The organism is Agrococcus baldri (assembly GCA_900114805.1).
Lineage (GTDB): Bacteria > Actinomycetota > Actinomycetes > Actinomycetales > Microbacteriaceae > Agrococcus > Agrococcus baldri.
Genome location: FOZN01000002.1, coordinates 611,992 through 666,045, shown reverse-complemented (window position 1 = coordinate 666,045; position 54,054 = coordinate 611,992). Strand labels below are relative to the sequence as shown.

58 protein-coding genes (2 of these 58 cut by a window edge) are annotated in these 54,054 nt (G+C 73.0%); 21 read left to right on the top strand and 37 right to left on the bottom strand.

Going from position 1 to position 54,054, the window contains the following annotated elements; translation table 11 throughout:
- Nucleotides 1-738 carry the 5' portion of a circularly permuted type 2 ATP-grasp protein gene (locus tag BM288_RS07465; protein WP_092917378.1) on the bottom strand. The gene continues 945 nt to the left of window position 1, outside the view, so 738 of the gene's 1,683 nt are visible here — the first part of the coding sequence; its start codon is at nt 736-738; its stop codon lies off the left edge, out of view.
- Nucleotides 739-947: 209 nt separating this feature from the next.
- Between BM288_RS07465 and BM288_RS07460 the strand changes: the two genes are divergently transcribed.
- Entirely contained in the window at nt 948-1,490 is a 543-nt protein-coding gene (locus tag BM288_RS07460; protein ID WP_092917376.1) for an adenine phosphoribosyltransferase, read from the top strand.
- Between the two features lie 92 nt (nt 1,491-1,582).
- Here BM288_RS07460 and BM288_RS07455 read toward each other — a convergent pair whose 3' ends face one another.
- Nucleotides 1,583-2,071, bottom strand: coding sequence for a helix-turn-helix domain-containing protein (locus tag BM288_RS07455; RefSeq protein WP_092917374.1), 489 nt, complete (start codon nt 2,069-2,071; stop codon nt 1,583-1,585).
- 82 nt (nt 2,072-2,153) lie between these two features.
- On the opposite strand from BM288_RS07455, the gene BM288_RS07450 reads away from it, so the two are divergent.
- The 3 genes from BM288_RS07450 to BM288_RS07440 all read left to right on the top strand — a co-directional run bounded on the left by BM288_RS07450 (nt 2,154) and on the right by BM288_RS07440 (nt 5,066).
- Nucleotides 2,154-3,119 (top strand): NAD(P)/FAD-dependent oxidoreductase, encoded by a 966-nt coding sequence (locus BM288_RS07450; protein WP_092917372.1) that lies wholly within the window; start codon nt 2,154-2,156, stop codon nt 3,117-3,119.
- Nucleotides 3,120-3,238: 119 nt separating this feature from the next.
- A complete protein-coding gene (locus BM288_RS07445) occupies nt 3,239-3,994 on the top strand; it encodes an SDR family NAD(P)-dependent oxidoreductase (protein WP_092917370.1) in 756 nt (251 codons plus the stop codon).
- 136 nt (nt 3,995-4,130) lie between these two features.
- On the top strand, nt 4,131-5,066 hold the full coding sequence (locus tag BM288_RS07440; RefSeq protein WP_092917368.1) for a ribokinase: 936 nt from the start codon (nt 4,131-4,133) through the stop codon (nt 5,064-5,066).
- Here the strand turns inward: BM288_RS07440 and BM288_RS07435 are convergent.
- Nucleotides 5,063-6,604 (bottom strand): stealth family protein, encoded by a 1,542-nt coding sequence (locus tag BM288_RS07435; RefSeq protein ID WP_318255430.1) that lies wholly within the window; start codon nt 6,602-6,604, stop codon nt 5,063-5,065. The two genes, BM288_RS07440 and BM288_RS07435, sit on opposite strands and share 4 nt — an antisense overlap.
- Nucleotides 6,605-6,939: 335 nt before the next feature.
- Between BM288_RS07435 and BM288_RS07430 the strand changes: the two genes are divergently transcribed.
- Complete coding sequence (locus BM288_RS07430) at nt 6,940-7,845, top strand: phosphodiesterase (protein WP_092917364.1); 906 nt, start codon at nt 6,940-6,942, stop codon at nt 7,843-7,845.
- 68 nt (nt 7,846-7,913) lie between these two features.
- Here BM288_RS07430 and BM288_RS07425 read toward each other — a convergent pair whose 3' ends face one another.
- Together BM288_RS07425 and BM288_RS07420 are read right to left on the bottom strand one after the other, a co-directional pair.
- Nucleotides 7,914-8,753, bottom strand: coding sequence for a hypothetical protein (locus BM288_RS07425; RefSeq protein ID WP_092917362.1), 840 nt, complete (start codon nt 8,751-8,753; stop codon nt 7,914-7,916).
- An 89-nt stretch (nt 8,754-8,842) separates the two neighbouring features.
- Nucleotides 8,843-9,289: an SRPBCC family protein gene (locus BM288_RS07420; RefSeq protein ID WP_092917360.1), complete on the bottom strand. Its 447-nt coding sequence runs from the start codon at nt 9,287-9,289 to the stop codon at nt 8,843-8,845.
- Nucleotides 9,290-9,371: 82 nt separating this feature from the next.
- Here BM288_RS07420 and BM288_RS07415 point away from each other — a divergent pair, with 82 nt between their 5' ends.
- The gene (locus tag BM288_RS07415; RefSeq protein WP_092917358.1) at nt 9,372-9,827 is read left to right on the top strand and encodes a VOC family protein; all 456 of its coding nucleotides are present in this window, start codon (nt 9,372-9,374) and stop codon (nt 9,825-9,827) included.
- A gap of 56 nt (nt 9,828-9,883) precedes the next feature.
- On the opposite strand, the gene BM288_RS07410 is transcribed toward BM288_RS07415, so the two are convergent.
- From BM288_RS07410 to BM288_RS07395, 4 genes are all read right to left on the bottom strand, one after another.
- Entirely contained in the window at nt 9,884-11,005 is a 1,122-nt protein-coding gene (locus BM288_RS07410) for a hypothetical protein (RefSeq protein ID WP_092917356.1), read from the bottom strand.
- Nucleotides 11,006-11,081: 76 nt separating this feature from the next.
- Complete coding sequence (locus BM288_RS07405; RefSeq protein ID WP_092917354.1) at nt 11,082-11,789, bottom strand: response regulator transcription factor; 708 nt, start codon at nt 11,787-11,789, stop codon at nt 11,082-11,084.
- Nucleotides 11,789-13,024: a sensor histidine kinase gene (locus BM288_RS07400; RefSeq protein ID WP_177220293.1), complete on the bottom strand. Its 1,236-nt coding sequence runs from the start codon at nt 13,022-13,024 to the stop codon at nt 11,789-11,791. The genes BM288_RS07405 and BM288_RS07400 overlap by 1 nt, the downstream gene beginning before the upstream one ends.
- 71 nt (nt 13,025-13,095) lie before the next feature.
- Complete coding sequence (locus BM288_RS07395) at nt 13,096-13,716, bottom strand: hypothetical protein (protein ID WP_092917350.1); 621 nt, start codon at nt 13,714-13,716, stop codon at nt 13,096-13,098.
- Nucleotides 13,717-13,760: 44 nt separating this feature from the next.
- On the opposite strand from BM288_RS07395, the gene BM288_RS07390 reads away from it, so the two are divergent.
- The gene (locus BM288_RS07390) at nt 13,761-14,429 is read left to right on the top strand and encodes a hypothetical protein (protein ID WP_092917348.1); all 669 of its coding nucleotides are present in this window, start codon (nt 13,761-13,763) and stop codon (nt 14,427-14,429) included.
- Nucleotides 14,387-14,722, top strand: coding sequence for a transcriptional regulator (locus BM288_RS07385; RefSeq protein ID WP_318255399.1), 336 nt, complete (start codon nt 14,387-14,389; stop codon nt 14,720-14,722). The genes BM288_RS07390 and BM288_RS07385 overlap by 43 nt, the downstream gene beginning before the upstream one ends.
- A gap of 9 nt (nt 14,723-14,731) precedes the next feature.
- Here the strand turns inward: BM288_RS07385 and rocD are convergent, their stop codons facing one another.
- Both rocD and ddaH read right to left on the bottom strand, forming a co-directional pair.
- Nucleotides 14,732-15,949, bottom strand: coding sequence for an ornithine--oxo-acid transaminase (gene rocD / locus BM288_RS07380; RefSeq protein ID WP_092917346.1), 1,218 nt, complete (start codon nt 15,947-15,949; stop codon nt 14,732-14,734).
- A complete protein-coding gene (gene ddaH, locus BM288_RS07375) occupies nt 15,946-16,845 on the bottom strand; it encodes a dimethylargininase (RefSeq protein WP_404799687.1) in 900 nt (299 codons plus the stop codon). Before ddaH ends, rocD begins: the two co-directional genes overlap by 4 nt.
- A gap of 90 nt (nt 16,846-16,935) precedes the next feature.
- Here ddaH and BM288_RS07370 point away from each other — a divergent pair, with 90 nt between their 5' ends.
- Nucleotides 16,936-17,373, top strand: a complete 438-nt coding sequence (locus tag BM288_RS07370) for an Lrp/AsnC family transcriptional regulator (RefSeq protein ID WP_092917344.1) — start codon at nt 16,936-16,938, stop codon at nt 17,371-17,373.
- A 9-nt stretch (nt 17,374-17,382) separates the two neighbouring features.
- Here BM288_RS07370 and BM288_RS07365 read toward each other — a convergent pair whose 3' ends face one another.
- The gene (locus tag BM288_RS07365; protein ID WP_092917342.1) at nt 17,383-17,868 is read right to left on the bottom strand and encodes a DUF4442 domain-containing protein; all 486 of its coding nucleotides are present in this window, start codon (nt 17,866-17,868) and stop codon (nt 17,383-17,385) included.
- 138 nt (nt 17,869-18,006) lie between these two features.
- Here BM288_RS07365 and BM288_RS07360 point away from each other — a divergent pair, with 138 nt between their 5' ends.
- Nucleotides 18,007-18,417, top strand: a complete 411-nt coding sequence (locus tag BM288_RS07360; protein WP_092917834.1) for an NUDIX hydrolase — start codon at nt 18,007-18,009, stop codon at nt 18,415-18,417.
- Nucleotides 18,418-18,705: 288 nt separating this feature from the next.
- Here BM288_RS07360 and BM288_RS07355 read toward each other — a convergent pair whose 3' ends face one another.
- Both BM288_RS07355 and BM288_RS07350 read right to left on the bottom strand, forming a co-directional pair.
- A complete protein-coding gene (locus BM288_RS07355) occupies nt 18,706-20,025 on the bottom strand; it encodes an FAD-dependent monooxygenase (RefSeq protein ID WP_092917340.1) in 1,320 nt (439 codons plus the stop codon).
- Nucleotides 20,026-20,124: 99 nt separating this feature from the next.
- Complete coding sequence (locus BM288_RS07350) at nt 20,125-20,475, bottom strand: nucleoside triphosphate pyrophosphohydrolase family protein (protein ID WP_092917338.1); 351 nt, start codon at nt 20,473-20,475, stop codon at nt 20,125-20,127.
- Nucleotides 20,476-20,511: 36 nt separating this feature from the next.
- On the opposite strand from BM288_RS07350, the gene BM288_RS07345 reads away from it, so the two are divergent.
- Both BM288_RS07345 and BM288_RS07340 read left to right on the top strand, forming a co-directional pair.
- Nucleotides 20,512-21,009 carry a beta-class carbonic anhydrase gene (locus BM288_RS07345; protein WP_092917336.1) on the top strand — a complete coding sequence of 166 codons (498 nt, stop codon included), beginning with the start codon at nt 20,512-20,514 and terminating at the stop codon, nt 21,007-21,009.
- Between the two features lie 169 nt (nt 21,010-21,178).
- Nucleotides 21,179-22,348, top strand: coding sequence for a MalY/PatB family protein (locus BM288_RS07340; RefSeq protein ID WP_092917334.1), 1,170 nt, complete (start codon nt 21,179-21,181; stop codon nt 22,346-22,348).
- Here the strand turns inward: BM288_RS07340 and BM288_RS07335 are convergent.
- Entirely contained in the window at nt 22,345-23,307 is a 963-nt protein-coding gene (locus BM288_RS07335; protein ID WP_318255397.1) for a nucleoside hydrolase, read from the bottom strand. The genes BM288_RS07340 and BM288_RS07335 overlap by 4 nt on opposite strands.
- A 62-nt stretch (nt 23,308-23,369) precedes the next feature.
- On the opposite strand from BM288_RS07335, the gene BM288_RS07330 reads away from it, so the two are divergent.
- Complete coding sequence (locus BM288_RS07330; protein WP_092917332.1) at nt 23,370-24,065, top strand: GNAT family N-acetyltransferase; 696 nt, start codon at nt 23,370-23,372, stop codon at nt 24,063-24,065.
- 56 nt (nt 24,066-24,121) lie between these two features.
- Here the strand turns inward: BM288_RS07330 and BM288_RS07325 are convergent, their stop codons facing one another.
- From BM288_RS07325 to BM288_RS07315, 3 genes are all read right to left on the bottom strand, one after another.
- Complete coding sequence (locus BM288_RS07325; protein WP_092917330.1) at nt 24,122-24,490, bottom strand: VOC family protein; 369 nt, start codon at nt 24,488-24,490, stop codon at nt 24,122-24,124.
- Nucleotides 24,491-24,543: 53 nt separating this feature from the next.
- Complete coding sequence (locus BM288_RS07320; RefSeq protein ID WP_092917328.1) at nt 24,544-24,915, bottom strand: VOC family protein; 372 nt, start codon at nt 24,913-24,915, stop codon at nt 24,544-24,546.
- Between the two features lie 135 nt (nt 24,916-25,050).
- On the bottom strand, nt 25,051-25,884 hold the full coding sequence (locus BM288_RS07315; protein WP_092917326.1) for a CPBP family glutamic-type intramembrane protease: 834 nt from the start codon (nt 25,882-25,884) through the stop codon (nt 25,051-25,053).
- 146 nt (nt 25,885-26,030) lie between these two features.
- Here BM288_RS07315 and BM288_RS07310 point away from each other — a divergent pair, with 146 nt between their 5' ends.
- Both BM288_RS07310 and BM288_RS07305 read left to right on the top strand, forming a co-directional pair.
- On the top strand, nt 26,031-27,077 hold the full coding sequence (locus tag BM288_RS07310) for an ABC transporter ATP-binding protein (RefSeq protein WP_092917324.1): 1,047 nt from the start codon (nt 26,031-26,033) through the stop codon (nt 27,075-27,077).
- Nucleotides 27,074-28,381 carry an FtsX-like permease family protein gene (locus BM288_RS07305; protein WP_092917322.1) on the top strand — a complete coding sequence of 436 codons (1,308 nt, stop codon included), beginning with the start codon at nt 27,074-27,076 and terminating at the stop codon, nt 28,379-28,381. Before BM288_RS07310 ends, BM288_RS07305 begins: the two co-directional genes overlap by 4 nt.
- A gap of 100 nt (nt 28,382-28,481) precedes the next feature.
- On the opposite strand, the gene fgd is transcribed toward BM288_RS07305, so the two are convergent.
- Complete coding sequence (gene fgd / locus BM288_RS07300; RefSeq protein WP_177220292.1) at nt 28,482-29,474, bottom strand: glucose-6-phosphate dehydrogenase (coenzyme-F420); 993 nt, start codon at nt 29,472-29,474, stop codon at nt 28,482-28,484.
- Between the two features lie 38 nt (nt 29,475-29,512).
- Nucleotides 29,513-34,426 carry a proline dehydrogenase family protein gene (locus tag BM288_RS07295; protein WP_318255396.1) on the bottom strand — a complete coding sequence of 1,638 codons (4,914 nt, stop codon included), beginning with the start codon at nt 34,424-34,426 and terminating at the stop codon, nt 29,513-29,515.
- A gap of 85 nt (nt 34,427-34,511) precedes the next feature.
- On the opposite strand from BM288_RS07295, the gene BM288_RS07290 reads away from it, so the two are divergent.
- A complete protein-coding gene (locus BM288_RS07290) occupies nt 34,512-36,188 on the top strand; it encodes a phytoene desaturase family protein (RefSeq protein WP_092917318.1) in 1,677 nt (558 codons plus the stop codon).
- A 91-nt stretch (nt 36,189-36,279) separates the two neighbouring features.
- Here the strand turns inward: BM288_RS07290 and BM288_RS07285 are convergent, their stop codons facing one another.
- A complete protein-coding gene (locus BM288_RS07285; RefSeq protein WP_318255429.1) occupies nt 36,280-36,849 on the bottom strand; it encodes an acyl-CoA thioesterase in 570 nt (189 codons plus the stop codon).
- A gap of 64 nt (nt 36,850-36,913) precedes the next feature.
- Here BM288_RS07285 and trhO point away from each other — a divergent pair, with 64 nt between their 5' ends.
- Nucleotides 36,914-37,777, top strand: coding sequence for an oxygen-dependent tRNA uridine(34) hydroxylase TrhO (gene trhO, locus BM288_RS07280; RefSeq protein WP_092917314.1), 864 nt, complete (start codon nt 36,914-36,916; stop codon nt 37,775-37,777).
- A 42-nt stretch (nt 37,778-37,819) separates the two neighbouring features.
- On the top strand, nt 37,820-38,305 hold the full coding sequence (locus BM288_RS07275; RefSeq protein ID WP_092917312.1) for a GNAT family N-acetyltransferase: 486 nt from the start codon (nt 37,820-37,822) through the stop codon (nt 38,303-38,305).
- A 3-nt stretch (nt 38,306-38,308) separates the two neighbouring features.
- On the opposite strand, the gene BM288_RS07270 is transcribed toward BM288_RS07275, so the two are convergent.
- The 6 genes from BM288_RS07270 to yczE form a co-directional block, all read right to left on the bottom strand.
- The gene (locus tag BM288_RS07270) at nt 38,309-38,722 is read right to left on the bottom strand and encodes a PPOX class F420-dependent oxidoreductase (RefSeq protein ID WP_092917310.1); all 414 of its coding nucleotides are present in this window, start codon (nt 38,720-38,722) and stop codon (nt 38,309-38,311) included.
- 43 nt (nt 38,723-38,765) lie between these two features.
- Nucleotides 38,766-39,551: a histidine phosphatase family protein gene (locus BM288_RS07265; protein WP_092917308.1), complete on the bottom strand. Its 786-nt coding sequence runs from the start codon at nt 39,549-39,551 to the stop codon at nt 38,766-38,768.
- Nucleotides 39,548-41,590: a bifunctional copper resistance protein CopD/cytochrome c oxidase assembly protein gene (locus tag BM288_RS07260; RefSeq protein ID WP_318255394.1), complete on the bottom strand. Its 2,043-nt coding sequence runs from the start codon at nt 41,588-41,590 to the stop codon at nt 39,548-39,550. Before BM288_RS07260 ends, BM288_RS07265 begins: the two co-directional genes overlap by 4 nt.
- Nucleotides 41,591-41,640: 50 nt before the next feature.
- Nucleotides 41,641-42,384: an ion transporter gene (locus tag BM288_RS07255; protein ID WP_318255393.1), complete on the bottom strand. Its 744-nt coding sequence runs from the start codon at nt 42,382-42,384 to the stop codon at nt 41,641-41,643.
- A gap of 122 nt (nt 42,385-42,506) precedes the next feature.
- Complete coding sequence (locus BM288_RS07250) at nt 42,507-42,791, bottom strand: HU family DNA-binding protein (RefSeq protein ID WP_092917306.1); 285 nt, start codon at nt 42,789-42,791, stop codon at nt 42,507-42,509.
- A gap of 183 nt (nt 42,792-42,974) precedes the next feature.
- Nucleotides 42,975-43,667, bottom strand: coding sequence for a membrane protein YczE (gene yczE, locus BM288_RS07245; protein WP_318255392.1), 693 nt, complete (start codon nt 43,665-43,667; stop codon nt 42,975-42,977).
- 94 nt (nt 43,668-43,761) lie between these two features.
- Here yczE and yczR point away from each other — a divergent pair, with 94 nt between their 5' ends.
- From yczR to BM288_RS07230, 3 genes are read left to right on the top strand one after another with little or no spacing between them, the layout of a single operon-like run.
- Entirely contained in the window at nt 43,762-45,228 is a 1,467-nt protein-coding gene (gene yczR, locus BM288_RS07240) for a MocR-like transcription factor YczR (protein WP_092917304.1), read from the top strand.
- Nucleotides 45,229-45,275: 47 nt separating this feature from the next.
- Nucleotides 45,276-46,235: a TIGR03885 family FMN-dependent LLM class oxidoreductase gene (locus BM288_RS07235; protein WP_092917302.1), complete on the top strand. Its 960-nt coding sequence runs from the start codon at nt 45,276-45,278 to the stop codon at nt 46,233-46,235.
- Nucleotides 46,232-47,914, top strand: a complete 1,683-nt coding sequence (locus BM288_RS07230) for an alpha-amylase family glycosyl hydrolase (protein WP_092917300.1) — start codon at nt 46,232-46,234, stop codon at nt 47,912-47,914. The genes BM288_RS07235 and BM288_RS07230 overlap by 4 nt, the downstream gene beginning before the upstream one ends.
- Nucleotides 47,915-47,953: 39 nt before the next feature.
- Here the strand turns inward: BM288_RS07230 and BM288_RS07225 are convergent, their stop codons facing one another.
- The 10 genes from BM288_RS07225 to BM288_RS07180 all read right to left on the bottom strand — a co-directional run.
- Nucleotides 47,954-48,148, bottom strand: a complete 195-nt coding sequence (locus tag BM288_RS07225; RefSeq protein ID WP_092917298.1) for a hypothetical protein — start codon at nt 48,146-48,148, stop codon at nt 47,954-47,956.
- A 133-nt stretch (nt 48,149-48,281) separates the two neighbouring features.
- The gene (rpsN, locus tag BM288_RS07220; protein ID WP_092917296.1) at nt 48,282-48,587 is read right to left on the bottom strand and encodes a 30S ribosomal protein S14; all 306 of its coding nucleotides are present in this window, start codon (nt 48,585-48,587) and stop codon (nt 48,282-48,284) included.
- Nucleotides 48,587-48,757, bottom strand: coding sequence for a 50S ribosomal protein L33 (rpmG, locus tag BM288_RS07215; protein ID WP_072314797.1), 171 nt, complete (start codon nt 48,755-48,757; stop codon nt 48,587-48,589). The genes rpsN and rpmG overlap by 1 nt, the downstream gene beginning before the upstream one ends.
- Nucleotides 48,757-48,993, bottom strand: a complete 237-nt coding sequence (rpmB, locus tag BM288_RS07210; protein ID WP_092917294.1) for a 50S ribosomal protein L28 — start codon at nt 48,991-48,993, stop codon at nt 48,757-48,759. Before rpmB ends, rpmG begins: the two co-directional genes overlap by 1 nt.
- Before the next feature lie 213 nt (nt 48,994-49,206).
- Nucleotides 49,207-50,217: a hypothetical protein gene (locus BM288_RS07205; protein ID WP_092917292.1), complete on the bottom strand. Its 1,011-nt coding sequence runs from the start codon at nt 50,215-50,217 to the stop codon at nt 49,207-49,209.
- An 82-nt stretch (nt 50,218-50,299) separates the two neighbouring features.
- Nucleotides 50,300-50,704 carry a Fur family transcriptional regulator gene (locus BM288_RS07200; protein ID WP_092917290.1) on the bottom strand — a complete coding sequence of 135 codons (405 nt, stop codon included), beginning with the start codon at nt 50,702-50,704 and terminating at the stop codon, nt 50,300-50,302.
- Nucleotides 50,701-51,585 carry a metal ABC transporter permease gene (locus tag BM288_RS07195; protein ID WP_092917288.1) on the bottom strand — a complete coding sequence of 295 codons (885 nt, stop codon included), beginning with the start codon at nt 51,583-51,585 and terminating at the stop codon, nt 50,701-50,703. Before BM288_RS07195 ends, BM288_RS07200 begins: the two co-directional genes overlap by 4 nt.
- On the bottom strand, nt 51,585-52,514 hold the full coding sequence (locus tag BM288_RS07190) for a metal ABC transporter permease (RefSeq protein WP_092917286.1): 930 nt from the start codon (nt 52,512-52,514) through the stop codon (nt 51,585-51,587). The genes BM288_RS07195 and BM288_RS07190 overlap by 1 nt, the downstream gene beginning before the upstream one ends.
- Entirely contained in the window at nt 52,511-53,341 is an 831-nt protein-coding gene (locus BM288_RS07185) for a metal ABC transporter ATP-binding protein (protein WP_092917284.1), read from the bottom strand. The genes BM288_RS07190 and BM288_RS07185 overlap by 4 nt, the downstream gene beginning before the upstream one ends.
- Nucleotides 53,338-54,054: the 3' portion of a metal ABC transporter substrate-binding protein gene (locus tag BM288_RS07180; protein WP_177220291.1), read on the bottom strand. It continues 399 nt past the right edge of the window; 717 of the gene's 1,116 nt are visible here — the last part of the coding sequence; its start codon lies beyond the right edge, outside the window; its stop codon occupies nt 53,338-53,340. Before BM288_RS07180 ends, BM288_RS07185 begins: the two co-directional genes overlap by 4 nt.

The following is a 54,054-nucleotide window of genomic DNA, read 5'->3' as shown; positions in this document are numbered from 1 at the left end:
CGTGTGCTCGAAGTAGGCCGAGTTGTAGACACCGGGGGTGAGCACCACCACGCGCGGGTCATCGACACCGGCGGGCGCCGCAGCGCGCAGCGCCTGCAGCAGCTTGTCGCAGTAGTCGCCCACCGGGCGCACCCGCATCGACGAGAACATCTCGGGCAGCGTCTGCGCGATCACGCGCCGGTTCGACATCACGTACGAGACGCCGGAGGGCACCCGCACGTTGTCCTCCAGCACGCGCCACTCGCCATCCTGGTCGCGGATCAGGTCGATGCCCGAGACGTGGATGCGCACGCCGTTCGCACCCACCACGCCGGCGGCCTGGCGGTGGAAGTGGATCGAGGTGCTGATCAGCTTGGCGGGGATGATGCCGTCCTCGACCGCGCGCTGCGGCCCGTACATGTCGGCCAGGAAGGCCTCGAGCGCGCGCACCCGCTGCTGCACACCGGCCTCGACGTGCTTCCAGTCGGCCGCGGTGATGATGCGCGGAATCGCGTCGAGCGGGAACGGCCGCTCCTCCCCCGCGAAGTCGAAGGTGACGCCCTGCGCCAGGTACGAGGAGGCGAGCGCATCGGCGCGCTCCCGCAGCTCGTCCTTCGTCAGCTCGGAGAGCGCGGAGTGCAGCGGCGTGTACGAGCTGCGCGGCTCGCCCGAGTCCTCGAACATCTCATCCCACGCCTTGCCCTCGCGCTTCCGAGGATTCGCGAAGGGCTTGTCGTAGTCGTCGAACAGATCGCCCATGGGGGCGAGCCTAGTGTCACGCGCCTGGTGCCCCGTCGAGCGGACGACGACTCAGGCAGCGGATGCGCCACCCATGCGGGTGCGCGCCGTCCGGTTGCGCGCGGTGACCGGAATCACGCCGAGCGCCTTCGCGACCTTCGGCCACGACCCGGCCTGACGCATCCGTCGCCGGGCGCCGCGTCAGCGCTGTCGACGGCTAGCGTTGGCGCATGCCGACGCCCAGCCCAGCGCCGTTCACCGACTCAGCGCGGCTCGCGCGCGCCGAGTCGCTCATCGCCCTGACTCCCGACTTCCCGCAACCCGGCATCCTCTTTCGCGACATCGGGCCGATGCTGACCGACGCGGATGCGCTGGCGGCCGTCACGCAGGCGCTGGCCGCGCCGTTCGAGGGCGGCTTCGACCTCGTCGCGGGCGTCGAGGCGCGCGGGTTCCTGCTCGCCGGCACGGTGGCTGCGACGACGCGGACCGGACTGCTGCCCATCCGCAAGGCCGGCAAGACGCCGCGGCCCTCCGCATCCGTCGACTACGCCCTCGAGTACGGCATCGCGACGATCGAGGCGGCGGGCGACCTGACCGGCAGGCGCGTGCTGCTCGTCGACGACGTGCTCGCCACCGGCGGCACGCTGCGCGCGGCCGTCTCGCTCGTCGAGCAGCTCGGCGGCACGGTCGCGGGCGTCGCCGTGGTGCTCGAGCTCACCGAGCTCGGCGGCCGCGCGGCGGTGCCGTCGACGCACGCGGTGTTCGCGACGTAGCTGCCGCCGCGCCCACAGCGCACCATGCGGCTGCTCGGCGTCGCCTCGCTCGAGGAACTGGCCCGCACCGCGTCACGCAGCTCGACCGGCTCTCACCCCGCCGGCAGCGCGTGCCCGACGGGGTGCTGACCGGGCGGATGCGCGTCCGCCTGCTGCGGGAAGCCGCGGCGCTCGCCCGCGACGATGTCGGCGACGTGGCTGCGGAAGCCCGGGCAGGTGGCGATGTCGTGCGCCCGGCACTCGAGCGCGTGCAGCGCCATCGCCCGCGAGCGCTCGAGCGCCGCGATGCGCTCGTCGATGTCGGCCAGGTGCGCGTCGAGGATGCGATGGCGGTCGGCATTCTCACCGCCGAGCATCGCGCCGATCTGGTCGAGCCGCATGCCCGCCGCCTTGCTCGCGATGATCGTCGCCACCCGGTAGGCGTCCGGCTCGCGGTAGCGGCGCCGCCCGCCCGCGTCCCGCTCCGGCGCGAGCAGCCCCTCCGACTCCCAGTGCCGCAGCACATGCGTCTCCAGCCCGAAGCGCTCGGCCAGCTCGCCGATGGTCCAGACGACATCCTTCGCCGCAGCGCTTGACTTCATGTTGACATGAAGTCACACCATGGGCACATCACGCAAGCCCTAGCCCGGCCGGAAGACCGGAGCAGCACCACCAGGAGGACTCATGGACACCCAGGACGTCATCGTCATCGGCGGCGGCCCCGCAGGCCTGCAGGCCGCGCTCACCCTCGGCCGCATGCGCCGCCGCGTGACGCTCATCGACGGCGGCAGCTACCGCAACGACCCCGCCCACGCGATGCAGAACCTCATCGGCCACGACGGGCAGCCGCCCGCGCAGCTGCGCGAAGCCGCGCGCGCCGAGCTCGCCCACTACGCCACCGTGACGGTGCTCGACCGGGCCGTCGCGCACGTGGCGGCGACCGGCAGCACCGGTGACCGGGCGGATGCGTTCAGCGTCGCGCTCGAGGACGGCGGCGGGTCCGGGGGCGGCCAGACGCTCACCGCCCGCCGGATCCTGCTCGCCACCGGCGCCGCCGACACGCTCCCCGCGATCCCGGGCTTGGCCGAGCGCTTCGGCGACCGCGTCGCGCACTGCCCCTACTGCCACGGCTTCGAGCTCGCCGACGGCCCGATCGCCATCCTGGGCTCGGGCGCGCACGCGACGATGATGGCCGCGCTCATCGGCCGGCTCGCAACCCGCGTGGTCGTGCTGCTCGACGGCGCCGAGCCTGACCGCGCCACGCTCGAGCACCTGACGCGCATGGGCGCCGACGTCGTGCCGCAGCGCGTGCTGGCGGTGCGCGACGACGCGGCGGGCATCGCCGTCGAGCTCGAGGGGGCGGATGCGGTGCCGCTGTCGGGCATGTTCGTCGCCCCCGCGTGGTCTCCGGCCTCGCCGCTGGCAGAGCAGCTCGGCCTCGACCGCTCCGAGGCAGGCGCGATCCTCGTCGACGGCTTCGGCCGCACGAGCCTCGCCGGCGTCTCAGCGGCCGGCGACATCGCGCAGGCACCGGGCATGCCGGGCCCGCTCTCCGCAGTGGCGGCGGCGATCGCGTCCGGGCAGCTGGCCGCCGCCACCCTCGACCGCGAGCTCGCGATGAGCGACGCTGGCCTGCCGATGCCGATGTGACCGCAGCGCGACCTCTGCAGGATGGTGTTGAGGCGGATGCCGGCGCCCGGCGGGAATGCCGGCACGCCCGACGGGTTGCATCAAGGACACATCTCTTCAAATCTAAAGGAGTGAGAACGATGGCACGGTTCGAGGGCAAGGTTGCACTGGTCACGGGCGGCGGCTCGGGCATCGGCGAGGCGATCGCGAAGCGCCTGGCATCCGAGGGCGCGAAGGTCGTCATCACCGACATCAAGCTCGACGCCGCGCAGCGCGTGGTCGACGAGATCGGCGCTGCAGGCGGCACGGCCTCCTCGATCGAGGCGGACTCGTCCAAGCCCGCAGACGCCAAGAAGGTCGTCGACTTCGCCAAGGAGACCTACGGTGCCCTGCACTACGCGGTGAACAACGCCGGCATGGGCGGCGCCCCGCACCGCACGGCCGACGTCCCCGTGGAGGAGTGGGACGCGGTCGTCGCGCTCAACCTCAACGGCGTCATGTACGGCATGCGCGAGCAGATCACCGCCATGCTCGACGCCCCCAAGGAGTCGGCGATCGTCAACATCGCGTCGATCCACGGCATGGTCGCGGCGCCGAACAACAGCGCCTACACCGCCACCAAGCACGGCGTGGTGGGCCTGACGAAGAACGCCGCGGTCGAGTACGGCCCCGAGGGCCTGCGCATCAACGCGCTCGGCCCGGGCTACATCCTCACGCCGCTGCTCGAGGCGAACCTCGACCAGGAGGCCCGCGACGCCATGGCCGCCAAGCAGGCGCTGGGCCGCCTGGGCGAGCCCGACGAGGTCGCTGCGGTCGTCGCGTTCCTGCTCTCGGACGACGCCTCGTTCGTCACCGGCAGCTACCTGATCGCCGACGGCGGCTACACGGCCGTCTGACGCACCCGCTCCCGGGCCCGTCGCGCATCGCCGCGGCGGGCCCGCTGCGTGCCGCGAGACGCTGCTTCTGCGACCGCGATGCATGCCATCTGCGACCGCGATCGGCGCCGGGCGCGGGCCGCGTTAGCCTCGAGCCATGCCTGAACCCCGCCGCGACGGCGTGCTGATCGTCGGATCGATCAACGCCGACGTCACCGCCTACTCCAGCCGACTGCCGCAGCCCGGCGAGACCTTCACGGGCGACGCCTTCGCGCTCGGCCTCGGCGGCAAGGGCGCGAACCAGGCCGTCGCCGTGGCGAAGGCGGGCGCCGCGGCCCACATGGTCGGATGCGTCGGCGACGACGAGTTCGGATCGCTCGTGACGTCGAGCCTCGGTGAGCACGGGGTGCGCCTCGAGCACGTCCGCACCATCGCGGGCGAGGGCGTCCACACCGGCATCGCGCACATCCGCGTCGCCGCGGGCGAGAACGACATCGTGATCGTGGCCGGTGCCAACGCCGCGCTCGACGAGGCGCAGCTCGACGAGGCCTTCGCGGCGCTCAGCGGCGAGGTCGCCGTCATGCTCACGCAGCTCGAGACGCCGCTGCCGATCACGCTCGCCGCGGTGCGGCGCGCGCACGAGGCCGGCATCACCGTGATCCTCGACCCGGCACCGGCGCGCGAGCTGCCGGAGGAGATCTGGCCGCTGGTCGACATCATCAAGCCGAACGAGACCGAGGCGGCGCTGCTGACCGGCATCGCGGTCGACTCCCCCGCGAGCGCCGCTCAGGCCGGTCGCTGGTTCCTGGAGCGCGGCGCGGGTGCGGCGATCATCACGATGGCGGGGGCCGGCAGCGTGCTGGTCACCGCCGATGGTGTCGGCGAGCACGCGCCCATCCGCGTCCACGTCACCGACACGACGGCCGCCGGAGACGCCTTCGCGGGGCACCTGGCCGCATCCATCGCCGCCGGCCTCGGGCTCGACGAGGCGATCGAGCGTGCCGGTGCGGCAGGCGCCGTCACCGTCACGCGCCGCGGCGCCTCCGGCAGCATCGCCACGGCGGCAGAGGTGGACGAGCTGCTGGCCCGCTAGACGCGGAGACGCTCCCACGGCGCGGGGATCGGGAAGTAGGACTCGAGGAAAGCGGTCACCGCGGTGTTGCGCTCCTCGGCGTCGAGCTCGGGCCGGCTGCCGTCGTTGAGGCAGAACATGTCCTGATCGCGCTTGCGCAGCAGCCGGTCCATCGCCGGCAGCGAGGCCCGCAGCGTGGTCTCGATGTACTGCACCTTCACGGCCGTCTGCTGCACCGCGCGGCCGGTCATCAGCGCGTAGTAGTGGTAGAGCGAGTTCGTCACCGAGATGTCGGTCGCCGAGCGGAAGCGGGAGGCGGCGGTGCGGCGGAAGTCCTCCGGGAACGCCGCCTCCATCTCGGCCATCACGCTGCGCCGCAGCGGCGCGGCGCAGTGCTCGAGGTGGCGGGTGGTGACGGCACCGAAGCGCTCGCGCAGCAGGCTGCGGTTGAAGCGCGCCGCGTTGTCGTGGCCGGAGCGCTGCGGGTCGGTCTCGCCCAGGCCGATGCGGGTGGTCGCCTCGACGAACTTCGTCACGCCGCCGGGCGAGAAGAAGACGTCGGGCTCGAGCTGCCGGCCGAAGAACATGTCGTCGTTCGAGTAGAGGAAGTGCTCGCTGAGCCCCTCGATGTGGTGCAGCTGCGCCTCGACCGCGTGCGAGTTGTGGGTCGGCAGCACCGAGGGGTCGCTGAACATCTCCTCGGCGCGCACGATCGTCACCTTCGGGTGCGCCGCCAGCCAGTCGGGCGCGGGCGAGTCGGTGGCGATGAAGATGCGGCGCACCCAGGGCGCGTACATGTGCACCGAGCGCAGCGCGTACTTCAGCTCGTCGATCTGCCGGAAGCGCGCCTCCGAGTCGTCGCCCTCCCCCACCACGTAGCCCTGCATCTGCTTCGCCCGCGCGCGCTGGAACTCGGTGCTGGAGCCGTCGACCCAGGAGAAGACCATGTCGATGTCGAAGGTGATGTCGCTGGCCAGCGGCTCCCACATGTGCTGGATGGTCTGCCACTCGCGGCCGTAGCGGTGCACCGTCTCGCCGACCGCCTCGCGCCGCGGCATGGTCGCCCGCATCACCGCATTCGGCAGCGGCGCAGCGAGCGTCTCCTCGCCGAAGCGCCACAGCTCGAGCTGCACGGCGGTGTCAGGCCCGTACCGGAGGCGTCCGGCAGGCTCGACGCGCGGCCGGTAGACGCGCATGGCGCTGACCTTCTTGTGGCCGGCGAGCCGGCCGTCGGCGAGCAGCGCGGGCCGACGCCCGGCGAACTGCTGCGGGGCGACCGGCTCGGCGTAGAAGGGCTCGTCGGCGAACGCGGCCGCGAGTGCCGCCGCGAGCTCCTTGCGGCGCGTGCGGTCGACCGCGATGATCGGCCGGCCCGCGTCGTCGCGCACCAGCAGGCACGGGATCTCGGCTGCCTCGAGGGCGGCGCCCAGGGCCAGCAGATCCTCCACCATCGACTCGCGCGGGGTCATGTGACCGTTGGTGAGCGCATAGCGGCCCTTGCGCAGCACCACGTCCGGGCGGTTGAAGCGCGTGAAGCGGTCGCCGGTCGCGACCAGCACCGGCTCGACCTCGTTCGCGACCCGGATGCCCGAGGGCTCCTCGCGCGGCGGCGAGAATGCGCTGTGCTGCCCGTCGATGCCGCGCTCTCGAAGGTCGCTCACGGCTCGATCGGCTCCTGTCTGCGGGGTGCTGGGTCTTCGGCTCATGCTAACCCTCGTGGGCTGGGACGGGACGGATCCGTCTGCCCGCGCGGCCAGCGCATCCGACGTTCGGAGCGTGTACACGCCGCGTTCATGCCGCGTTCGCGCGCGGGTGCTGGGCTAGCGTGCGGGCAGTGCCCGACGCTGTGCATGCGTCATACCGCGCACACCCCGAGAGATCGGATGGACGAACCGTGACGAACCGCTCGGCCGAGCACCCCCGGCCGGATCACTTCCTCCTCCACATCTCGGACACCCACCTGCTCGCCGGCGGCGGCCGGCTCTACGATCGCGTGCCGAGCGAGGCGCACCTGCGCCGGCTGTTCGCCGAGTTCGAGACCTCGGGCGCCAGGCCCGACGCGATCGTCTTCACCGGCGACCTCGCCGACAAGGGCGAGCCAGACGCCTACCGGCGGCTGCGCGCGATCGTCGACCCGATCGCGGCGGAGCTCTGCGCCCGGGTCGTGTGGGTGATGGGCAACCACGACGAGCGCCGCGCCTTCCGCGCCGGCCTGCTCGACGAGGCGGCCTCCGACGAGCCGGTCGACGCCGTGCTCGATCTCGACGGCCTGCGCATCATCACGCTCGACTCCAGCGTGCCGGGCCATCACCACGGCGAGGTCTCCGCGCAGCAGCGCGACTGGCTGCGCGCGGTGCTGGCGACGCCGGCCCCGCACGGCACGATCCTGGCGATGCACCACCCGCCGGTGCCGAGCGTGCTCGACCTCGCCGTCAGCGTCGAGCTGCGCGACCAGGCGAGCCTCGCCGACGTGCTCACCGGCAGCGACGTGCGCGCGATCCTCGCTGGGCACCTGCACTACTCGTCGACCGCGACCTTCGCCGGCATCCCGGTCTCGGTGGCCTCCGCCACCTGCTACACGCAGGACCTCAACGTGCCGGTCGGCGGCACCCGTGGCCGCGACGGCGCTCGCGCGTTCAACCTCGTGCACGTCTACCCCTCGACCGTGCTGCACTCGGTGGTGCCGCTGGGCGAGTCGATGCCGCTCGACTGGATCGACGCCGAGGAGTCGGCGCGCCGGCTCGCGTCGCTGGGCGTGCGAATCCCCGAGCGCGCCCGCGCGCGGCTCGTCCACGCCTGAACCCGGAGCGCAGATCGTGCCGACGGCTCTGCGTCGGCTGCTGCGCGGCCTGCACGAGCGGCGGGCGGTCAGACCAGGCGCGCCTCGATCGTCACTTCGCTGCCCACCTCGACGTTCACGTCGGCGACCCGGATGCCCGGGGGCAGCTCGGAGGCCAGGTCGATGCGGCGCCCCTCGTAGCGCGCCACCTTCCCGCGAACGGCGTTCAGCATCGCGGCGACCAGCGGGTTGCCGCTCTCGATCTCGATGCCGGAGAGCGTCAGCCCCATCCGGTCGTCGATCTCGGCATTCGCGCCGCCCGTCACGTGCGCGCCCAGCAGCCCCTTGCGCACCTTGGCGTCGAAGGTCACGCGCAGGCTCTGCGGGCCCGACTCCTCGACATCGAGGTCGAAGCGCGAGACCGTGATGCCGCGCTCGAACAGCGCCGACTCCGCGAGCCCCAGCACGGCCTTGCCCAGCTGATCCTTCGGCACCGCGACGCGCACGCTGCCGTGCAGCGGGTGCTGATCGTCGGGCGGGGTGAGGTCGACGGCGAGCTCGCCGTTGTCGGTCTCGATCCAGCGGAACGACACGTCCATCAGGTGCGCGTCGAGCCGCACCGTAGCGCCCGAGATCTGCATCGGGTCCGCCTTCACGCGCAGCTCGCGCAGCACGCCGTCCTCGCTCGAGACGGGCGCGCCCTGCGGCTCGAGCCGCGCGCGGTCGCGATCGTGCTCGTCCGCCAGATGGAAGTCGGTGAGGTCGAGATGCAGGTGCTTGACGTCGGGACCGTCGAGCTCGGCGTCGATGATCGAGGTGCAGGCCACGCCAGCCGGCTCTGCCGCCACCACGAGGGTGCGGATGCGCTTCTCCAGCTGTGATCCGGAGGTCGGCCTGGGTGCGTGCCCGAGGAGGATGCTTTCAGCCACGCCGTGAGCCTACGCCGGATCGGCTCGGAGTCCACCTCCGTGCCTGGCGACACGCGGCCAAGCGCGGATCCGGGGGCGCGCTCGCCCGCTCAGCCCTCGCCCAGCGCGCGCCGCATGCCCTGCTCCGCCGCGCGCAGCAGCCGCCCGTGCTGGGCCGCCAGCTGATGGTGCAGCAGCGGGCTCGCGAGCCGCAGCAGCCGGGCCCGCGCCTCCACCTCCTGCGCGAATCCCACCCTCGTGCCGTCCCGCGTCGGCTGGATGCGCCAGGCACACCAGCCCTCCAGATCGCCGCGGATCAGCCCGCGCAGCTCGTCCGGTGCCGTGACCGACTCGGTGACGGTGAAGCGGATGCGGTACCCGGCCGGGGCGCGCACCTCCAGCGCGGCCGCGCGGCGGCGCGGCGTCGAGCGGTCGCCCAGCACGCGCACGCCCGGCCACCACGCGCCGTAGCCGGTGACGTCCTCGAGCAGCGCGAGCACCGCATCCGGTCGTGCCCGCACCACCCACTCGTGGCCGAAGCGGTAGTGGGTGCGCATCAGGCCATTGTGCTCTGGTGGCGGGCGCGTCGCGCGCGTAGCCTCGCCGTCAAGGCAGCCACCCGCGAGCAGAGGAGCCGGTATGAGCCTCGTCGTCCACTTCGAGATCCACGCGAGCGAGCCGCAGCGGCTGATCGACTTCTACTCCGGGCTGTTCGGCTGGACGTTCGCGCCGGTCCCTGGCATGGACTACTGGACCATCGAGACCGGCGAGGGCTCGGTGCAGCTGGACACGCCCGGCTGGGGCATCAACGGCGGCCTCACGAAGCGCGAGGGTCCGGCGCCCGCGCCGGGCTCGCCCATCACGGGCGCCAACCTGGTGATCGGCACCGACCGCGTCGACGAGCTCTTCGCGAAGGGGCTCGAGCTGGGCGCGACGTCGCAGATGGATCTGGCGGACGTGCCCGGCGTCGGCCGGCTCGGCTACCTGCACGACCCGGACGGCAACCTGCTGGGCCTCATCAGCCCCGACATGGGCGAGGTGGAGCAGGGGGCGACCGAGGCGGTCGATCCCATGCGGGTCACGCCCGAGCCGTAGGCGCGGCCCGAGCGGCGCCGACGGCTCGGCCTGAGCGGGCGGCCGAGAGCTCGTCGTCACGGGCGCGGCCGTGCCGTCTCGCGACGGTGCAGCGCGTAGCCCCACGCGGCGACCGCCAGCAGCGGTCCCCAGAGCCAGAACGGGAACACGAGCAGCATCGTCACCGCCTCGATGGCGGGCGCGCCGACCTGCTGCGCGGCGCTGCCCAGGCCGGCGAGCCCGGGACCGCCGACGGCGAACAGCACCGCCACCAGCAGCGCGGGCACGACCGCGAGCGGCACCGGCACCGGCCGGCCGCCCACACCCGGGACCCAGCGCGGGAAGCGCTCGCCCCACCGCAGGATCAGCCCGAGCGTGAGCACACCGCCGACGAGCATGGCCGTGCCGAGCAGCAGTCCCGTGACGATCGTGCCCGGCTGAGCGTCGAGCACCTCGCGGCCCGGCCCCAGCAGCGGCCAGGGCGTGAGCCACGACGCGCGCGCGACCACGTAGGGCAGCGCGCACAGCGCCGCGACGACGGTGACGGGCACGCGCGCGCGACGCACCGCATCCGCCACCCTGGTGCCCGGGACGGGCACCGCGAGCGCGAGCAGGGCGAGGCCGGCGAGGGTGTGGGAGGCGGTCGCGAGCAGCGTCAGCCAGACGCCGGCGATGCCGCCGGCGAAGACGCCGAGGAACGCGCTGACCGGGAACGCGCCGGTGAGCTCGCCCGCGGCGAGACCGCCGACCAGCAGCGCCAGCAGCGGCACGCCCACCGCGGGGTGACGGAGCGAGAGGGCGATCAGCAGCACCGGCAGCGCGACCACCACGATGAGCGCCAGCAGGTAGCCGGCGCCGGCGATCGCCGAGCCGGGCAGGCTGATGGCGGCGGCGAGGCCGAGCAGGCCGGCAGCGACCTGCGCGAGCGCTCGCGGCATCGCGCGGTGGAGCCCGACGACCAGCAGCGCGAGGATGCCGATCGCGGTCTCGACAGTCGAGGCGTGCTCGCCGACGAAGCCGAGCATGCCCGGCATGCCGGTGCCGAAGGGGTCGATGTGCGGCAGCAGCATGCCGAGCAGCCCGGCGGTCGCGATGCCGGCGGCGCCGACGGCGGCTGCCGGGAGGGCGATCCGCCGGGTGAGCGGCTCGCGATCGCCGGCGGGGCGGGCCGGGTTCTGGGCGCGGGGTTCGGTGATCATGCTCCGACGCTAGGTTCGGGCCGGGGCCTGCCGCCTCGCCCGCCGGAGCGGGCGGCATCGCTCGCGCGGGTGAGGGTCAGGCGTCGGCGCTGCGGCCCGCGACGCCGTGCTCGTAGGCCCAGATCACCACGTGGATGCGATCGGGCAGCCCGAGCTTGGCGAGGATCGCCTTCACGTGCGTCTTGACCGTGTTCGTCGTCAGGAACAGCCGCCGGCCCACCTCCTCGTTGGAGGCGCCGCTGGCGAGCTCGCGCAGCACCTCGCGCTCGCGCGGGCTCAGCGGCGCGAGCGCCGCCTCGGCCTCGGCGACCGGCTGCTGGTGCACGTGCCGCAGCAGCGTGCGGGTGGCGCGCGGCGAGACGGCCGCGTCGCCGGCGGCGACGGCGACGATCGCGGCAGTCAGCTCGGCCGGCCGGGCGTCCTTGGTCAGGAAGCCGCTCGCGCCGGCGCGCACGGCCGCGAGCACGTACTCGTCGAGGTCGAAGGTGGTCAGCACCAGCACCCGCACGCCCGGCCGCAGCCGCAGCACCTGCTCGGTCGCGGCGATGCCGTCGAGCCGCGGCATGCGGATGTCCATCAGCACCACGTCGACGAGCCCGGATCGCACCGCCTCGACGGCTTCGAGACCATCGGATGCGGTGCCGGCGAGCTCGAGGCGGGCGTCGGTCTCGATCATGGTGGCGAGGGCGTCGCGCAGCAGCTCCTGGTCGTCGACGACCAGCACGCGCACGGGACCGTCCCGTCCGCTCGGCGCGGGTGTCGGCGCAGCTGCGCTCGCCTCCATCACGGCTCCCCCGTCGGCACGGACGCCCTGATGCTCCAGCCGCGATCGCGCCAGACGACCAGGTCGCCTCCGGCCTGGCGCAGGCGCTCCGCCAGGCCGACCAGTCCGGTGCCGGCGCCCTGCCCACCGGACGAGCGACCGCTGCCGCCGTCGTCGATGACGGTGACCACCGCATCCGCATCGCCCCAGACCAGCTCGACGCGGATGCGCACGGGCGGCGCGACGTGGCGCACGGCGTTCGTGAGCGCCTCCTGCACCGCGCGGTAGAGGGCGAGCTCGGCGTCGGGCGGCAGCGGTCGGCGCTCGCCGCGCTCGGCGAAGGCGGTGTCGTGCCTCGGACTCGCCGCACCGGCGACGAGCGCGGCCAGCCCGTCGATGCCGGGCGCCGGCTCGCGCTCGGCGGGGCCGCCGTCGTCGAGCACCCGCACCATGCCGCGCAGCCCCTGCATCGCGTCGCGGCCGGTGCTCGCGACCCGATCGATGGCGGAGCGGCTGCGCCCGGGGTCGGTCTCGGCGAGCAGCATCGCGGCCTCGGCCTGCGCGACCATCACGGTGAGCGAGTGCGCCACGACGTCGTGCAGGTCGCGGCCGATGCGCGTGCGCTCGGCGGCGATCGCCTGCCGCAGCCGCACCGCCTCGGCCTCGGCGGCGCGTTCCCGGCGCGAGCGATCGAGCGCCCCCCCCAGCCAGGCGGCGACGACCATCGCCGCCAGCCCCAGCAGCTCGCCGAGCGAGACGAGCGGCTCGTCGCGGCCTGCGCGCACCATGTGCACCGCGGTGATCAGCGCGCTGCCCGCCAGACCGACCGCGAGCGCACCCCAGCGCATCGGCGCTCCCCAGCCGGCCGGTGCATCCGGGTGCCCGGCCGCGAGCGCGATGAGCAGCAGGAACGCGAGCGACGAGGGCAGCATCGCCGCCGCGACGCCGCCCGCGAGCGGGAGCAGGGCGAGCGCCAGCATCGCGGCGCTGCCGACGACGAAGCCCGCGCGCGGCAGGCGATGGGCGGCGACGGATGCGGCGTGCAGCACCGCGAGCACGGCCAGCACCGCGGCGAGCACGGCGGGCGGCGGCGTGAGCTGCGCGGCGGGCTGCAGCAGCACCACGACCGACAGCGGCAGCATCGTCACCGTCAGGAGCAGCGCCAGCACCAGCCCGAGCCGGCGCGGGCGCTCGGCGGCGGAGGCGAGCGGCGTGGCGCTCGCCGACGCCGGGGCGACCGGCTCGAGGGTGGGCATGCGCCCCAGGGTCGCACGCGCGCCTGGAGGCCGCATCGCCCGCTCGGGTGAGCGGCGAGCGGACTCCGGCGTCAGCCGCGTGCGCGCCGTGCGCCCATCGCCCACGCGGAGATCGTCCCCAGCTGCGCCAGGCCGGCGACGATCGCACCGAGCTCGCCCCACGGCTCGCCGAGGGTGAGCGCGAGCGCGACGCCGACCACCCCGAGACCGGCGACGAACAGGCCGAGCCGGGCGAGCATCCGCTCTCGGAACGCCCACGCGAACGGCACGAAGTGCGCACCGACGCACACGGCGATCCACGAGCCCGCCGCGTGCTCGGCATCCATGCCTGCCAGCAGCGCTCGCCCCGCGGCGATGCCCGCGAGCATCGCCGCGACGGAGCCGAGGTAGAGCAGCCAGGCGAAGCGGTGCGGGGTCGCGGGTGCGCCGAGCGCTGCGGGCGCGAAGAACAGCCGCCAGACGCAGAGCGCCGCGAGCGCGACCGCAGCGATGCGCAGCACGCTCAGCCACGGCTCGGCCACCGCGCCATCGCCGTAGGAGCAGGCGAAGACGAGGCCGCCGCCGATGGCGATCGATGCGCCCACGCGCCGCGGGTCGGCATGGTGGCTGCCCTCGCGCATGCGGCGGCGCTGCGGCTCGGGCAGCCGCTGCAGCCAGGCGGGCTCGGGGGTGCGGTCGGCGGCACTGCTCATCTTCCGACCTTGACACAAACTACTTTGCGGTGCAAACTCTAAGCATGGACGCCGACCGGAACCCGCAGCCGCTCCCCGAGGAGGAGCAGCCGCTCGATGCGCGCGGCATGGCCGAGCTCATGTCGGCGCAGCGCACCACGGTGCAGCGCTCGCAGTCGCGCGGCGTGCGTATCATCCTCGTCGGCTGGGCGCTCGCGTGGATCGTCGGCTTCCTCGCGCTGTGGAGCGGCGAGGACGGTGGCAATCCGCTCTTCACACTGTCGGCAGGTCTCGAGTGGTGGCTCTTCGGCGCGGCCATCGCGCTCGGCATCGCCGTCTCGACCGTGACCGGCATGCGGATGGGCCGGGGTGTGCAGGGGTCATCGACGACGGCCGGCAAGCTCTACGGGCTTGCCTCCGCCGCCGCGTTCGTCGCCATGTGGCTGTTCCTCAGCGCGCTGCGCGCCCACGTCGAGATCGACGCGGCCACCGCGGCGCTGCTCTATGTCGGCGCCTTCGTGCTGATCGCCGGGGTGATCTACATGGTCGGCTCGGCGATGACCCGATCGTACGCGCAGTTCTACTTCGGGCTCGCGATCGCGGTGCTCGCCATCGTCGCCACGCTCGTCGGCGCCCCGCACCACCTGCTGCTGTACGCGATCATGGGCGGCGGCCTGATGCTCGCCTTCGCGTGGATGCTCGGCCGCTCGATCGCCTCGTCCCCGCGGGCATGACGATGGGGGAGCTCGATCCGGTCATCCATGCGCCATCCCGGCTGCGGATCGTCACGACACTGAACGACCTGCTCGAGGAGGGCGACACCGTCACGTTCCCGCGGCTGCAGGAGCTGCTGACGATGACCGCCGGCAACCTCACCACGCACCTGGCCAAGCTCGAGGCGGCCGGCTACGTCACGATCGTGAAGGCGTTCGCGGGCAAGCGCCCGGTCACCTCGATCGGCATCACGCTCGAGGGCAGGGCGGCGTTCCGCGACTACCGGCGCGCGCTGCTGGAGCTGCTGGGCTGAGCCGCGCGGCTACGCGCCGACGGCCGCGCGGAACTCGCGCACCAGCATGTCGAGGTCGGCCTCGTCGATCACGATCGGCGGCGCCAGCCGCACGGTCTGGCCGTGCGTGTCCTTCGCGAGGATGCCGGCCTCCAGCAGCCGCATGCAGACGTCGCGCGCCGTGCCCACGGCGGGGTCGATGTCGATGCCTGCCCATAGGCCCACCCCGCGCACCGCGGTGACGCCGTGGCCGAGCAGCTCGCGCAGCCCCTCGTGCAGCCGGGCGCCGAGCTCGCGGGCGCGAGCCTGCATCTCGCCCTCCTCGAGCATCCGCACCACTTCGAGCCCGACCGCCGCCGCGAGCGGGTTGCCGCCGAAGGTCGAGCCGTGCGAGCCGGGCGTCAGCACACCCAGCACGTCGCGGTTCGCGACCACGGCCGAGACCGGCACGACGCCGCCGCCGAGCGCCTTGCCCAGCAGGTAGACGTCGGGCACGACGCCCTCGTTGTCGCACTGGAAGGTCGCGCCCGTGCGCCCCAGGCCCGACTGGATCTCGTCGGCGATGAAGAGCACATTCTCGCGCTCGGTGAGCTCGCGCACCGCCTGCAGGTAGCCGGCCGGGGGCACGTTGATGCCGGCCTCGCCCTGGATGGGCTCGAGCAGCACGGCGGCCGTGTTCGGCGTGATCGCGGCCTCGAGCGCTGCGACATCGCCGAACGGCACGCGCACGAAGCCGGGCGTGAACGGCGCGTAGCCCTCACGCGCATCCGGGTCGTCCGAGAACGACACGATGGTGGTGGTGCGGCCGTGGAAGTTGCCCTCCATCACGATGATCTCCGCCTGCCCGGCGGGCACGCCCTTCACCTGGTACGCCCAGCGGCGGGCGACCTTGATGCCCGACTCGACCGCCTCGGCGCCGGTGTTCATCGGCAGCACCATGTCCTTCTTCGCCAGCGCCGCGAGCGCCTCCACGAAGGGGCCGAGCGCCACCGAGTGGAAGGCGCGGCTGGTGAGCGTGACCCGGTCGAGCTGCGCGTGCGCGGCCGCCAGCAGCCGGGGGTTGCCGTGGCCGAAGTTCATCGACGAGTAGGCGGCGAGGCAGTCGAGGTAGCGGCGGCCGTCGACGTCGGTGACCCAGGCGCCCGCCGCTGTCTCGACGACGACCGGCAGCGGGTGGTAGTTGTGCGCGGCGTGCGCCTCGACCTGGTCGATCGCGGCGGCCGTCGTCGTGCTCACTGTGTCCGTCATCGGCGCAGCTCGAGCGTGCAGCACTTGATGCCGCCGCCGCCCAGCAGCAGCTCCGACAGGTCGAGGCCGATGGTCTCGTAGCCGCGCGAGCGCAGCTGGCGCTCGAAGCCGGTGGCGCGCTGGGCGATCACCATGGTGCGGCCGTCGCCGAACGAGTTCAGGCCCAGGACGGATGCGTCGGCCTCGTCCACGAGGATGGCGTCGGGGTAGCGGCGCTCGAGCTCCGCGCGGCCGGCGTCGTCGAACGCGGCCGGCAGGTAGGCGATGTTGTCTCCGTCGAGGATCGCCATCGCGGTGTCGAGATGGTAGAACCGCGGGTCGACCAGACGCAGGCTGACGACTTCGCGGTCGAAGATGCCGCGCAGCTCGTCGTGCGAGTCGAGGCTGGTGCGGAAGCCATGGCCGGCCAGGATGGCGCCGGCCGAGAGCAGCATGTCGCCCTCGCCCTCGTTGACGTGCTCGGGCTCGTGCACCTCGAAGCCGTTCGCGCCGAACCACTCCATGTAGGCGGGGCCCTCGGGGATGCGCTCGGCGTAGGTGAACTTGGCGCCGTAGGCCTTGCCGTCGAGCGTGAAGCCGCCGTTGGCCGCGTAGACCATGTCGTCGAGGCCGTCGATCGGGTCGATCAGCTCGACGTCGTAGCCGAGCCGCGTGTAGGCGTCGTGCAGCGTCTGCCACTGCGCGAGAGCGACGTCGGTGCGGGTGGGCTTCGACGGATCCATCCACACGTTGATCGTGGAGGTGACCGTGAAGTGCTCCGGTCGGCACATCAGCACCGTCTTGTGGACGGGGGTGCGGGTCGGATCGGTCGCGGCGCTGGTCATGGTCTCAGTGTGGGCCGTGGTCGCTGTGTGTGCCGTGGTCTCCGGGCGCGCGGCGGTCGTCTCCTGGTGCATGCTTCGATGGTCGCAACGATTCGACGCAATCGGTGGGGTCGACGCGCATGTTTGTTGCGAATCGACAGTGATGGCCGTACATTCGTGCAGATGGACCGCATCGACCACGGCATCATCGATCAGCTGCGACTGAACGCCCGCGCGGGCTACGCCGACATCGGCGCCGAGGTGGGGCTGTCCGCCTCCGCGGTGAAGCGGCGCATCGACCGGCTCATCGCCGACGGCGTCATCCGCGGCTTCACGGTGCAGATCGATCCGAAGGTCGAGGGCCTCGCCACCGAGGCCTACGTCGAGCTCTTCTGCCGCGGCACCGTCTCCCCCGCCGACCTCAAGCGGATGCTCTCGGGCGTGCCCGAGGTGATCGAGGCGAGCACCGTCACCGGCACCGCCGACGCGATCGTCATGATGCGCGCGCGCGACGTGATCGCCTTCGAGGAGGCGCTCGAGAAGGTGCGCGCTGCCGCCTCGGTCGATCACACCACCTCGGCGATCCTGCTGTCGAAGCTCATCAGCCGCCACGCGGGCTGAGCTGCGGGTCTACGCCGCGGCGCGCTGCTTGCGCCGCACATAGAGCTGCTTGCGCACGATCGCGACCGTCTCGCCGGCCTCGTCGCGGATCGCCGTCTCCACCCAGCGCAGTACCTTCGCGCCACCCGAGGTGCCCTCGCGCAGCTCGTCGAGCAGCGCATCCGTCACGTGGAACTCCGCGCGCACCGGCCCCTTGCCGGGCTTGAGGAACTCGATCTCGCCGCGCTTGTCCCAGACGAGATAGTGGTCGCCGAGGTTGCGCAGCACCATGATCATCCAGAACGCATCCGTCATCGAGAACAGCGAGCCGCCGAACTGCGTGCCGACGTAGTTGCGCGTCAGCGGGTGGAAGCCGAGCCGCACGCGCACGTGCCGGAAGTCGCTCGACATCCGCTCGATGCGGATGCCCGCGAAGCGGTAGGGCGGCCACAGGTTCATGACCGCCTTGGTCGCGCGCGCGTCGTGACTGAGCTGGTGCCAGGTGGGGAGGCGCATGGGTGCGACGCTAGCCCGGCCGGCGCAGGGGTGATGCACCGCCTGTAGACGATGCACAGCGGATGCGTCGTCTCGCGCGCCGCGCTCATGGCACGCGTGCGGTCGCGCGGCCCGCGCTGGCCGCTCTACCCTGGCCGCATGAGCGTCATCATCGTGTCGGCGATCTGCTTCGAGCGCGCCGACGGCGCGGTGCTGACGGTGCGCAAGCGCGGCACCGATCGCTGGATGCTGCCGGGCGGCAAGCCCGAGACCGGCGAGAGCGCGGCCGAGTGCGCCGTGCGCGAGGTGCAGGAGGAGCTGGGCGTCGAGATCGGGCTCGACCGCATCGAGTCGATGGGGGAGTTCGAGACCCGGGCGGCGAACGAAGCGGGCTTCGCACTGCGGGCGAGCGTGTTCCGCACCCGGGACCCGATCGCGCCGGAGCCGCGGGCGGAGATCGAGGCGGTGCGCTGGATCGACCCGGCGGTCGGCATCGACGATGAGGCGGAGGCGCCGCTGAACCGCGAGCTCGTGTTCCCGCTGCTGCTGGGCGAACGCTCTCGCCGGTAGATATGCGAAGGGGGTCCGACCATCACGATCGGACCCACCTTGCAAAGTAGGACAGCACCGAAGCGCCGTGCAATGCCTCGTCCATGTAGCGAGGCTCCCTCTGCATCCGATCACCGAAGCGCTCGGACCCTGTCAAAGCCCGATTTCCCCTTGCGGGGCCCCAGCCGGGCTGTGCATTCACGGTATGCCCACTCCCTAGGAACCGTCGATGGGGAGAACTACCCATCTGCTGAGAGTGCCTGTCCCCCAACCGCAACCGAGCGCATCCGCCCGCCGTGGCAGTCGGCCTCAGCTCGTGTGGCGCGGCGAGCGCCAGGCGAGCATCCAGTCGCCGGCGATCTCGGTCGCGAGCGCCGGCGTCAGGTTGAGCAGGCCGTTGCGGGCAGCCACGAGCAGCGGGCTGCGCATGCGCGTGTTCGTGCGCGCGATGCGCTCGGCGACGGCCATGAAGCGCTGCGTGCGCTCGACGCGCTCGCGGTCGTACTCGACCAGCGCCTGCTCGAGCGAATGGTCCTCGAGCAGGATGCCGAGGGTCGCGGCATCCTCGAACGCGCTGTTGCCGCCCTGGCCGAGCGTGGGCAGCATCGCGTGCGCGGCGTCGCCGACCAGCACGACGCCCGGCCGGTGGTAGCTGCGCAGCCGGGTGGCGAGCGACCACAGGTCGCGGCGGATGATGCCCGCCTGCGACGTCGCCGCGATGTGGTCGCGCACCTCCGGCGCCCAGTCGTCGAACTGCCGCTGCGCCGCCGCGATCTCGTCCTCGGCGTGCCCGCCCATGCGGGCCAGGGCCATCCCCCACCAGTAGACGCGGCCGCCGTCGATCGGCTCCATGCCGAACTCGGCGCCGCGGCCCAGGTACATGCGCGGTCCGGCGGGCGAGTCGGCCTCTGCCTGCACGACGCCGAGCCAGGTGGTGGCGCCGGAGTAGTCGGTGCGGGCCTTCGGCCAGAGCGCCTTCCGCACGGCCGAGTCGATGCCGTCGGCGCCGATGACCAGGTCGGCCTCGAGGGTCTCGAAGCGCGCGTCGCGGACTGCGCGCACCTGATCCCTCGAGGCGCGGCGCTCGGCCTTGCGGTCGATGGGGTCGTCACCCGGCTCGAGCACGCGGTGGATGCGGCGGCCCAGCTTGGTGCCGCGGACGCGATCGGCGCGGCGCTCGCGCTCGCTGCGAGCGTCGGTCGAATCGGGGTCGGCCGCGCCGTGCTCGATCGTGACGGACGCGCGGGCGCCGCCGGACGCATCCGTCGCCGAGACCACGCGCATGCCGGTCTCGACCTCGCGGTCGCCGCGCAGGATCTCGTGCAGCGTGCCGCGGTGGATGGCGTGCACGGCGCTGGAGTCGGCGTGGAAGTCCTCCTGCAGGGGCGAGCCCTGGTCGGTGTAGATGCCCTCGGGCAGCGAGCGAACCGCGCGCTCACGCACCGCGTCGCCCACGCCCAGCTCGTCGAGCGCGCTGAGGCCGTTCTCGGTGATGGAGATGCCGGCGCCGAGGGCTCGCACCTGCGGGGCCGCCTCGAGCACCCGCACCTGCCAGCCGGCGGCCTCGAGGCCGCGGGCGGCGGAGAGCCCGCCGAGTCCTGCACCGACGATGATGGCGGTCTGCGTCATGCCACCGAGGCTAACGCGCGCTGGAGCTTTTGGCCGAGGTCCTTGCGGAGCTCGGCCGCGACGCCAGCGCCGTGCGCCGTCTCCGCGCACGGGAGCCGTTCACTCTGCTTCGGGCGCGTCGGCCTCGCCGGCGCGCTGTGACCCGCGCCGATCCCAGACCAGCCACTTGTCGTCGATGGCCTGCTCGATGTCGACGCCCGTGGCCTCCGCCAGCGCGAGCAGCATGCCCACCGCGTCCGCGAGCTCGAGCGCGTAGCGGCGGTCGATCTCCTCCGGGCTGTGGCCCTTGTCGCGCTGCCTGCCTGTCTTGGCGAGATAGGCCTGCACAAGCTCGCCGACCTCCTCCTGCAGCTTGAGCACCAACCAGTCGGCGCTGCGCTCGAACCCGTAGATCTCGGCGTAGCGGCGCGAGATCGCGTCGATCTGCTGGGCGGTGGCGCGCATCTCCATGCGGCCCATGGTCGCACGCAGGCTAGATTCTTGAACATGGAAGATGCTTTCGACGACCTGCTCGCCCACAACCGTGACTTCGCCGACACCTTCGCCCTGCAGGGCTTCGACGGCGTCGCGAAGTCGGGCGTCGCGATGGTCACCTGCATGGACTCCCGCCTCGACCCGCTCGGCATGGTCGGGCTGGTGCCGGGCGACGCGAAGATCCTGCGCAACCCGGGCGGCCGCGCGACCGAGCGCACCCTCGTCGCGCTCGTGCTGAGCGTGCACCTGCTGAACGTCGACCGCGTGCTGCTCGTGCAGCACACCCGCTGCGCGATGGCCTCGAAGTCGGAGCGCGCGCTGCTCGCCGAGATCAGCGAGTCGGCGGGCACCGACGCCGCGTGGCTCGACCTGGGCGCGATCGAGCACCAGGAGCTCGCCATCATCGAGGACGTGCACCGCGTGCGCTCGCACCCGCTCATCGGCGACCGCGCGCAGGTCGGCGGCTTCCTCTACGACGTCGACACGGGGCTCATGCAGCAGGTCGCCTGAGCCGGCGCGCTCGCGTTGCACGCACCCCGTTCGTCAGACGGCTCCTTGGTTCGGCAACGCGGTTATCGGCGCTCACCGACCACGCGCCCGTCTGACGGACGAGTGAGCCGCGCCCGCGCATCCGCTCTGCCTATGGCGCCGCCTTGACCTGCAACGGCAGGATGGGGCCATGACGAACCCGTTCGAGCAGGTGCCCCTCGCCGACCTCCGGCAGCGCACCAGCATCAAGTGGCGCTTCTTCGAGCCCGACGTGCTGCCGATGTGGGTGGCCGAGATGGATGTGCTGCCGGCTGAGGCGGTCACGAGGGCCGTCCACGACGCGATGCTGCGCGGCGACACCGGGTACCCGTTCGGCACGGGGTATGCCGAGGCGTTCGCGCGCTTCGCGCACGACCGGTGGGGTGCGACGGTCGACGTGCCGCGCACGGTGCTGGTGAGCGACGTGATGATGGGGGTGTTCGAGCTGATCCGGCTGCTCACGCCGGCGAGCGGTCGCGTGATCGTCACGAGCCCCGTCTACCCGCCGTTCCACGCCTACTCGGTGCACGCGGAGCGCCAGGTGGTCGAGGCGCCGCTGGGCGCCGACCTGCGGCTCGACCTCGCGGCAATCGAGGAGGCGCTCGCCGCCTCGGCCGAAGCGGGCGCGGTGCTGCTCATCTGCAACCCGCACAACCCCACCGGCACCGTGCACACGCGCGCGGAGCTCGAGGCGGTGGCGCAGCTCGCGGCCAGGCACGGCGTGCGCGTGATCAGCGACGAGGTGCACGCGCCGCTGCTGTTCGACGCCGAGTTCACGCCCTATTGGAGCGTCGACCCGCGCGGCTTCTCGATCACGAGCGCCTCGAAGGCCTGGAACCTCGCGGGCCTCCGCACCGCCCTCATCGTCGGGGGTGCCGAGACCGGCGCCGATCTCGGCTCGATGGCGGAGGTCGTCAGCCACGGGCCGGCCCACCTCGCCACCATCGCGCACGTCGCCGCCTTCGACGAGGGCCGCGACTGGCTCGACGACGTGCTGGGCGGTCTGCGCGAGAACCGCGCGCTGCTGCAGCGGCTGCTGGCCGAGCACGCGCCGTCGATCGCGTGGCGACCCGGCGAGGCGACCTTCCTCGCCTGGCTCGACTGCACGGGCACGCGCGTCGCCGATCCGCACTCGCGCGCCGACGCCGGCTACGTCGGGCTGTCGGCCGGGCCGGCGAAGGCCTTCCTCGAGCAGGCGCGCGTCGGGCTCAACGCCGGCGAGGCCTTCGGCACCGGCGGCGAGAACCACGTGCGCTTCAACCTCGGCACCCGGCCCGACGTCATCGAAGCGGCCGTCAAGCGGATGGGCGCGATCGCCTAAGCGCTGGCCAGCAGGTCGATCATGCGCTCCTCGAAGCCCGGCTCGACCTCCATCACCACGCGGTGGCGGGCGCCCGGCTGCTCCGGCCACTGGCCCCACGCGCCCTCGAGCGTCGTGACGGTGCGCCCTCGCGCCTCACCGTCGGAGCAGTTGACGTGCACGTCGACCAGCGGCGACAGCGTCGTCTTCACGAGGCCGGTCGCGACCGCGAGCGCGAGCGCGTCGTGATTGCCGGAGGCGCGCTCGCCCGAGAAGCCCTCGTAGTAGGCGAGGTAGTAGTCGAGGATGCGGTCGCTGAACCGGCCGATCGCGCCGCCGGCGGCGAGCCGCGCGCGGTGTTCGTCGGTGATGAGCGAGGTCATCGTCACGTCGAGCCCCACCATCGTGAGCTCCCAGGGCGCGTCGAAGACGACCTGCGCGGCCTCCGGATCGTGCCAGATGTTCGCCTCGGCGGTCTCGCTGACATTGCCGGGCGCGAGCGCGGCGCCGCCCATGATCGTGACCTGACGGATGCGCTCCGGCAGGGTCGGGTCGGCGTCCAGGGCCGCGGCGAGGTTCGTGAGCGGGCCGACGGCGACGATCTCGAGCGCTCCGGCGTGCTCGTGGCTGAGCCGCAGCAGCAGCTCGACCGCGCTCTCGGACGCGAGCGTCGGCACGTGGGCCGTGTCCGCGCATCCGCCCAGCCCGTCTTCGCCGTGCACCTCGGGTGAGAAGACCGCTGGCAGCCCGTTGCGGGGGCCGGCCGCTCCGATCGCGATGGGCACGTCGCCGTGGCCAGCCAGCTGCAGCACCTCGGAGGTGTTGCGCGCGCCCTGCTCGACGTCGACGTTGCCCCACACGACGGTGCAACCGACCAGGTCGATCTGGTTCGAGAGGGCGGCGGTGAAGAGGGCGAGCGCGTCGTCGATGCCGGTGTCGACATCGAGGAGCACGGTGGTCGCAGCAGGCACGGTGGTCACGCATCGAGCCTAGGGCGGGCGCGCCTCCTCCGCCGACCGCGAGCGAGGGCGACACTGAGGGCATGCTCGGCGATCCCGACGTGCCCCAGCGCGATGGCGCGCGGCTGCGGGCCGCCTGGGCGGAGGCGCTCGGCACCGCGCCGTCCGCGCTCGAGGGCACCGGCATCACGCGCGTGGAGCGGGCCGACCTCGACGCGGTGCTCGTGCTCGAGCTGGGTGCCGCGACCGTGATCGCCACCCCGCCGAGCGCGAAGGCGGTGCTCGCCGCGCTGCCCGCGTGGGCGCTGCGCGACGCCGACGCGATCGCCGCGGCACTGCCCGGCTCGCGCGCGATTGGCACGGCGCACCTGCTCTTCGCGGGCGCGCGGCCCGCCCACCCGCAGCACCAGGTGGCCGAGGCGACCTCACTCGACGTCGCCTCGGTCGGGGCCGCGGTGCCTGAGGACGAGTGGGAGGAAGCCGGCGTGCAGTCGATGGAGCGGCGCTGGGCGGTGCGCGACGAGCGCGACGGCGCAGCGGCGGTCGCCGGCTATCAGCACTGGCACGGCACGATCGCCCACCTCGGGGTCGCGACCGCGCCTGACCAGCGGGGGCGCGGCTACGGCCGCTCGGCCGCCGCCAGGGCGATGTGCGAGGCGATCGACGCCGGCCTCGTGGCGCAGTGGCGGTGCCGCGTGGGCAACGAGGCATCGCTGCGGCTCGCCGAGCGGCTCGGCTTCACGCGACTGGGGACGCAGACCGCCGTCGCGCTGCCGTAGGTGGTGGCCTCGACTCCGGGCAGCACTGCGGCCGGCTCCGGCTCGACCCGTGAAGATCAGCTGATGCAGAGGCAGAACGGGTGCCCCGCCGGGTCGAGGAAGACCCGGAAGGTCTCCCCCGGCTGCTGCTCGTGCTTCGTCGCGCCCAGCTCGAGCGTGGCGGCCTCCGCCTCGTCGAGGTCATCGACGATGACGTCGAGGTGCATCTGCTGCGGATGCTCCTGCGACGGCCACACCGGCGGTCGGTAGTCGTCGACCTGCTGGAAGCAGACCATCTGGCCGTAGTCGGCGCGGATCTCCATCCAGGTGTCCTGCCCGTCCGACCCGGTCGAGACGGGCCAGTCGAGCATCGCACCGTAGAACCGCGCGAGCGCGGGAGCATCCGGGCAGTCGATGACGAGCGATGGGTAGCGTGCGATGGCCATGCCCGGACGCTACGCGTGCCCGCCCACACGCGCCAGAGGCGAACGCGCCCCGGCTAGAGGGCGCTCGGCTTGACCAGGCAGAACGGGTGGCCGGCCGGATCGAGGAAGACGCGGAAGGTCTGCCCCGGCTGCTGGTCGTGCTTCGTCGCACCCAGCTCGAGCACGGCCGCCTCGGCCTCGTCGAGATCGTCGACGTCGACATCGATGTGCAGCTGCTGCGGCACCTGCTGCCCCGGCCAGTCGGGCGCCCGGTAGTCGTCGACCCGCTGGAAGCTGAGCTCCCGGCCGCCGCCGTTGCTGATGGTGACCCAGCCCTCGTCGCTGTCGGGCTCTGCGCTCCAACCGAGCATCGCTCCGTAGAACTGGGCGAGCCCTTGCGGGTCGGGGCAGTCGATCACGGTCATGGGGTTGCGTGCGATAGCCATGCGCCGCACGCTACGCGAGGCCGCTCGCGGACGGAACCCACCGCATCCGGGAATCTCAACGTGTGAGGTGCGGGTTCGGCGCAGATATCGCGGCGAATGCACACCTCGCACGTTGAGATCAGGAGCCGAGCTCGATCAGAAGGCGCCGATGAGCGGGAAGATCGGCAGCGCCTCGGGGTGGTGCGCGTGCACGATGACGAGGAAGACGACCGCGTCGAACAGCAGGTGCACGGTGACCACGTAGAAGAGGTTCTTCGTCCAGGAGAAGATGGCGCCCTGCACGAGCGCGAACGGGATCGTCAGCAGCGGGCCCCACGACTGGTAGCCGAGCTCCCACAGGAACGACACGAAGATGCCCGCCTGCAGGATGTTGGCGAGCCAGGGGCGGAAGTGGCGCAGCAGCAGCGTGTAGACGGTGCAGATGAAGAACAGCTCGTCCCACAGGCCCACTGCGTTCACGCCCATGAAGAGCCTGGCGATCATGTCCCACTCCGCCACCGGCGGCCAGTTGCGGTAGACGCCGGAGGTGAGGAAGTAGAACGGCAGGATCAGGTAGGCGGCGAGCACCACGATGACGATGTACGTCCACATGCGCTTCGTCCAGCGGCCACCCTTCCAGGGGAAGCGGATCGCGCGGTCCCTGAAGCCCCAGCGGGTGATCGCGTACGGGATGAGCACGGCGCCGCCGAGGGCGATCGCGAAGCGGGCGATGCCGGCGTTCGAGATGTCGGCGTGCAGCGAGATGAAGCTGATCCAGGTGAGCGCGATCGCGATGAGCGAGAGATCCTGCCCGAGCTTGCGGGATGCGCCGGCGCGGTCGGTGAGGATGCCGCCGATCACGCCAGCGACCAGCGGCAGGTAGCCCCAGTCGGTCAGCACCCAGAACAGCAGGATGGCTCCGAGCGTGACGAGCGCGGCGGGCACGATGGCGATCGGGCGCGTGGGGGCGTCTGCGGCGGCGATCGTCACGAGACCAGCCTACGGAGGGTGCGGCTGCACATCCGCCCGCCCGCTCCGCGCAGGGGCGGCCCGCCGTCATCCGAGCGGATGATCCTGCGTCGCCCGAGCGATGCAAAGGCGCCCCACGGCGGCCCTGCAGGCAGTCAGATAGGAGCATGCAGACCAATCGACTCGACGCACACCAGCTCACGCACACCTACGGCCAAGGCGACTCGGCCGCCCCGGCGCTCGCCGACCTCTCGCTCACGATCGGCGCGAACGGACCGGAGGCGGTCGCCATCATGGGCCCCTCGGGCTCGGGCAAGTCGACCCTCCTGCACGTGCTCGCCGGGATCATCGCCCCGGACGCGGGCCGCGTCGTGTGGCGCGGCAGCGACCTCGCGACCATGCGCGACAGCCAGCGCACCAAGCTGCGCCGCAGCGACTTCGGCTTCGTCTTCCAGTCGGGCCAGCTGCTGCCCGAGCTGCCCGCGATCGAGAACGTCGCACTGCCGCTCATGCTCGGCGGCGGTCTGCGCTCGGGCGCGGAGGCGGCCGCCGGGGCACTGCTGCACCGGCTGGGCCTCGGCGGCATGCTGCACCGGCGTCCCGGCGAGCTCTCGGGCGGGCAGGCGCAGCGCGTCGCGATCGCCCGCGCTCTCGTCGGCGACCCGGGCTTGGTCTTCGCCGACGAGCCCACCGGGGCGCTCGACCGCTCCACCGGCCAGGCGGTGATGGCGCTGCTGATCGGCGCGACGCTCGGCCACGGCGCCTCGCTCGTGGTCGTCACGCACGACGCCGAGGTGGCTGCCGCCTGCTCGCGCGTCATCCGCCTCGAGGACGGCCGCATCGTCAGCGACGGGCCGGGCGACGCCGCGCCGGGGGCGCTCCAGCAGCCGCAGGCAGCGGAGCGCGCACCGCAGGCGCAGCCGCACGCGCAGGCGCAGGCGTACGCACGGGCGCAGGCGCAGGAGGCGCCGGGTTCTGCCGCAGCCACAGCGCCGGCCGAGCCCGAGCCCGTGCGCTGGGGCGCGAAGGCCGCCGCGCACCCCGCGCCCTACGGGGCGCCGAACTACGGGGCGCCGACCGGCGCATCCGCCCCGCTCGTGCCGACGCCCGTCTCCTACGGCATGGCGCGCGGCGAGCAGCGGGTGGCGAACCCCATGCAGCAGTGGATCGCGCCGAGCGGCACCGGCGCCGAGAGCTTCGGAGACCCGCGATGACCGCCGTGCGACTCTGGGCGCGCCTGCTGCGCGCCACCGGCCCACGCGCGACCGACATGCTGAGCGCGATCGCCTTCGCCTTCGCGACCGCCGCGCTGCTGGCGGTGCTGGGCGGCGTGAACGCGTTCCGGCTGCGGCTCGAGACCGGCGCGGTCGCCCCCGACGACGGCGCCCTCGTGCTGACCCTCTCGTTCGTCGCCGCGGCCCTGCTGCTGCCGGCCGTCTGGACGCTCGCGCAGGCGGCCGTGCGGCTCGCGCTCGCGCGCCGCGACGACCGGCTCGCCGCCCTGCGGCTCGCCGGCGCGACGCGCAGCCAGGTGAGCGTGATGGCCGTGCTGGACGCGGTCGCGCAGGCGCTCGTGGGCGTCGTCGTCGGCGCCATGCTCGCGCTCGCCGTCACCCCTGGCATCGCCCGCATCGAGTTCCAGGGACTGCCGTTCACGGTCGCCGAGCTGCTGCCGCCCGTCTGGGTGTGGCTCGCGGCAGCCGGCGCGGTCGTGGCTGTCGCGCTCGTCGCGGCGCTCGCCTCGCTGCGCCGCGTGCACGTGACACCGCTCGGCGTCGCGCAGCGCGTGCGCGGCAAGCGCCTGTCGCTGTGGCGCATCGGCGGCTTCCTGGCCGTCGTCGCCGTCTATCTCGCGCTCGTCGTCTACGACGTCGTGCCGGTCGAGCTGTCGGTCGTGATCGTGATGGTCTCGGTGCTCGTGCTCTCGTACGCGCTCATCGGGCCGCTGGTGATCCAGGGCATCGCGTGGCTCGTCGCCAAGGGCGCCCGTCGCCCTGAGACGCTGATCGCCGCCCGGCGCGTGATCGACGACCCCCGCGGTGCATTCAACATCGTTGGCGCGATGTCGATCGCCGTCATGGCCGGCGGCGCAGCCTCGCTCGCGCCCGCCACGGCGGCGCCCGGCGACCCCTTCGCGGTCGACATCTCCACCGGTGCCACGCTGACCATCGCGATCGCCGGGGTGCTCGGCGCCGTGCTCGCGGGCATCGCGCAGTCGGCCAAGGTGCTCGACCAGCGTCGCGAGCACCAGGCGATGCACAAGCTCGGCGTCGACCTGCCGGTCATGCAAGGCGCGATCATGCGCCAGGTGGCACTGCCGCTGCTGGTCGGCGTGGGCGGCGCGGCAGGCATGGCGCTGCTGCTGATCCTGCCGACCTTCATGCTGTGGATCGGCAACGCGAGCTCGGTGCTCATGTGGGCGCTGATGGCGGTCGGCGCGGTGGTCGTCACGCTCGGCGCGACGGCGTGCGCCCTGCCGCTCGTGCGGCGGGTGGCGACGGAGGCGGTACCGGCATAGGCCGAGCGGCGCCGCCCATCGAGTGGCGGCTCCGGCGGGTGAGTGGCGGGGTGACTCGCCAGTCGATCACCGGAGCCGCCCCAAGTCGGCGCCGCACGGCTCAGCGAGCGGGCAGCAGCGGCAGCACGTCCTCCGAGAACTGCTCCAGGAAGCGGCGCTGGTCGTGGCCGGGCCCGTGGAACACCAGATGGGTGAACCCGAGCTCTGCGTAGTGGCCGATCGCGCCCGCGACGGCCGACGCATCCGCCCCCACGATCCAGCGCTTCGCGACCTGCTCGATCGGCAGCTCGTCGGCCAGCCGCTGCATCTCGATCGGGTCGTGCACGGCGTGCTTCTGCTCCTGCGAGAGCGAGAGCGCCGCCCAGAAGCGGGTGTTCTCGAGCGCGCGATCGGCGTCGCGGTCGTACGAGACCTTGATCTCGATCATGCGGTCGACCTCGCCCGAGTCGCGACCGGACTTCTCGAGCCCCTCCTCGAGGTTCGCGACGATCGTGTCGCGGTAGTACTCGTCGCCCTTGCCGGAGGTGCAGATGTGGCCGGCGGCCGAGCGCGCGGCGTAGCGGGTCGTCGCGGGACCGCCGCCGGCGACGTAGATGGGGATGGGCGTCTCGGGCCGGTCGTAGATGGTCGCGCCGAAGGTCGAGTAGAAGTCGCCCTCGAACTCGACGCGGTCCTCGCGCCAGAGCCGGTCGATCAGGCGCACGGCCTCGCGCAGCCGGGCGAAGCGCTCCTTCAGCTCGGGCCACTCGACGCCGATGATCTGCTCGTTGAGCGCCTCGCCGGTGCCGACGCCCAGGATGAGGCGGCCCGGGTGCACCTGCCCGAGGGTCGCGAACTGCTGCGCGACGACGGCGGGCTCGTAGCGCAGCGTGGGCGTGAGCACAGAGGTGCCGAGCGTGATCGTCTTCGTGCGCTCGAGCGCCATGCCGAGCCATGCGACCGCGTTCGGCGCATGCCCCTCGTCGTGCCGCCAGGGCTGCAGGTGATCGCTGATGAACGCGCTGTCGAGGCCCACCTGCTCGGCGAGCTGCACGAGATCGAGCAGCTCGCTCGGCGAGAACTGCTCGGCGCTGGCCTTGTATCCGTACCGCATGCTGCTCAGTCAAGCAGGCTCGGCCTCGACATGCGCCCCTACAGCGGCAGCGCCAGCATCTCCCGGTCGGGCGTGCCGAAGCGGTGCGCCGTGATCGAGACCGACTGCTCGCGGAGGAACGGCAGCAGCTCGATGCGCCCCTCGGCGGTCACGGGCCCGTCGTAGACCGCCACCGTCGCGTTGCCGGCCAGCGCCGGCCGCAGCCCCGCATCGGTGCCGATGAGGCGGATGCGTCGCAGCGGCTCGGTCGTGCGCACGAGGCCGAGCGCATCCTCGTTCTCGACCGGCTCCAGCACCTCGCCGGAGACGATGCGAGCGTGGAAGGCGGCGTCGGTCTCCTCTACGATCTCCTCGATGCGCACGTGCGGGATCGGCTGCCTCGACAGCGCCACGATGCCCTTCGGCACCGGTGCGGAGGTCGAGATGCGCACCACCGCGCGCGAGCGGGCGGCGGCGGCGAGCAGCCGCACGAGGTCGGCGACGGAGCCGTCGTCGGCGAGCCGCAGCAGCACGTCGGCAGGGCGGTAGCGCAGCACGTTGCGCTCGACGCCCAGCTCGCCGACGTCGCGGGCGAGCCCGAACTCCTCCTCCCACGCGGTCTGGTCGCTGTTCGCCCCGGCGCGCACGCGGTCGAACTCCAGGAAGTCGAGCGAGGGCGTGGCCGCCTCGATCAGCTCGGCGACGCGCTTGTCGAGCCCGTGCAGCCGCACCGATTCGCGCGGGCCGCGCTCGACCGACTGCCAGTCGAGCAGCGCGGCGAGGTAGTTCGGGCCGCCCGGCTTGGCGCCGGGCCCGACCTGCGAGCGCTTCCAGCCGCCGGAAGGCTGCCGGCCCACGAGGGCGCCGGTGATGCCGCGATTGACGAAGAGGCTGCCGGCGCGCACCTCCTCGAGCCACTGCGCCACCTCGAGCACGTCGAGCGAGTGGATGCCTGCGGTGAGGCCGAACTCGGTGGCGTTCTGCACGTCGATCGCCTCATCCAGCGTGTCGACCTCGATGAGCGTGAGGTGCGGTCCGAAGAGCTCGGTGAGGTGCGTGAACGAGCCCGGCTCGACCGCGTCGCGGATGCCGGGCGACCAGATGCGGCCGGAGGCATCGAGCTGCCGGGGCTCGAGCAGCCACTCCTCCTCGTGCTCGAGGGACGTGAGCGCGCGCAGCAGCGGCCCCTGCGCCGGCTCGATGAGCGGGCCGACGTGCGTGCGCGCGTCGAGCGGCGAACCGATGCGCAGCGATGACGCGGCGTCGACCAGGTGGCGGCGGAACCGCTCGGAGTCGCCCACCGTGCCCACCATGATGACGACGGATGCGGCCGAGCGCTGCTGGCCGGCGTGGCCGAAGGCGCTCTGCACGATGTCGGCCACCGCGAGCTCGAAGTCGGCCGAGGGCGTGACGATGATCGCGTTCGTGCCGCCGGTCTCGGCCAGCAGCGGCAGCTCGGGCCGCCAGGAGCTGAACCGCTCGGCTGTCTCGATCGAGCCGGTGAGGAGCACGCGCCCGACCGCCGGGTGGGTGATCAGCCGCTGCGCGATGCCGCCCTGTGCCGTCTCGCTCTCGGCCATGTCGCACAGCACGAGCACCTCGCGCGGCACGCCCGCCTCCCACAGCGCCTCGCACACGACCGCGGCGCTGCGACGAGCCTGCGGCGCGGGCGTGAGGATGACGGCGGAGCCGGTCGCGAGCGCCGCGGTCACGCCACCGGCGGGTGCAGCGACCGGCTCGTGCCACGGCGGCACCACCACCGTCAGCGCCACCGGCTTCGGGCTCGCGTCGTCGAGCTGCTCGAGCAGCAGTGCTCGCTCGGCGTAGTAGCGGGCGAAGTCGATCGCATCCGACACCTCGGCGTCGGCCTCGGCGACCGTCCTGCCGGTCTCGGCCAGCATGATCTCGATCAGCCTGCCGCGGTAGGCGCCCAGCGTCGTGGCCGCATCGCGCAGGGTCTCGCGCCTGCCCTCGGCACCCAGCGCAGCCCATCCGTCACTGGCCTGCGCGGCACGATCGATGCGCCGCTCGAGCGTCGGCCAGTCCTCGATGCGGTTCATCCCGAGGGTGCGGCTGCCGAGCTCGGTGGCGTCGGCGCGCTGCACGATCTGCCGCGCCCAGTCGCGGTTGGAGGGCAGCGCCGGGTCGGTGTCGGGCTCGCCTGCGAAGGCGGGCGGATGCGTCATGGACGTCTGCAGGTCCCCCTGTCGGTCCTGGGTGCGGTTCGGCTGCGGCGCGGGCTGCACGCCGTCGCGGCCGGCGGGCCGGGCGGCATCCTCGGAGCGCAGCAGCTCGAGCGAGTCGAGGAAGCGGTCGCGCTCGCGCTCGAAGACGACGGGGTCGGAGAGCTCGAGCATGCTCGAGACGAAGCCCTCGTCGTCCGCATGCTCCTCCAGCCGGCGGATCAGGTAGCCGGCGGCAGCGTCGAACTGGCCGGGCAGCACCACCGGCGCGGTGAGCACCAGGTTCGGGAAGACCTCGCGCACGGCATCGCGGTGCTCGGCGGCCATGCCCAGCAGCATCTCCGCGTCGATGCGCTGGTGCGTGCCGTGCTCGCGGGCGAACTCGGCGGCGTAGGCGAGGTCGAAGAGGTTGTGGCTGGCGACGCCGACGCGCACGGCGAAGGCGTTGTCGGGCAGCAGCGCCTCGCGCAGCACGCGCTTGAAGTTGGCGTCGGTCGACACCTTGGACGGCAGGGTCGCGAGCGGCCAGCCGTGCACGGCCGCCTCGACGCGCTCCGTGGCGAGGTGCGCGCCCTTCACCAGCCGCACCTTGATGCCGGCACCGCCCTGCGCGCGGCGCTCCTTCGCGAAGGCGGCGAGGCGGCGGTAGACGGCGAGCGCATCGGGCAGGTAGGCCTGCAGCACGATGCCCGCCTCGAGCCTCGCGAGCTCCGGCCGCATGAGCAGGCGCTCGAACACGGCGATGGTGAGGTCGAGGTCGCCGTACGCCTCCGCCTCGAGGGTGATGGACTTCGTGGTCTGCGACTGCGCGGCGGCCGTGTAGAGCGGCAGGAGCCGCTGGGCGACCTGGTCGACGGTCTCGTCGAACGCCCACGGCTGCCGCTGCGGCGCCATCGGCGAGACTGCGACCGAGATGGCGTCGACGTCGTCGCGCTCGAGCAGCTCGAGGGTGGCGGCGAGGCGCTCGTCGGCGCCCTGCTCGCCCAGCACGGCCTCGCCGAGCAGGGTGATGCTCAGCCGGGTGCCGTCCTCGCGCAGCTTCGCGAGCGGCTTGGCCAGCTTGGCGGGCGTCGCATCGATGACGAGGTGCGAGACGATCTCGCGCATCGCCTTCTTGACCATCGGGATCACCAGCTTGGGGCTCACGATGCCGAAGCCGCCGCCGAGCGTGACGCCGAGCTTGAGGTACCAGTCGAGGAAGCCCGGGATGTCGCGGCTGAGCTCCTCGAAGTTGCGGGCGCTCACCTTCGGATCCTCCGGCCGCACGACCTTGTCGACGAACGCGACGGCGAAGTCGAGCCCGTGCGGATCCTTCAGCAGGCCCGCGAGGCGCTCCTCCGCCTTGTCGCGGGTGCGCTTGTCGCGCCCCGCGTCGGATGCGCGGCTGAGCCAGGCGCGGACGCGCTCGATGGCGGTGAGCGCGAAGGGGTCGTCGCTGGCTGGGCCGGCGAGGGAGGCGGGCGCGGGGGTGGACTCGAGTGGCTCGGCAGAATCGGCCGGGGCGGGCGCGGCTGCGGAGCCGGCCGGGGCGGGCGCTGCGGTCGACGCGACAACGGGCGCGGGCTCCGGTGTTGGCTCGGCAGCGGGCTCGTCCTCGCGCTCGCTGGAGCGGTCGCGCTGGCGGCGGCGCTCGCCCTCTCGCATCGGATTCGGGACCGGCTCCGGAGGCGTCTTCGCGGGGGACGCGGGCTGAGGGTCGGGCGCTGCGCCGGCTTCCGACATCGGGACCGCCGCGGCTCGCGGCTCCGGCTCGGCTGCTGCGATGGGCTCCGCCATCGGGAGCGCTGCGGGCCGGGGCGCCGGCTCAGGCTGCGGCGTGGGCGTCGGCGCCGCAGGCTCGGGCTTCGCCTGCGGCGCGGGCGCTGCGGGCTCGGGCTTCGCCGCCGGCGCGGGCGTTGCGGGCTCGGGCTTCGCCGCCGGCGCGGCCGCGTCACTCTGCGCGGGTGCAGGCGCAGGCGCGGGTGTGGACTCGGCTGCCTTCCTGAGCTCCGCCTCGGCCGCGGCCTTCGCGGCAGCGCGCGCAGAGACCGCCGCCGCCAGGCCGCCGATCCTCGGAGCGTCCTGCGGTGGGAGCAACGGAGCCGCATCCGGTGCGGGGACCCGGGGTGCCGTCGGCGTCGGCGCTGCAGGAACCGCGGAGAACAGTCGGGCGTCTGCGTCGAAGTCGTTGCCCGCGGCAGGCGCCGGGTCTTCGGCCGGCCTCGCGTCCCGGGCAGGCACTGCACCGTGGGCAGCCGCCGACTCGTGGGTGGGCGCCGGCTCCTGGACGGCCGCGGGATCGGCGGCCGGCTCCTCGCCGGGCGCCGTCTCCTCCGGCACCTGCGCCGCCGCAGGGACGGGCGTGAGCGACGCCGCCCGCAGCTCTTCCTGCAGCTCCAGCGCATCCATCTGCACCGTCGGCACGTCGACGATCTCGGCTGAGAGCGACCAGCCCGAAGTCGGCGCCTCGGCGGCCGATCGCGCGACGCCCGGCACCTCGACCGGCTCGTAGGGGGCGACCGCCGCCGCCCAGGTCGCGTCGTCGATCTCGAACGCGGGCCCGGTGTCGAGCGTCGCCAGCGGCCCGCCGGCATCGGTCCCGTCGGCGACCGCCGAGTCCTCGTCCTGCTCGTCGGCATCCTGCTCGTCGACCACCTCCAACGGGTCGTCGAGACCCAGCTGCTGGATGTCCTCGTCGCTGCCCGCGGGTCGCTCGGCGTCCGGCGCACCCGATGGCCGCTCGCGCTCGGCCTGCTGGATCCCCTCGGCGATCAGGGCGTCGAAGTCTTCGTCCCTGGGCTGCTCGGTCATGCCGCATATCGTATGCGTGCAGGCCATGAAGCCGTCCCCGCACGGTTGCAGGCCCAGGAACGGCCACTCAACGAGGAGGATCCGCATGCTCGCAGGCAAGCCCAGCGTCGCCATCATCGGCGGAGGCCACAACGCCCTCACCGCCGCCGCCTACCTCGCCCGCGCAGGCGTCGAGGTGACGGTGCTCGAGCGCCTGCCGCACGTCGGCGGGGCCGCCGTCTCCACCAGCGGCTTCGCCGGCCTCGACGCGCGCCTGTCGCGCTACAGCTACCTGGTGAGCCTGCTGCCCGAGCAGATCATCCGCGACCTGGGGCTCGATGTGCGCCTCGCGCGGCGCCGCTACTCCTCCTACACCCCGGTGCCCCACGGCCACCCGGCGGGCGCCGACCGCGGGCTGCTGATCGACGCCGGCGACGAGGCCGCCACGCGCGCCTCCTTCGCCGCCATCGGCGCCGCGGGCGATGCGGATGGGTTCGGCCGCTTCTATGACCGCACCACCCGGTTGGCCGCGGCCCTGTTCCCGACGCTCACCGAGCCCCTGCCCACCCGGGATGCCGCGCGCGCGGCCGCGGGCGACGCATCCGCCTGGTCCGAGATCGTCGACGCGCCCATCGCCGACGCGATCGAGCGCGCGGTCGCGGACGACCTCGTGCGCGGCGTGATCGCGACAGATGCGCTGATCGGCACCTTCGCGGCGCTCGACGACCCCGGGCTCGAGCAGAACCGCTGCCTGCTGTACCACGTGATCGGCGGCGGCACCGGCGACTGGGACGTGCCGATCGGCGGCATGGGGCGGGTCTCAGGCGGGCTCGAGGCGGCGGCACGGGCGGCCGGCGCGACCATCCTGACGGGCGTGACGGTCACGAGTGTCACGCCCGACGGCGAGGTGACGTGGGAGGAGCGGTTCGGCGGGAGCCTGGTCGGCTCCGCGGGCGCGCGCAGCGGCACCGAGCTGACGGCGCAGTTCGACCTGGTGCTCTCGGCGGTCGCGCCGCACGTGCTCGCCGGGCTGCTGGGAACAGAAGCGGATGGCGCGGCCGGCGATGCCGCGACGAGTGCGGCGCACGCCGCCTGGCCGCGGCCCGAGGGCGCGCAGGTCAAGGTCAACATGCTGCTGCGCCGGCTGCCGCGGCTGCGCGACCGGTCGGTCTCCCCCGAGGCGGCCTTCGGCGGCACCTTCCACATCAACGAGACCTACGCGCAGCTCGGCGCCGCGCACGCCGCCGCGAGCGCCGGCCGCGTGCCAGAGCCGCTGCCGTGCGAGATCTACTGCCACTCCCTCACCGACCCGACGATCCTCGGTGACGAGCTGCGCGCATCCGGCGCCCACACCCTCACCGTCTTCGGGCTGCACGTGCCCGACCGGCTGCTGAACGACGACAACAACGAGCGGATGCGCGGCGAGCTCGAGCGCGCCGTGCTGGTCTCGCTCGACTCGGTGCTCGCCGAGCCGATCGAACCGCTGCTGCTGCAGGGCACGGGGCCGGACGGCACCGCCGCGCCGGCCATCGAGACGAAGACCACCCTCGACATCGAGGCGGCGCTGGCGATGCCGGGCGGCAACATCTTCCACGGGCCGCTGTCGTGGCCGTGGCTGGAGTCGGAGCCGACCGGGCCGGCCGAGGCGTGGGGCGTCGAGACGCCGCACGAGCGCATCCTGATGGCGGGCTCCGGCGCGCGCCGCGGAGGCGCGGTCTCCGGCATCGGCGGCCACAACGCGGCGCACGCGGCGCTCGAGCTGCTCGCCGCGTCACTTCCCTGACGCGCCTGCCCGTCAACCGGTCAGGATGGTGCTCGACCGAACTATCCGGTCGTGCGACCTTCACGCCGGTTGAGCGACGCGATCAGCAAGGTCAGCGCGGCGTGCGCCCCGCCCAGCTCGACGGCGCGGGCTGCCGGTTCGACGGCAGCCGGTTCATCTCGGCCCAGTCGTGCACCCGCTGGTCGAGCTCCGGCATCACGACCGAGATCCCGGCGGCCTCGAGCACCTCGGTGACGCGCGCGATGGTCGCCGTGCCGACGCCCTTCTCGATGAAGCGGCCCTGCACGACGCCGCGCGCGTGCACCTCGCCGTCGACCACGAACCGCTGCTGCAGGTAGATCGCGCGCTCGTCGGCGCCCTGCACGGCCGTCTCGATCTCGAACCGCTGCCACAGATCGAGCGAGCGCCGGTAGACCATCGTCGACTGCCCCACCACCGCGTAGATGCCGGCCTTGTCGAGCACTGCGGACATGCCCGTGCGGTTGGTCATGTCGACGCGCGCGAGGTCCATGTACGAGAGGTAGCGGCCGTTGTTCATGTGCCCGAGCAGGTCGATGTCGCTCGGCAGCACGATGAAGGGCGTGCGCGCCACCTCGTCGATGCCGAGCGCCGGGCGCCCCTTGCTCTTCACGGTCATCGCCAGCAGCCACTGCAACCACATGTTCACGGGTCACATCCTGCCCGACGTGCGCGCGGCATCCGCTCGCGTTTGGGAGAATCGAACAATGCACAAGGTGCTGCTCTACTACCGCTTCACGCCCATCGCCGACCCCGAGGCGGTGCGGCTGTGGCAGCGCGCCGTCTGCACGAGCCTCGGGCTCACCGGGCGCATCCTCATCTCGCCGCACGGCATCAACGGCACGGTCGGTGGGGAGACGGATGCGCTGCGTCGCTACGCGCGCGCCACGCGCGAGTACTCGGGGTTCAGGGGGATGGACATCAAGTGGTCGGCGGGCACGGGCAGCGACTTCCCGCGGCTGAGCGTGAAGGTGCGCGACGAGATCGTCACCTTCGGCGCGCCGGACGAGCTCGAGGTCGACGAGTCGGGCGTGGTCGGCGGCGGGCAGCACCTGAAGCCCGGCGAGCTGCACGACCTCGTCGAGCGCCGCGACGATGTCGTCTTCTTCGACGGCCGCAACCGCTTCGAGGCGGAGGTGGGCCGGTTCAAGGGCGCGATCGTGCCGGACGTCGACACCACCCGCGACTTCGCCCGGCTGCTCGACTCGGGCGCCTACGACCACCTGAAGGACAAGCCGGTCGTCACCTACTGCACCGGCGGCGTGCGCTGCGAGGTGCTCTCGAGCCTGATGACGAAGCGCGGCTTCCAGGAGGTCTACCAGCTCGACGGCGGCATCGTCCGCTACGGCGAGAGCTTCGGCAACTCGGGGCTCTGGGAGGGCTCGCTGTACGTGTTCGACCAGCGCCAGACCATGCGGTTCGGGGCGGATGCGGCAGTGCTCGGCTCGTGCGCGGCGTGCGGTGCGCCGACGGGCGGCATGGGCAACTGCCGCCTCTGGTCATGTCGCAAGCAGGTGCCGGTGTGCGGCGACTGCGAGCCCGCCTGCGCCGAGCACGTCGCGGCCGCCTGAGCCGCACCGCTCTGCCCGGCGATCGGCGGCTACGCTGGCCGCATGGGCGACGGCGACATTCACATCCGGCGCGCGACCGCGGCTGACGCGGCGCCGCTGCAGCAGCTGATCGCCGCCCATCGGCACGCCGACGAGGAGGACGAGAAGGTCGACCGCTACCGCGAGCGCCTCGACTCGCTCGTGGTCAACGACGCGCACCACATCGTCGTCGCCGAGGCCGATGGGCAGCTGCTCGGCTACGCCGCCGCGCAGGACTACGGCCCCGCGCCGCAGCGCGACTGGTCGATCGCGCGCATGCACGACCTGTGGGTGTCGCCGGATGCGCGCGGCCGCGGGGCGGGCACGGCGCTGTTCCGCGCGGTGCAGACCTGGGCGCAGCAGCAGACGTCGATCCGGGTGCTCGAGTGGCAGTCGCTCGAGGTCGCGGCCGAGTTCTACCGGAAGCTCGGGCTCTCGGGCGAGCGCGTCGACGAGGCCGACCCGCGCGAGCTGTACGAGATCGAGGTGCACCTGCCGTCGCGCGAGTAGCAGCTACTGCAGGTGCTTCGGCGTCTCGACGCGGCCGGAGACCGTGTCGACGGCCATCTTCAGGATGACGCGGTCGGCGGCATCCGGCGGCGGCGTGGGCGAGGTACTGCCGTAGCGCTGCTGCAGCTCGACGTAGTACGCGCCGGTCGGGTCGTCGACCACCTCGGCCAGGTGCCCGCGCACCTCGACGTACAGGTAGGGCCTCTCGGGGTCGGTCATCGAGACCGACATCGCCGGGTTCGCCTGCAGGTTCTTGAACTTCTGCCGCGTGCTCGTGTGCGTGAAGAGGATGTGCTCGCCGTCGAAGCCGAACCACATCGGGTTCACCTGCGGGGTGCCGTCTGGCCGCACGGTCGCGAGGTGCGCGAACAGCGGCTGATCGATGAGGTACCGGTACTGCTCGGGGATCGTCGCCATGCCCTCACGCTCTCACAGGCCGGTGGCCGCCGACTGGACGCGCTCAGCGCTCGTCGGCGACCTCGCCGATCGCGTCGAGCTGCCACACGAGCGTGCCGGCAGGCAGCGAGACGGTGGTGACCGAGCAGTTGGGCAGGATCACGTCGGGCGTGACCTCCGGCACCAGCTGCCGCAGGAGCGACGTGATGAAGCCGCCGTGCGAGACGAGCAGCAGCTCGACCGGCCCGTCACCCGGCACCGCGGCCGCGGCGCGGATGACGTGCTCGAGGGCGGCGTCGGCGCGCACGACGACCGCATGCGCCTGCTCGGCCTGGCCGCTCGGGTCGAGCTTCGCGATGGTGTCGAACAGCCCGCGCCAGCCGACCTTCTCGCCGATCGTGCGCAGAGCGCTCAGCTCGCGGTCGACCTCGAAGCCGTGCTCGACGATCACCTCGCCCCACACGTCGGCGGCGGGCCGCTCCTCGTGGTCGCCGAAGTTCCACTCGCGCAGCAGCGCCGTGAACTCGATCGGCGGCTGCGGGTCGAGCGCGGCGAGGATGCCCTCCGCGGTCGTGCGGGTGCGCTGCAGATCCGAGCTGAAGGCGAGGTCGAAGCGCTCGCTCGCGAGGCGCTCGGCGACCGCGGCGATCTGCTCACGACCGCTGTCGGTGATGGGCGAGTCGGAGACGCCCTGCAGCACGTGGTTGACGTTGTGCTCGGTCTCCGCGTGGCGCACGATGCGCAGCCGCACGGCGCGACCATTCGCGAAAGCCGCGAGCTCCTCGGGAAGGTGCTGCTCCGCATCCGTCTGCACGGTCGTCGTCTGCGGCTCTGCCGGCTGATCCGTCATCGGTTCTCCATCTTCTCGAGCATGTCGTTGTAGGCGTGCCGCTGCGCGTCGCCGTCGCGATCGGCGGCGCGGTCGATGCGGGTGCGCTCCTTCTTGTCGCTGCGCGCCCACAGCACCGAGGTGATGATCGCCAGGATCACCGTCGGGATCTCGCCGATCGACCAGGCGATGCCGCCGCCCTCCTGCTGATCCCGCAGCGCGTCGATGCCGTTGCCCATGGCGCCGAACCAGTCGGCCAGCAGCAGCGCCTCCCCGGTCATCAGGGTCAGGCCGAAGAAGGCGTGGAAGACCATCGTGCCGATCAGCAGCACCAGCCGCAGCGCGAACGGCGGGCGGGCAGGGCCGGGGTCGATGCCGATGATCGCCTGCACGAACAGGTAGCCGGCACCGACGAAGTGCACCACCATCCAGACGTGCCCGAGGTGGTCGTTCATCGCCCACTCGAAGATCGGCGTGTAGTAGAACACCCACAGGCTCAGCACGAAGATGCCGGCGGAGACGATCGGGTGCCCGATCACCTGCATGTACTTCGAATGCACGATCGCGAGGATCCACTCGCGGCCGCCGCGGGTGCCGTCGCTCCGCTTGGCGATCGCGCGCATCGCGAGCGTGATCGGCGCGCCCGGCACCAGCAGCACCGGCACGGCCATGCCCAGCAGCATGTGCACGAGCATGTGCAGCGAGAACTGGAACTCCTCGTAGACGTTCAGCGCGCCAGAGGTGCACCACCACAGCAGCAGCACGCCCGCGCTCCACGAGAGGGTGCGCAGCACCGGCCAGCGGTCGCCGCGCTGCGCCAGCCGCCGCACGCCGGCGAGGTAGAAGAACAGGAACAGCGCGCAGATGACCGTCCACAGCGGGTCGAGCGACCACTCGGTGAACAGCCGCCCGGCGTCGAACGGCGGCGGCAGCAGTTTGCCGGTGAGGATCTCGGCGGGCGTCGCCTCCAGGCCCGGCGGCGTCTCCGGCACGGGCGTGGGGGTGCGCGCGAGCCCGGCCGCGACGCCGGCGGTCACGCCCATCACCACCAGTTCGAGCGCCAGGATGATCGCGATCGCCGTGCCGCCCACCCGCTCGCCGAGCGTCTTCGCGGGGCGCAGCAGACGCATCCGCTGCCAGGCGCCGAAGCAGCCGAGCACCACGAGCAGCACCGCCTTGGCGATCGAGAGGATGCCGTAGTCGCTGAACCACGCGCCCTCCATCCGCACCCACGACGAGGCGATGCCGCTGAAGGCGACGACGCCGAAGCTGGCGGCGGCGAGGCTCGAGTAGCGCAGCAGCACGTCGCCGAGGGCTGCGTTCGGCACGTCGGTGCCGAGCGGGGCGGATGCGTCGCGGCCGGCCAGCGCGCCGCTCGCGCCGCGCTGGCCCGCACGGGGCAGATCCGCAGCCCGCTGCCCCCAGGCGAGCAGGCCCAGGTGGAAGAGGCCGCCGAGCCAGATGGAGACGAACAGCAGGTGCAGCAGCAGCGCCGAGACCGCGACGTCGTGGCCGGCGGTGCCGCCCGCGTGCCCGCCGGAGGCGATGAACCAGAACGGCACCGCCCAGGCCGCGACCGTGAAGCCGGCGGCGACCGCGCCGCGCGCGACCAGCAGCACGACCGTCAGCACGGCGAGCGAGAGCAGCGTCGCGAGCATCAGGCGGCCGGTCTCCACCTCGACGAAGAACAGCTGCAGCAGCCGGCCGAAGTCGTTGGTGGCTGTGACCGGGTTCGTGACCACGGTGCGGAAGCCGCCCCAGGCGACGAAGCCCTGCGCGACGGCGGCGATGCCGCTGGCGGCCGCGGCGATGTCGAGCGTGCGGTGCCAGTCGCGGCTGCCGGGCCGCAGCGCGAAGCAGGCCAGCACCAGCCCGCCGAAGGCCGCGGCGATCGCGAGGTTGCGCAGCATGGTGGCCATCGGCACGCCGTAGCGCACCGCGGCGCCCGGGTCCTCGATGGGCTGCGCGGCGGCGCCGCCGCCGAACTCGAGCGCCGCCCACGCTGCGGCCAGCCCCGCGAGGATCGCGAGTGCCGGCGCGAGGAGACGGAGGCGCTGCACGGATACAGGGTAGTCGCCGCTGCTATGCGTCGCGGCGGCGAGCGAGTCGCTCAGCCTGGCTCCTCCGCGCCCGCGACGGCCGGGTCCTGCGCGCGCAGGAAGTAGGCGCCGAGGGCACCGGCGAGCCCGGCGAACACGACGACCGAGTAGACGGCGAGCGCCAGCTGGACGAGCTTGGCGAAGGGATCCTCAGCGGTGATGCCGGAGCCGGTGATGGTCGCGAGCGCCGCCTCGTAGAGCGCGGTGGTGAAGTCGTCGTGCGACTCCATCGCGTAGAGCAGCTGCCCGGCGGCGAGGATGACGACGAGCGTGACCGCGGCGAGCCAGGCGATGCGGCTCGAGAGCAGCCGGCCGGCCGAGCGCGTGCCTCGCACGCCGGCGGAGAGGATGCCGCCGACGCGGGCGAACCGCGCCACGCGCAGCAGTCGCACCGCCTGCAGCGCGCGCACGAACCGCAGGAACGGGATGGCAAGGAAGAGCAGCTGCCACCAGTTGCGCCGCCAGAACGACGCCTGGAACCCGGCCACCCAGGCGCGCAGCACGAACTCGGCGACGAAGAGTGCCCACAGCACCCAGCCGACGATGCCCAGCAGGCGCGCCCAGCCGGGGTCGTCGACGAGCAGCTGGCCGAGCACCACGAACAGGAACAGCACGCCCAGGTAGCCCATCGGGCGATCGAGCCGCGCGGCGAGCGCCTCGGCGGCGACCAGCTGCTCGGACTTCGATCGCTGCACCGGCTTCGAGCGCTGCTTCGGCTTCGAGCGCTGGCGGCCGGGCACGGTGCCTCGCTGCATGCGGCCTCCTGCTTCATGGACCAAGACGTGTGGACGGCGGTCGCGCCCACTGTACGAGTGCGGGAACGCGCGAGGGGCCCCGCCATGCTGGCGGAGCCCCTCGAGTGCTGTGTGGAGCGGTCTTACTTGACGGCTGCCTTGAGCTTCGAGCCAGCGGTCAGCTTGACGCGGTGACCGGCAGCGATCTTGATCTCGGCACCGGTCTGCGGGTTGCGGCCCGTGCGGGCAGCGGTCGCGGTGCGCTCGGCGCTGAAGAAGCCGGGGATCGAGACCTTGTCGCCAGCCTTGACGGCCGCCGAGACCTCGTCAAAGAGCGCGTCGAGCACGGCGCTGACCTTCGCCTGCGAGAGGTCGGTCGACGCAGCGATCTTCGATGCGAGGGTGGTCTTGTTGATGGTCTCAGCCATGGTGTCCTCCTGGTCGTGGCATGTCCGTCCCGCCTGGGGCGGGCATTCGCCGGGGCCTTCGGGGCTCCGACCACCCCCGAACGTAGCCGCGAGGCCCGCGTTCCTGCGGAGAAACACTCCGACACGCCGCGATTTCCGCGTGTTTTCGCGGTTCGCGAACGAAATTGGGGGACAGATCGCCTCTCAGGCGCGTTCTGCGGCGGCCGAGGCGGCCAGCCGACGGGCCCTGCGGCGCGATGCGGTGGCGGCTCGGCGGCGCTCGAAGAAGGGCAGGAAGACGCCGATCAGCGGGCCCACGCCGAAGGCGAAGATGACCGTCCCGACGCCCACCGGGCCGCCCAGCAGCCAGCCGATCAGCAGCGCCGTGCCCTCGATGAGCGTGCGCACGATCCAGATGCGCCAGCCGGTGATGCGCACCAGTCCCGTCATCAGGCCATCGCGCGGGCCCGGCCCGAGCTGCGGCGCGATGTAGATGCCGGTCGCGATCGAGAGCAGCACGATGCTGCCGATCAGCATCAGCACCTGCGCCCACAGCTCCGTCGGCGCCGGGATGAGCCACAGCCCCAGATCGGCCGCCGGCCCGACCAGCACGGCGTTGAGCAGCGTGCCGATGCCCGGCCGCTGCCGCAGCGGGATCCACACCAGCAGCACGATGCCCGAGACCACGACGGTCGCCGTGCCGTAGCTCATCGGCAGGTGGTTGGCGATGCCGAGCGAGAACACGTCCCAGGGGCCGACGCCGAGGGTGGCACGCACCAGCAGCGCGAGCGAGATGCCGTAGAGGAAGAGGCCCACCATGAGCTGCACGACGCGCGCGATCGTGTCGGCCGGACCGAGCGAGTCGATCGGAAGGAGAAGGCGGCGGATGCGGTGCACGAGTCCATTCCACCGCCTCGCGCATGCGGGCACGCGGTCCACTCCCCCGGAAGTGGCTCGCGCATCGCAGTCCACTGTGCGGCAGGATGGCCGCATGGCATCCCGGCTCGGCACCCAGCTCGGCGAGTGGCGCGCGACCGGCGGCGTCGCGCAGTCGCTCGCCGACCGCATCCGCATGCTGCTGCTCGACGGCCGCATCACCGCCGGCGAGCGGCTGCCGAGCGAACGCTCGCTCGCAGCCGAGCTCGGCCGTTCGCGCGCCACCATCGCACGCGCCTACGAGCTGCTGGAGGCGCGGGGCTACGTCACCCGCGCGCACGGCTCCGGCACCCGCGCCGCGCTGCCGGCCCAGCGCATCCAGCCACCGATCGCCGCAGACGCCGGCGTCATCGACTTCACCATCGCCTCGGTCGGCTCGGCGCCCGGCCTGCATGCCGCGACAGTGCGCGCGCTCGACCGGCTCGCCGGAATGCTCGGCACACCCGGCTACTCGCTCGACGGGCTGCCGCAGCTGCGCGAGCGCATCGCCGAGCGGTACGCCGCGCGCGGCCTGCCGACCGATCCGTCGCAGATCGTGGTGACCAGCGGCGCGATGCATGCGCTGACGGTGGTGCTCGCGGCGTTCGGCGAGCGCGGCAGGCCGGCGCTGGTGGAGCAGCCGTCGTTCCCGCACGCGATGGATGCGCTGCGGCGCACCGGGCACCGCCTGCTGCCGACGCCCGTGGCGCCCGCCGCGCACGGGGCGGGCACGGATGGCGGGCGGGCCGGCACCGACGGTGAGCAGGCCGGCGGCGGCTGGGACGCATCCCACCTCATCGACACCCTGCGCGCGCACCGGCCGGCGCTCGCCTACCTGATCGCCGACTTCCACAACCCCACCGGCGCGACCATGCCGGAGCTCGAGCGCGCCCGGCTCGCCGCCGTCGCCCGCACCACCGGCACCCTGCTGGTCGTCGACGAGACCTGCGCCGAGCTCGACATCGACCGCGGCTGGACGCCGCGGCCGTTCGCCGCGCACGGCCCGGCGATCCTGATCGGGTCGATGTCGAAGATCGCCTGGGGCGGGCTGCGCATCGGCTGGATCCGCACCTCGAGCGCCGAGCAGACCGCACGGCTGCTGGCGGCGCGGCCGTCGATCGACCTCGGCACGGCGATGCTCGAGCAGTGCATCGCGATCGAGCTGCTCGACGATATGGACGCGCTGCTCGAGCGGGCGCGCGAGCGCCTGTCGACCGGGCGCTCGGCCGTGGCCGCCGGGCTCGCCGCCCACCTGCCCGAGGTCGCGATGCCGCGCGTGCCCGGCGGGCTGGCCGCCTGGGTGGATCTCGGCGGTCCCTGGTCGACGGCGCTCTCGCTCGCCGCCCGCGATCGCGGCCTGCTGCTGCCGCCGGGGCCGCGCTTCGCCGCCTCCGGCGTGCTCGACCGCTTCACGCGCATCCCGATCAGCTGGGAGCCGGAGGTCACGCACGAGGCGATGACCAGGCTCGGCGATGCCTGGCGCGCCGTGCACGCCGGCGAGCGTCCGGACACGACGCGACTGGCGGCATCCGCCGTCGTGTGAGCCGCGCGGGGTTGACGAGCGCCCGCTTCCGCGCTTGCGTTGGCCGCATGGCGATCATCGGGTTCCATGCCTCGCACGAGCAGCTCGCGCCGAGCGCCCTGCTGCAGCACGTCCGCCACGCGGAGGCCGCGGGCTTCCAGGCGGCGATGTGCTCCGACCACCTCGCGCCGTGGAGCCTGCGGCAGGGCCACAGCGGCCACAGCTGGTCGTGGCTCGGCGCGGCCCTGGCGACCACCTCGCTGCCGTTCGGCGTCGTCACGGCACCCGGCCAGCGCGCCCACCCGGCCGTCGTGGCGCAGGCGATCGGCACGCTGGGCGAGCTCTTCCCGGGCCGCTTCTGGGCGGCGCTCGGCTCGGGCGAGAACGTGAACGAGCACGTCACCGGCGAGCCGTGGCCCGACAAGGCGGTGCGCGAGCGGCGGCTGGTCGAGAGCGCGAGCGTCATGCGCAGGCTGCTCGCCGGCGAGGAGGTCAGCCACGACGGCGAGGTCACGGTCGATCGCGCCCGGCTCTGGTCGCTGCCGGCCGAGCCGCCGCCGCTGATCGCCGCGGCCATCTCGCCCGCCTCGGCGGCCGCGCATGCCGAGTGGGCGGATGGGCTGATCACGGTGGCGGGGGAGGCCCGGGCCCTGCGCGAGGTCGTCACGGCCTACCGCGACGCCGGCGGACGTGGCCCGGTCAACGCGCAGCTGCATCTCTCGTGGGCGCCGGACGAGCAGGAGGCGGTGTCGATCGCGCTCGACCAGTGGGCGCACGGCACCATCGGGCAGCCGGAGTCGTGGGATCTCGCGATGCCTGCGGAGTTCGACCGGCGCAGCGGTCGCCCCGACGAGGCCGCGATCCGGAAGGCGGTGACCGTCTCGAGCGACCTCGCGCTGCACCGGGCGCGGATCGCCGAGATCATCGGCGCCGGCTGCGACGCCGTCTACCTGCATCACGTCGGCCAGCAGCAGCAGGCGTTCATCGACGCCTTCGGCGAGCACGTGCTGCCGGAGGTGGCCGCATGAGCCCCCGGCCGATCGAGTCGGCGGACCTGTGGTGGCGGAACGCCGTCTACTACTGCCTCGACATCCAGGTCTTCCAGGACTCCGACGGCGACGGCGACGGCGACATCCAGGGACTGATCTCACGCATCCGCTACCTCACCGAGCTCGGCGTGACCTGCCTGTGGCTGATGCCCTTCTTCCCCACCGCCGACCGCGACGACGGCTACGACATCACCGACTTCTTCGCCGTCGACCCTCGCCTGGGCACGCTCGGCGACCTGGTCGAGCTCGTGCGGGTCGCGCGGGCGAACGGCATGCGCGTGATCGTCGACTTCGTCATGAACCACACCTCCGCCGAGCACCCGTGGTTCAAGGCCTCGCGCGCCTCGAAGGACTCGCCGCACCGCGACTGGTACGTCTGGCGCGACGCGCCGCCGCCGAATCCGGATCCGCCGGTCTTCCCCGGGCTCGAGGACTCCACCTGGACCAAGGACGAGCGCACGGGTCAGTACTACCTGCACCACTTCCGCAGTCATCAGCCCGATCTGAACGTCGAGCATCCGCCCGTCCAGGAGCAGATCGAGCGCAACCTCGGCCTCTGGCTCGAGCTCGGCGTCTCGGGCTTCCGCGTCGACGCGGTGCCCTTCCTCTTCAGCGGCGCCGACCAGCAGGCGGCCGGGCCGACCGGCAGCGCCTACGACGGCGACGACCACCTGCGCGCGATCGAGCGGTTCGTCTCGCACCGCAACGGCGAGGCGGCACTGCTGGGCGAGGTGAACCTGCCGCACGAGCAGCAGCTGCGCTGGTTCCAGGCCGAGGGCAGGGCGGAGGGGCTGCAGGTGCAGTTCGACTTCGTGTCGATGCAGCAGCTCTTCCTCTCGCTCGCGCGCGGGGACGCACACCCGCTCGCGGCTGCGCTGCGCGAGCGGCCCGAGCTGCCGCCGACCGCGCAGTGGGCGAACTTCGTCCGCAACCACGACGAGCTCACGCTCGACAAGCTCGCCCCCGAGGAGCTCGAGGAGGTCTTTGCGGCGTTCGCGCCGGAGGAGGGAATGCGGCTGTTCGGCCGCGGCATCCGGCGCCGGCTGCCGACGATGCTCGGCGACCCGCGCGCGGTGCGGCTCGTCTACACGCTGATGTTCTCGCTGCCGGGCGTGCCGGTGCTGTTCTACGGCGAGGAGATCGGCATGGGCGAGGCGCTCGAGGTCGAGGGCCGCTACGCGGTGCGCTCGCCGATGCAGTGGGAGGCGGATGCGTCAGGCGGCTTCTCGACGGCACCCCCGCGCCGCTGGCCGCGGCCGATGCCGGGTGGCGAATGGGGGCCAGATCGGGTGAACGTCGCCGATCAGCGCCGCGACCCCGCGTCGCTGTGGCGGCACATCCAGCGGCTCACCACGATGTACCACGATGCGCCCGAGCTGGCCTGGTCGGCGCTCGAGATCATCGGCGTGCGGCAGAAGGCCGTGCTCGCGCACGTGTGCCGCGCAGACGACTGGGCGATGCTCGCGCTGCACAACCTCGGCGACGGGCGGGAGTCGGTGCGGCTCGAGGTGCGCGCCGAATCCGGCTCGGTCACGCTCATCGACCGGTTCGACGACTCGTCGATGACGATCGACGGCACGCTCGAGCTCGACCTGGACGCCTACGGCTGGCGGTGGCTGCAGGTCTCGCCGCCCGACGCGACGATCCGCCGCGTGTGACGGCAGCCGGCGCGGCCCGCGATTGCCGACGCTCGATAGCTACCGAGTTGGCGCGTCGAAGGGGCCCTCGCCGCGAGCCACGCCTTGCTCGACGAGCACTCGGAGCGAGCGGTCGATGCCGCGCAGTGCCCGGACGGCCAGCACGATCGCGATGACGAGGCCGATCAGCAGCAGCAGATAGATCGCCGGCAGGAGGAGTCCGGCGAGGCCGAACGAGACGGGAACGGTGCTCATTCCGCAACTCTCGCACAGGCGTCACCGCTGGGCGGGGATGACCGGGTGGGTCGAACGTCGTGGACCTGACCACGAAGCCCCCGGCCGCCGTGGAGGATTCCACGGGGTCGGGGGCTTCGAGTGCAGCGGGTGCTTACCAGCTCGACTTGGTCACGCCGGGCAGCTCGCCACGGTGCGCCATGTCGCGGAAGCGCACACGCGAGATGCCGTAGTCGCCGACGTGGCCGCGGGGGCGGCCGTCGATGGCGTCGCGCTTGCGCACGCGCACGGGCGAGGCGTTGCGGGGCAGCTTCTGCAGGCCGAGACGAGCGGCTTCGCGCTCCTCGTCGGTGCTCTTCGGGCTGACGAGCGCCTTCTTCAGCGCGAGACGCTGCTCGGCGTAGCGGGCGACGATGACCTTCCGCTGCTCGTTCTTGGCGATCATGCTCTTCTTGGCCATTATCGCTCCTCTCGGAACTCGACGTGCTGGCGGACGACGGGGTCGTACTTCTTCAGCACAAGGCGGTCAGGGTTGTTGCGACGGTTCTTCTTCGTCACGTAGGTGTAGCCGGTGCCGGCGGTCGAGCGGAGCTTGATGATCGGACGGACGTCCTGGGACTTCTTCGCCATCAGAGCTTCACCCCCCGAGCCTGCATGTCACGGACGACGGCCTCGATGCCACGTGCATCGATGACCTTGATGCCCTTGGCCGAGACGTTGAGCGTCACGTTGCGTCGGAGCGACGGGACGAAAAAGGTCTTGCGCTGCACGTTCGGGTCGAAGCGTCGCTTCGTGCGCCGGTGCGAGTGCGAGATGTTGTGCCCGAAGCCGGGAACGGCTCCGGTCACCTGGCATACCGCTGCCATGGTTCCTCCAAATGGGTACCGTGGGCATGAAGCCCACCCAAGATCACTTGCCTGCTCACGCCGCTACCGAGCCCTTGCGGGTGTTGGAGGGGGCGTGTGCTGCGCGGCCGGAGCCGCACCAAGGGTCTATCGTACGGCACGCCCATGCCGCTCGGCAATCCCGAATCCTGCCGCGGTACCGCACAGGCACCGCCGCAGGTGATGACGGATGCGTCAGCGGCCGGTGGGCGGGAACACGGGCTGGCCGTCGGGGCCCATCGGGTACGGGGTGCCGTCGGGGTGGGTGGGCCACGGGAGCAGGCCGTTCGGGGCGGGCTGCGGCTGCCCCGGGTGCGCGGGGGCCTGGGGTGCTGGCGACTGCGGCGATGCCGGCGCCACGGGCCACTGCGCATCCACGGGATTCGCCGCGGGCGCGGCCTGCGCCTGCATCGGCCAGTGCTGCGCGGGCCACTGCTCGGACGGCGGCGGCACGGCGCCGGCTGCGACCGGGCGGCGCACGTGCTCGCCGCGCGCCTCCGCCTCCTGCCAGTCGAGGTTGCGGCGGTTCCAGAACAGCAGCACCGTCACCGAGGCGGCGAGCGCGGTCACGACGATGGCGGCGACGGTCGAGCGCCAGTACCACTCGCTCACCTCGATGCCGAAGGCGTCGATGGCGAAGTGCAGCGTCAGGAGCACCCCGACCAGCCCCAGCAGCCCGGCGGCGACGAGGCCCAGCACGCGGCCGAACTGCGTGCCGGATCGCTTGCCGAGGTTGATGAGGCCCCACGCGCCGGCGGCCGCGGCGCGCACCACCAGCAGGGTCAGCAGCACGATGCCGAGCAGCTCGGCGAACAGCCAGCCCGAGCCGAAGTCGTAGTCGTCGACCTCGCCGCCGGAGCGGCCGTCGCGCACCCAGATGGCGATCATCAGCAGTGCCAGCAGGTAGGTGTTCGCTGCGACGCCGATCACCAGCGGCGTGGCCGAGCGGCGGGCGAGCACCAGGTCGAGTGCCAGGAGCCCCGTGAAGACCAGGAAGACGACGACCGTCCAGACCACGCGCGGCGCCTGGCTCTCGAAGTCGCCGACGAAGATCAGCACGACGGTGATGAGGGTGACGATCGCGAGCAGGCACATGCCCACGAACAGCACCGGCTGGATGCCCATGATGCGGCGCGGCGCAGTGGCGCGTGTGCCGGGGACGCTCGAGGCGGGCTGGCTGCCGTAGGCGGGGGGCTGATTCGTCACGGACGACCTCCTGGATCGGGTGGGCTCAGTCTCACAGGAGCACCTGGATGCCGGTGGGGACGCGCCGACCGGCTGTGGAGAGTCAGCGCTCGGCGGCGCACTCGCCGCACAGGCCGAAGATGTCGACGGTGTGCTCGAGCTCGACGAAGCCGTGCTCCGCGGCGACCTGGCCGGCCCAGCGCTCGACCGCGGCGGCCTCGAGCTCGACCGTGCGACCGCAGCTGCGGCAGATGAGGTGATGGTGATGCGTGGGGGTGCAGGCGCGGTAGAGCACCTCGCCGCCGGACTGCAGCGCATCCGCCTCCCCGTCCTCGGCCAGCGCGGCGAGCGCCCGGTAGACGGTCGCGAGCCCGACGGTCGAGCCGCCGGCGCGCAGCGACTGGTGCAGCGACTGCGCCGAGACGAACTCCTCGCTGGCGCCGAGCGCTTCGCGCACGGCTTCGCGCTGCCGGGTGGTGCGGCGGGGAGCGATGTCGTCTGCGGTCATGGGTGCCTCTTCTCGATCGTCGCATGCGCGGCGGGATCGCGCTGCTCGGCGCTGGCGACGCGCGCGGCGCCAGCCGGCCGCGCGCGGAGCGAGCCCACCAGCCAGGCCAGGCCGTAGGCGGCCGCGGCGACCAGCGCGATCGCCCCGCCCGCGGCGACGTCGAGCCAGCGCGAGGCCCAGAGCCCGAGCACGCCCGAGGCGACCCCGATGGCGGGGGCGAGCACGAGCATCCACCGCCAGTCGCGCACCAGCAGGCGGGCGGCTGCGGCGGGCGCGACGATCAGTGCGACGCCCAGGATGGCGCCGACCACCGGCATGATCGCCACGACGGTGCCGGCGATGACGGCGAGCGCGAGGGTCTCCGGCAGCCAGGGCGCGAGCCCTGCCCGTCGGTAGCCCGCCTCGTCGACGCTGGAGAAGATGAGGTGCCGGCCGGCGAGCGCCCAGACCGCGAGCGCCGCGGTGAGCACGAGCGCCGTGAGCGCGATGTCGCTGCCGGTGACGGCCAGCACCTGGCCGACCAGGAACGACTCGACGTCGATCGCGAGCGGCGTCACCGACTGCAGGAAGGCGCCGAGCGCGAAGCCGGCGGTGAGCATGACGCCGGAGGCGACGGCCGGCCCCTGCGAGCGGATGCGGCCGATGCCGACGGCCACCCCGATGAGCGCGACGGCGGCGATCGCGGCGCCGAGCGGGATGGAGACGCCGAGGATGGCGGCCGCGACGGCACCCGGGAAGGTCGCGTGCGTGAGCGACATGGTGAAGAAGGCGCGCTCGCGCAGCACCACCAGCACGCCGACCACGCCGGCGAGCGCACCGGCGAGGACGACCTCGAGCATCGCGAGCTGGAAGAAGTCGAGCGCCGTGAAGTCCAGCCCCATCAGCGCGCCGCCCCTCCGTCGACCGCGATCGCGGCCGTGCCGGCGGCCCGTCGCCCGCGCAGCGCGCCGACGCCGAGCGCCACGAGGTACCCCGCGATCATCGTGAGGGCCACGGTCGCGCCGGGGGCCGCATCCACCCCCGACTGCGCCAGCTGCACCACGAGCCAGAGGCCCATCCAGCCGGTGACGGCGCCGAACGCGATCGAGAGGGCGATGGCCGTCGGCAGCGACCGGGTGAGCGCGCGCGCGGCGGCGGCGGGCACGATCACCACGGCCAGCGCCAGCAGCGTGCCGACCGACGCGGATGCGGCGACCACGACGAGCGCGATGGCGACCGTGCCGACGACCTCGAGGGCGAGCACCGGCAGGCCCGCGCGGCGCGCGCCGGCGGCGTCGAAGGCGGCGAAGAGCTGCTGCCGGGCAGTGACGACGATGAGTGCCACCGCGATCGCGATGAGCGTCAGCGCGACCCCGAGGTCGCCCCAGGTGATGGTGAGGAGGCGGCCGAAGAAGAAGTCGGAGATGCTGCCGCCGGAGCCGCGGGAGAGCGAGACGAGCACGACGCCGAAGGAGAAGAAGGTGGTCAGGACGATCGCGACGGCCGTGTCGCGCGGCTGCCCGCGGCGGGAGATGAGCGCGAGCACCACCGCGGCCGCGAGCGCCGCGCCGATCGCGCCCGGCAGCAGCCCGGCGGTGCCGCCGAGCGCCGCGCCGATCGCGAGCCCCGGGAAGACCGCGTGCGTGAGGCCGTCGGTCGAGAACTCCAGCCTGCGCAGGTGCACGAGCACGCCGACCGTGCCGGCGGCCACCGCGAGCGCGAGCAGCAGCAGCAGCGGCCGGCCGAGGAAGGGCGCCGCGAAGGGGGTGAACGGGTCGACCAGCTGCGCGTGCCCGACCAGTTGCGCCTGCCCGAGCAGGGCGGCGGTCATCGGGCCTCGTCGCGCTCGCCGGCCGGCTCGCCCAGCTGGTCGTCGCCGAAGGGGTGCCGGTGCTCCGGGAACTCGGCGGCGTGGTGCTCGGTGGTGGCGAGCGTGTGGCCGTCGATCTCCATCACGTGCGAGGCGAAGGCGGCCTCGACCTGCTCGAGCGTGAGCACGCAGTCGGTGTCGTCGAAGGCGATCTGGCGCTGGTTGACGAGCAGCGTGCGGTCGCAGACGGCGCGCGCGAGCTCGAGGTCGTGGGTGGTGATGAGCAGCGCGACGCCGCGCGCCTTGAGCGTGCGGATCGTCTCGATGAGCGCATCGCGCGATGGCTGGTCGAGCCCGTTGAAGGGCTCGTCGAGCAGCAGCAGGCGCGGCTCGCTCGCGAGCGCCCTGGCGAGCAGCCCGCGCTGGCGCTGGCCGCCGGAGAGGTCGCCGAAGCGAGTGCGGCGGTGCTCGGTGAGGCCGACCGCCGCGAGCGCATCCGCGACGACGGCGCGGTCGCCGCTGCCGGGCCAGCGCAGCCCGAGCCGGGGCGTGCGGCCCATCGCGACCACCTGCTCGAGCGTGACCGGGAACGCGGCGTCGATGGCGCTCGACTGCGACAGCGTGCCGATCTCGCCCTTGCCGGTCGGCACGCGGAAGCGCTCGGCCCGGTGCTGCGCGAGCCCGAGGATGCCGGCCAGCAGCGTCGACTTGCCGGCGCCGTTCGGGCCGATGAGCGCGACCGCCTCTCCCGGCTGCACCGCGAACGTGACGCCGGTCAGCACCGGCGCGCCCCCGTAGCCGAACGCGCCGCCCTGGATCTCGACGACCGCGTCGCGCTGCTCGCTCATGCCAGCGATTCTGGCACCGGCAGCGGCTCTGCGCCCCAGGCGGTGACCATCGCGGTGGTGTTGTGGATCTGCGCGTCGATGTAGGTGCCCGTGTCGCTCCCGGCCGCGCCCAGGGCGTCGGCGGCCAGCGCATCCGCCCCCTGTCGCAGCTCGACGCCCGCCTCGCGCGCGATGGTGGCCGCCAGCTGCGGGTCGATGGCGTTCTCGCTGAAGACCACCCGCGTGTCCGTCGCGCGGATCTCGGCGACCAGCTCGTCGATGTGCGCGGCGCTCGCGCCGGCGCTGTCGTCGAGGCTCGGCAGCACCGTGCCGACCACCTGCACGTCGAAGGCGCGCTCGAGGTAGCCGAAGGTGTCGTGGGTGGTGACCACCAGCCGCTCGGCCACCGGGACCCGGTCGATCGAGCCGCGCATCCACTCGTCCAGCTCGGCCAGCTGCCCGAGGTAGGCAGAGGCGGATGCGTCGATGTCGGCATCGGGGTCGGCTGCGGTCACGGCGTCGACGATGGCCTGCGCCTGCAGGATCACGTTGGCGGGGTCGGTCCACACGTGCGGGTCGAACTCGCCGTGGTCGTGGCCCTCGTGGCCCTCCTCGGCGTGCTCGGCCCCGTCTGCGTGCTCGGCGTGCTCCTCGGCGGTCTCCCCCTCGTGCTCGTGCGCGTGCTCGGCGTGCTCTTCCGCCGTCTCCCCCTCGTGCTCGTGATCGTGCTCGTC

Excerpts from the sequence above, each read along its gene's own strand:
- ddaH (WP_404799687.1), bottom strand. The coding sequence starts at position 16,845 with ATGCACCAGGAGACGACCGCCGCGCGCCCGGAGACCACGGCACACACA.
- rpmB (WP_092917294.1), bottom strand. The coding sequence starts at position 48,993 with ATGGCAGCGGTATGCCAGGTGACCGGAGCCGTTCCCGGCTTCGGGCAC.
- BM288_RS07235 (WP_092917302.1), top strand. The coding sequence starts at position 45,276 with ATGGCGATCATCGGGTTCCATGCCTCGCACGAGCAGCTCGCGCCGAGC.
- BM288_RS07455 (WP_092917374.1), bottom strand. The coding sequence starts at position 2,071 with ATGAAGTCAAGCGCTGCGGCGAAGGATGTCGTCTGGACCATCGGCGAG.
- trhO (WP_092917314.1), top strand. The coding sequence starts at position 36,914 with ATGCACAAGGTGCTGCTCTACTACCGCTTCACGCCCATCGCCGACCCC.
- rpmG (WP_072314797.1), bottom strand. The coding sequence starts at position 48,757 with ATGGCGAAGAAGTCCCAGGACGTCCGTCCGATCATCAAGCTCCGCTCG.
- BM288_RS07440 (WP_092917368.1), top strand. The coding sequence starts at position 4,131 with ATGCCTGAACCCCGCCGCGACGGCGTGCTGATCGTCGGATCGATCAAC.
- BM288_RS07370 (WP_092917344.1), top strand. The coding sequence starts at position 16,936 with ATGGACCGCATCGACCACGGCATCATCGATCAGCTGCGACTGAACGCC.
- BM288_RS07255 (WP_318255393.1), bottom strand. The coding sequence starts at position 42,384 with ATGCAGCGAGGCACCGTGCCCGGCCGCCAGCGCTCGAAGCCGAAGCAG.
- BM288_RS07265 (WP_092917308.1), bottom strand. The coding sequence starts at position 39,551 with ATGACGGATCAGCCGGCAGAGCCGCAGACGACGACCGTGCAGACGGAT.
- BM288_RS07285 (WP_318255429.1), bottom strand. The coding sequence starts at position 36,849 with ATGTGGTTGCAGTGGCTGCTGGCGATGACCGTGAAGAGCAAGGGGCGC.
- yczR (WP_092917304.1), top strand. The coding sequence starts at position 43,762 with ATGGCATCCCGGCTCGGCACCCAGCTCGGCGAGTGGCGCGCGACCGGC.
- fgd (WP_177220292.1), bottom strand. The coding sequence starts at position 29,474 with ATGCGGTACGGATACAAGGCCAGCGCCGAGCAGTTCTCGCCGAGCGAG.
- BM288_RS07270 (WP_092917310.1), bottom strand. The coding sequence starts at position 38,722 with ATGGCGACGATCCCCGAGCAGTACCGGTACCTCATCGATCAGCCGCTG.
- BM288_RS07390 (WP_092917348.1), top strand. The coding sequence starts at position 13,761 with ATGGACGCCGACCGGAACCCGCAGCCGCTCCCCGAGGAGGAGCAGCCG.
- BM288_RS07340 (WP_092917334.1), top strand. The coding sequence starts at position 21,179 with ATGACGAACCCGTTCGAGCAGGTGCCCCTCGCCGACCTCCGGCAGCGC.
- BM288_RS07185 (WP_092917284.1), bottom strand. The coding sequence starts at position 53,341 with ATGAGCGAGCAGCGCGACGCGGTCGTCGAGATCCAGGGCGGCGCGTTC.
- BM288_RS07345 (WP_092917336.1), top strand. The coding sequence starts at position 20,512 with ATGGAAGATGCTTTCGACGACCTGCTCGCCCACAACCGTGACTTCGCC.
- BM288_RS07330 (WP_092917332.1), top strand. The coding sequence starts at position 23,370 with ATGCTCGGCGATCCCGACGTGCCCCAGCGCGATGGCGCGCGGCTGCGG.
- BM288_RS07320 (WP_092917328.1), bottom strand. The coding sequence starts at position 24,915 with ATGGCTATCGCACGCAACCCCATGACCGTGATCGACTGCCCCGACCCG.
- BM288_RS07325 (WP_092917330.1), bottom strand. The coding sequence starts at position 24,490 with ATGGCCATCGCACGCTACCCATCGCTCGTCATCGACTGCCCGGATGCT.
- BM288_RS07450 (WP_092917372.1), top strand. The coding sequence starts at position 2,154 with ATGGACACCCAGGACGTCATCGTCATCGGCGGCGGCCCCGCAGGCCTG.
- BM288_RS07460 (WP_092917376.1), top strand. The coding sequence starts at position 948 with ATGCCGACGCCCAGCCCAGCGCCGTTCACCGACTCAGCGCGGCTCGCG.
- BM288_RS07200 (WP_092917290.1), bottom strand. The coding sequence starts at position 50,704 with ATGACCGCAGACGACATCGCTCCCCGCCGCACCACCCGGCAGCGCGAA.
- BM288_RS07410 (WP_092917356.1), bottom strand. The coding sequence starts at position 11,005 with ATGATCACCGAACCCCGCGCCCAGAACCCGGCCCGCCCCGCCGGCGAT.
- BM288_RS07445 (WP_092917370.1), top strand. The coding sequence starts at position 3,239 with ATGGCACGGTTCGAGGGCAAGGTTGCACTGGTCACGGGCGGCGGCTCG.
- BM288_RS07360 (WP_092917834.1), top strand. The coding sequence starts at position 18,007 with ATGAGCGTCATCATCGTGTCGGCGATCTGCTTCGAGCGCGCCGACGGC.
- BM288_RS07290 (WP_092917318.1), top strand. The coding sequence starts at position 34,512 with ATGCTCGCAGGCAAGCCCAGCGTCGCCATCATCGGCGGAGGCCACAAC.
- BM288_RS07295 (WP_318255396.1), bottom strand. The coding sequence starts at position 34,426 with ATGACCGAGCAGCCCAGGGACGAAGACTTCGACGCCCTGATCGCCGAG.
- BM288_RS07415 (WP_092917358.1), top strand. The coding sequence starts at position 9,372 with ATGAGCCTCGTCGTCCACTTCGAGATCCACGCGAGCGAGCCGCAGCGG.
- rpsN (WP_092917296.1), bottom strand. The coding sequence starts at position 48,587 with ATGGCCAAGAAGAGCATGATCGCCAAGAACGAGCAGCGGAAGGTCATC.
- BM288_RS07365 (WP_092917342.1), bottom strand. The coding sequence starts at position 17,868 with ATGCGCCTCCCCACCTGGCACCAGCTCAGTCACGACGCGCGCGCGACC.
- BM288_RS07305 (WP_092917322.1), top strand. The coding sequence starts at position 27,074 with ATGACCGCCGTGCGACTCTGGGCGCGCCTGCTGCGCGCCACCGGCCCA.
- BM288_RS07250 (WP_092917306.1), bottom strand. The coding sequence starts at position 42,791 with ATGGCTGAGACCATCAACAAGACCACCCTCGCATCGAAGATCGCTGCG.
- BM288_RS07195 (WP_092917288.1), bottom strand. The coding sequence starts at position 51,585 with ATGGGGCTGGACTTCACGGCGCTCGACTTCTTCCAGCTCGCGATGCTC.
- BM288_RS07400 (WP_177220293.1), bottom strand. The coding sequence starts at position 13,024 with ATGCCCACCCTCGAGCCGGTCGCCCCGGCGTCGGCGAGCGCCACGCCG.
- BM288_RS07420 (WP_092917360.1), bottom strand. The coding sequence starts at position 9,289 with ATGCGCACCCACTACCGCTTCGGCCACGAGTGGGTGGTGCGGGCACGA.
- BM288_RS07350 (WP_092917338.1), bottom strand. The coding sequence starts at position 20,475 with ATGGAGATGCGCGCCACCGCCCAGCAGATCGACGCGATCTCGCGCCGC.
- BM288_RS07275 (WP_092917312.1), top strand. The coding sequence starts at position 37,820 with ATGGGCGACGGCGACATTCACATCCGGCGCGCGACCGCGGCTGACGCG.
- BM288_RS07355 (WP_092917340.1), bottom strand. The coding sequence starts at position 20,025 with ATGACGCAGACCGCCATCATCGTCGGTGCAGGACTCGGCGGGCTCTCC.
- BM288_RS07225 (WP_092917298.1), bottom strand. The coding sequence starts at position 48,148 with ATGAGCACCGTTCCCGTCTCGTTCGGCCTCGCCGGACTCCTCCTGCCG.
- BM288_RS07230 (WP_092917300.1), top strand. The coding sequence starts at position 46,232 with ATGAGCCCCCGGCCGATCGAGTCGGCGGACCTGTGGTGGCGGAACGCC.
- BM288_RS07405 (WP_092917354.1), bottom strand. The coding sequence starts at position 11,789 with ATGGAGGCGAGCGCAGCTGCGCCGACACCCGCGCCGAGCGGACGGGAC.
- BM288_RS07310 (WP_092917324.1), top strand. The coding sequence starts at position 26,031 with ATGCAGACCAATCGACTCGACGCACACCAGCTCACGCACACCTACGGC.
- BM288_RS07395 (WP_092917350.1), bottom strand. The coding sequence starts at position 13,716 with ATGAGCAGTGCCGCCGACCGCACCCCCGAGCCCGCCTGGCTGCAGCGG.
- BM288_RS07190 (WP_092917286.1), bottom strand. The coding sequence starts at position 52,514 with ATGACCGCCGCCCTGCTCGGGCAGGCGCAACTGGTCGGGCACGCGCAG.
- rocD (WP_092917346.1), bottom strand. The coding sequence starts at position 15,949 with ATGACGGACACAGTGAGCACGACGACGGCCGCCGCGATCGACCAGGTC.